The sequence below is a fragment of the Pontibacter diazotrophicus genome (genome assembly GCF_003367245.1).
Taxonomy (GTDB): Bacteria; Bacteroidota; Bacteroidia; order Cytophagales; family Hymenobacteraceae; genus Pontibacter; species Pontibacter diazotrophicus.
The window spans coordinates 1-57,671 of record NZ_QRGR01000034.1 but is presented as its reverse complement, the minus strand read 5'-3'; the positions used below and the strand labels follow the sequence as shown (position 1 = coordinate 57,671).

General features: G+C 48.6%; 49 protein-coding genes and 1 pseudogene (1 of these 50 running past the window's edge). 20 read left to right on the top strand and 30 right to left on the bottom strand.

Going from position 1 to position 57,671, the window contains the following annotated elements:
• From DXT99_RS22750 to DXT99_RS22740, 3 genes are all read right to left on the bottom strand, one after another.
• Window positions 1-885, bottom strand: partial view of a TldD/PmbA family protein gene (locus DXT99_RS22750; RefSeq protein ID WP_115567896.1) — the 5' portion only. Its footprint begins 432 nt before the window's first position; only the first 885 of its 1,317 coding nucleotides appear in the window; the start codon lies at window positions 883-885; the stop codon falls past the left edge of the window.
• A 32-nt stretch (window positions 886-917) separates the two neighbouring features.
• Window positions 918-2,564 carry a TldD/PmbA family protein gene (locus DXT99_RS22745; RefSeq protein ID WP_115567895.1) on the bottom strand — a complete coding sequence of 549 codons (1,647 nt, stop codon included), beginning with the start codon at window positions 2,562-2,564 and terminating at the stop codon, window positions 918-920.
• A 237-nt stretch (window positions 2,565-2,801) separates the two neighbouring features.
• Window positions 2,802-3,440 carry a septal ring lytic transglycosylase RlpA family protein gene (locus tag DXT99_RS22740; protein WP_115567894.1) on the bottom strand — a complete coding sequence of 213 codons (639 nt, stop codon included), beginning with the start codon at window positions 3,438-3,440 and terminating at the stop codon, window positions 2,802-2,804.
• Between the two features lie 347 nt (window positions 3,441-3,787).
• Here DXT99_RS22740 and DXT99_RS22735 point away from each other — a divergent pair, with 347 nt between their 5' ends.
• Together DXT99_RS22735 and DXT99_RS22730 are read left to right on the top strand one after the other, a co-directional pair.
• A complete protein-coding gene (locus DXT99_RS22735; RefSeq protein ID WP_115567893.1) occupies window positions 3,788-4,696 on the top strand; it encodes a DUF72 domain-containing protein in 909 nt (302 codons plus the stop codon).
• Window positions 4,697-4,904: 208 nt separating this feature from the next.
• Complete coding sequence (locus tag DXT99_RS22730) at window positions 4,905-6,821, top strand: peroxiredoxin family protein (RefSeq protein ID WP_115567892.1); 1,917 nt, start codon at window positions 4,905-4,907, stop codon at window positions 6,819-6,821.
• A 280-nt stretch (window positions 6,822-7,101) separates the two neighbouring features.
• Here the strand turns inward: DXT99_RS22730 and DXT99_RS22725 are convergent, their stop codons facing one another.
• The 8 genes from DXT99_RS22725 to DXT99_RS22690 form a co-directional block, all read right to left on the bottom strand.
• On the bottom strand, window positions 7,102-9,186 hold the full coding sequence (locus DXT99_RS22725) for an insulinase family protein (protein ID WP_115567891.1): 2,085 nt from the start codon (window positions 9,184-9,186) through the stop codon (window positions 7,102-7,104).
• A 15-nt stretch (window positions 9,187-9,201) separates the two neighbouring features.
• The gene (locus tag DXT99_RS22720; protein WP_115567890.1) at window positions 9,202-10,539 is read right to left on the bottom strand and encodes a M16 family metallopeptidase; all 1,338 of its coding nucleotides are present in this window, start codon (window positions 10,537-10,539) and stop codon (window positions 9,202-9,204) included.
• A 192-nt stretch (window positions 10,540-10,731) separates the two neighbouring features.
• Window positions 10,732-11,946 (bottom strand): hypothetical protein, encoded by a 1,215-nt coding sequence (locus DXT99_RS22715; protein ID WP_147294282.1) that lies wholly within the window; start codon window positions 11,944-11,946, stop codon window positions 10,732-10,734.
• A gap of 6 nt (window positions 11,947-11,952) precedes the next feature.
• Window positions 11,953-13,323, bottom strand: coding sequence for a dGTP triphosphohydrolase (gene dgt / locus DXT99_RS22710; protein ID WP_115567888.1), 1,371 nt, complete (start codon window positions 13,321-13,323; stop codon window positions 11,953-11,955).
• 21 nt (window positions 13,324-13,344) lie between these two features.
• A complete protein-coding gene (locus tag DXT99_RS22705) occupies window positions 13,345-14,265 on the bottom strand; it encodes a DUF3667 domain-containing protein (protein ID WP_246000966.1) in 921 nt (306 codons plus the stop codon).
• Between the two features lie 623 nt (window positions 14,266-14,888).
• The gene (locus DXT99_RS22700; RefSeq protein WP_115567887.1) at window positions 14,889-16,727 is read right to left on the bottom strand and encodes an IPT/TIG domain-containing protein; all 1,839 of its coding nucleotides are present in this window, start codon (window positions 16,725-16,727) and stop codon (window positions 14,889-14,891) included.
• Window positions 16,728-16,933: 206 nt separating this feature from the next.
• On the bottom strand, window positions 16,934-19,012 hold the full coding sequence (locus DXT99_RS22695) for a M56 family metallopeptidase (RefSeq protein WP_115567886.1): 2,079 nt from the start codon (window positions 19,010-19,012) through the stop codon (window positions 16,934-16,936).
• Window positions 19,009-19,398, bottom strand: a complete 390-nt coding sequence (locus tag DXT99_RS22690) for a BlaI/MecI/CopY family transcriptional regulator (RefSeq protein ID WP_115567885.1) — start codon at window positions 19,396-19,398, stop codon at window positions 19,009-19,011. The genes DXT99_RS22695 and DXT99_RS22690 overlap by 4 nt, the downstream gene beginning before the upstream one ends.
• A gap of 450 nt (window positions 19,399-19,848) precedes the next feature.
• On the opposite strand from DXT99_RS22690, the gene DXT99_RS22685 reads away from it, so the two are divergent.
• The 5 genes and pseudogenes from DXT99_RS22685 to DXT99_RS22665 all read left to right on the top strand — a co-directional run bounded on the left by DXT99_RS22685 (window position 19,849) and on the right by DXT99_RS22665 (window position 22,468).
• Complete coding sequence (locus DXT99_RS22685; protein WP_115567884.1) at window positions 19,849-20,349, top strand: hypothetical protein; 501 nt, start codon at window positions 19,849-19,851, stop codon at window positions 20,347-20,349.
• A gap of 76 nt (window positions 20,350-20,425) precedes the next feature.
• Window positions 20,426-21,040: a hypothetical protein gene (locus tag DXT99_RS22680; protein ID WP_115567883.1), complete on the top strand. Its 615-nt coding sequence runs from the start codon at window positions 20,426-20,428 to the stop codon at window positions 21,038-21,040.
• Window positions 21,041-21,148: 108 nt separating this feature from the next.
• Entirely contained in the window at window positions 21,149-21,481 is a 333-nt protein-coding gene (locus DXT99_RS22675; RefSeq protein ID WP_147294281.1) for a hypothetical protein, read from the top strand.
• 78 nt (window positions 21,482-21,559) lie between these two features.
• A pseudogene (locus tag DXT99_RS22670) lies at window positions 21,560-21,808 on the top strand (IS982 family transposase); the annotation flags it as partial.
• A 468-nt stretch (window positions 21,809-22,276) separates the two neighbouring features.
• Window positions 22,277-22,468 carry a GNAT family protein gene (locus DXT99_RS22665; protein ID WP_115567880.1) on the top strand — a complete coding sequence of 64 codons (192 nt, stop codon included), beginning with the start codon at window positions 22,277-22,279 and terminating at the stop codon, window positions 22,466-22,468.
• Between the two features lie 47 nt (window positions 22,469-22,515).
• Here DXT99_RS22665 and DXT99_RS22660 read toward each other — a convergent pair whose 3' ends face one another.
• From DXT99_RS22660 to DXT99_RS22645, 4 genes are all read right to left on the bottom strand, one after another.
• Entirely contained in the window at window positions 22,516-23,595 is a 1,080-nt protein-coding gene (locus DXT99_RS22660) for a site-2 protease family protein (protein WP_115567879.1), read from the bottom strand.
• 34 nt (window positions 23,596-23,629) lie between these two features.
• Window positions 23,630-24,592 (bottom strand): TIGR03885 family FMN-dependent LLM class oxidoreductase, encoded by a 963-nt coding sequence (locus DXT99_RS22655; RefSeq protein WP_115567878.1) that lies wholly within the window; start codon window positions 24,590-24,592, stop codon window positions 23,630-23,632.
• 102 nt (window positions 24,593-24,694) lie between these two features.
• Window positions 24,695-26,353 carry an alpha-amylase family protein gene (locus DXT99_RS22650; protein WP_115567877.1) on the bottom strand — a complete coding sequence of 553 codons (1,659 nt, stop codon included), beginning with the start codon at window positions 26,351-26,353 and terminating at the stop codon, window positions 24,695-24,697.
• An 11-nt stretch (window positions 26,354-26,364) separates the two neighbouring features.
• Entirely contained in the window at window positions 26,365-26,748 is a 384-nt protein-coding gene (locus tag DXT99_RS22645) for a sensory rhodopsin transducer (protein ID WP_115567876.1), read from the bottom strand.
• Window positions 26,749-27,018: 270 nt separating this feature from the next.
• Between DXT99_RS22645 and arfB the strand changes: the two genes are divergently transcribed.
• Window positions 27,019-27,432 (top strand): alternative ribosome rescue aminoacyl-tRNA hydrolase ArfB, encoded by a 414-nt coding sequence (arfB, locus tag DXT99_RS22640; RefSeq protein WP_115567875.1) that lies wholly within the window; start codon window positions 27,019-27,021, stop codon window positions 27,430-27,432.
• Here the strand turns inward: arfB and DXT99_RS22635 are convergent.
• Both DXT99_RS22635 and DXT99_RS22630 read right to left on the bottom strand, forming a co-directional pair.
• Window positions 27,429-27,860, bottom strand: coding sequence for a hypothetical protein (locus tag DXT99_RS22635; protein ID WP_115567874.1), 432 nt, complete (start codon window positions 27,858-27,860; stop codon window positions 27,429-27,431). The two genes, arfB and DXT99_RS22635, sit on opposite strands and share 4 nt — an antisense overlap.
• Window positions 27,861-27,934: 74 nt before the next feature.
• Window positions 27,935-29,884 (bottom strand): S9 family peptidase, encoded by a 1,950-nt coding sequence (locus DXT99_RS22630; protein WP_115567873.1) that lies wholly within the window; start codon window positions 29,882-29,884, stop codon window positions 27,935-27,937.
• Window positions 29,885-30,060: 176 nt separating this feature from the next.
• Between DXT99_RS22630 and DXT99_RS22625 the strand changes: the two genes are divergently transcribed.
• Window positions 30,061-30,612: a hypothetical protein gene (locus DXT99_RS22625; protein WP_115567872.1), complete on the top strand. Its 552-nt coding sequence runs from the start codon at window positions 30,061-30,063 to the stop codon at window positions 30,610-30,612.
• A gap of 164 nt (window positions 30,613-30,776) precedes the next feature.
• On the opposite strand, the gene DXT99_RS22620 is transcribed toward DXT99_RS22625, so the two are convergent.
• The 3 genes from DXT99_RS22620 to DXT99_RS22615 form a co-directional block, all read right to left on the bottom strand.
• Window positions 30,777-30,974 carry a hypothetical protein gene (locus tag DXT99_RS22620; protein WP_115567871.1) on the bottom strand — a complete coding sequence of 66 codons (198 nt, stop codon included), beginning with the start codon at window positions 30,972-30,974 and terminating at the stop codon, window positions 30,777-30,779.
• 667 nt (window positions 30,975-31,641) lie between these two features.
• On the bottom strand, window positions 31,642-31,806 hold the full coding sequence (locus tag DXT99_RS27170; RefSeq protein ID WP_181885226.1) for a hypothetical protein: 165 nt from the start codon (window positions 31,804-31,806) through the stop codon (window positions 31,642-31,644).
• A 52-nt stretch (window positions 31,807-31,858) separates the two neighbouring features.
• Entirely contained in the window at window positions 31,859-32,041 is a 183-nt protein-coding gene (locus tag DXT99_RS22615) for a hypothetical protein (protein ID WP_115567870.1), read from the bottom strand.
• A 350-nt stretch (window positions 32,042-32,391) separates the two neighbouring features.
• Between DXT99_RS22615 and DXT99_RS22610 the strand changes: the two genes are divergently transcribed.
• Together DXT99_RS22610 and DXT99_RS22605 are read left to right on the top strand one after the other, a co-directional pair.
• Window positions 32,392-33,258 carry a sterol desaturase family protein gene (locus DXT99_RS22610; protein ID WP_115567869.1) on the top strand — a complete coding sequence of 289 codons (867 nt, stop codon included), beginning with the start codon at window positions 32,392-32,394 and terminating at the stop codon, window positions 33,256-33,258.
• A 109-nt stretch (window positions 33,259-33,367) separates the two neighbouring features.
• Entirely contained in the window at window positions 33,368-34,213 is an 846-nt protein-coding gene (locus DXT99_RS22605; protein ID WP_115567868.1) for a cyanophycinase, read from the top strand.
• 26 nt (window positions 34,214-34,239) lie between these two features.
• Here DXT99_RS22605 and DXT99_RS22600 read toward each other — a convergent pair whose 3' ends face one another.
• Complete coding sequence (locus DXT99_RS22600) at window positions 34,240-35,142, bottom strand: NAD(P)/FAD-dependent oxidoreductase (RefSeq protein ID WP_115567867.1); 903 nt, start codon at window positions 35,140-35,142, stop codon at window positions 34,240-34,242.
• A 360-nt stretch (window positions 35,143-35,502) separates the two neighbouring features.
• Here DXT99_RS22600 and DXT99_RS22595 point away from each other — a divergent pair, with 360 nt between their 5' ends.
• Window positions 35,503-36,735, top strand: coding sequence for an OmpP1/FadL family transporter (locus DXT99_RS22595; RefSeq protein ID WP_115567866.1), 1,233 nt, complete (start codon window positions 35,503-35,505; stop codon window positions 36,733-36,735).
• 14 nt (window positions 36,736-36,749) lie between these two features.
• Window positions 36,750-38,078, top strand: a complete 1,329-nt coding sequence (locus DXT99_RS22590; RefSeq protein WP_115567865.1) for an SGNH/GDSL hydrolase family protein — start codon at window positions 36,750-36,752, stop codon at window positions 38,076-38,078.
• 205 nt (window positions 38,079-38,283) lie between these two features.
• On the opposite strand, the gene polA is transcribed toward DXT99_RS22590, so the two are convergent.
• On the bottom strand, window positions 38,284-41,130 hold the full coding sequence (gene polA / locus DXT99_RS22585) for a DNA polymerase I (protein WP_115567908.1): 2,847 nt from the start codon (window positions 41,128-41,130) through the stop codon (window positions 38,284-38,286).
• Window positions 41,131-41,447: 317 nt separating this feature from the next.
• Here polA and DXT99_RS22580 point away from each other — a divergent pair, with 317 nt between their 5' ends.
• Both DXT99_RS22580 and DXT99_RS22575 read left to right on the top strand, forming a co-directional pair.
• Window positions 41,448-41,807 (top strand): hypothetical protein, encoded by a 360-nt coding sequence (locus DXT99_RS22580; RefSeq protein WP_115567864.1) that lies wholly within the window; start codon window positions 41,448-41,450, stop codon window positions 41,805-41,807.
• A 325-nt stretch (window positions 41,808-42,132) separates the two neighbouring features.
• Window positions 42,133-43,521: a sigma-54-dependent transcriptional regulator gene (locus tag DXT99_RS22575; protein WP_115567863.1), complete on the top strand. Its 1,389-nt coding sequence runs from the start codon at window positions 42,133-42,135 to the stop codon at window positions 43,519-43,521.
• 11 nt (window positions 43,522-43,532) lie between these two features.
• Here the strand turns inward: DXT99_RS22575 and DXT99_RS22570 are convergent, their stop codons facing one another.
• The 4 genes from DXT99_RS22570 to DXT99_RS22555 form a co-directional block, all read right to left on the bottom strand.
• Complete coding sequence (locus tag DXT99_RS22570) at window positions 43,533-46,157, bottom strand: ATP-binding protein (protein ID WP_115567862.1); 2,625 nt, start codon at window positions 46,155-46,157, stop codon at window positions 43,533-43,535.
• 301 nt (window positions 46,158-46,458) lie between these two features.
• A complete protein-coding gene (locus DXT99_RS27780) occupies window positions 46,459-47,238 on the bottom strand; it encodes a TPM domain-containing protein (RefSeq protein ID WP_115567861.1) in 780 nt (259 codons plus the stop codon).
• Between the two features lie 8 nt (window positions 47,239-47,246).
• Entirely contained in the window at window positions 47,247-47,684 is a 438-nt protein-coding gene (locus DXT99_RS22560) for a TPM domain-containing protein (protein WP_115567860.1), read from the bottom strand.
• 79 nt (window positions 47,685-47,763) lie between these two features.
• The gene (locus DXT99_RS22555) at window positions 47,764-48,342 is read right to left on the bottom strand and encodes a LemA family protein (protein ID WP_115567859.1); all 579 of its coding nucleotides are present in this window, start codon (window positions 48,340-48,342) and stop codon (window positions 47,764-47,766) included.
• A gap of 338 nt (window positions 48,343-48,680) precedes the next feature.
• On the opposite strand from DXT99_RS22555, the gene DXT99_RS22550 reads away from it, so the two are divergent.
• The gene (locus tag DXT99_RS22550; protein ID WP_115567858.1) at window positions 48,681-49,682 is read left to right on the top strand and encodes a sugar phosphate nucleotidyltransferase; all 1,002 of its coding nucleotides are present in this window, start codon (window positions 48,681-48,683) and stop codon (window positions 49,680-49,682) included.
• 95 nt (window positions 49,683-49,777) lie between these two features.
• Here the strand turns inward: DXT99_RS22550 and DXT99_RS22545 are convergent, their stop codons facing one another.
• Window positions 49,778-50,431: a 2OG-Fe(II) oxygenase gene (locus DXT99_RS22545; protein WP_115567857.1), complete on the bottom strand. Its 654-nt coding sequence runs from the start codon at window positions 50,429-50,431 to the stop codon at window positions 49,778-49,780.
• Window positions 50,432-50,705: 274 nt separating this feature from the next.
• Here DXT99_RS22545 and DXT99_RS22540 point away from each other — a divergent pair, with 274 nt between their 5' ends.
• The 4 genes from DXT99_RS22540 to DXT99_RS22520 all read left to right on the top strand — a co-directional run bounded on the left by DXT99_RS22540 (window position 50,706) and on the right by DXT99_RS22520 (window position 55,476).
• Window positions 50,706-52,910 (top strand): prolyl oligopeptidase family serine peptidase, encoded by a 2,205-nt coding sequence (locus tag DXT99_RS22540; RefSeq protein ID WP_115567907.1) that lies wholly within the window; start codon window positions 50,706-50,708, stop codon window positions 52,908-52,910.
• Between the two features lie 141 nt (window positions 52,911-53,051).
• The gene (locus tag DXT99_RS22535) at window positions 53,052-53,522 is read left to right on the top strand and encodes a DUF5362 family protein (protein WP_115567856.1); all 471 of its coding nucleotides are present in this window, start codon (window positions 53,052-53,054) and stop codon (window positions 53,520-53,522) included.
• A gap of 632 nt (window positions 53,523-54,154) precedes the next feature.
• The gene (locus DXT99_RS22525) at window positions 54,155-54,895 is read left to right on the top strand and encodes an acyl-[acyl-carrier-protein] thioesterase (protein ID WP_115567854.1); all 741 of its coding nucleotides are present in this window, start codon (window positions 54,155-54,157) and stop codon (window positions 54,893-54,895) included.
• 107 nt (window positions 54,896-55,002) lie between these two features.
• Window positions 55,003-55,476, top strand: a complete 474-nt coding sequence (locus DXT99_RS22520; protein ID WP_115567853.1) for a GNAT family N-acetyltransferase — start codon at window positions 55,003-55,005, stop codon at window positions 55,474-55,476.
• Between the two features lie 83 nt (window positions 55,477-55,559).
• Here the strand turns inward: DXT99_RS22520 and DXT99_RS22515 are convergent, their stop codons facing one another.
• The 3 genes from DXT99_RS22515 to DXT99_RS22510 form a co-directional block, all read right to left on the bottom strand.
• A complete protein-coding gene (locus tag DXT99_RS22515; RefSeq protein WP_115567852.1) occupies window positions 55,560-55,889 on the bottom strand; it encodes a DUF4286 family protein in 330 nt (109 codons plus the stop codon).
• Between the two features lie 104 nt (window positions 55,890-55,993).
• Window positions 55,994-56,167, bottom strand: coding sequence for a hypothetical protein (locus DXT99_RS27165; protein ID WP_181885225.1), 174 nt, complete (start codon window positions 56,165-56,167; stop codon window positions 55,994-55,996).
• Between the two features lie 157 nt (window positions 56,168-56,324).
• The gene (locus DXT99_RS22510; protein WP_246000962.1) at window positions 56,325-57,515 is read right to left on the bottom strand and encodes an MFS transporter; all 1,191 of its coding nucleotides are present in this window, start codon (window positions 57,513-57,515) and stop codon (window positions 56,325-56,327) included.
• Window positions 57,516-57,671: the final 156 nt, after the last annotated feature.

The window sequence follows — 57,671 nt, the reverse complement described above, 5'->3', positions numbered from 1 at the left end:
GCCATCGCCTGCAAACGGAGCAGCAGGCACTTCCGGGTTAGACGGGTCTGAATATACAGTAATGCGCTCATCTACCAGTTTCTCGCCTTTCTTTGTCTGCCCCCCTGATTTGCTCAGGAAGCTTCGGCCTTCCTCGGCAGCACGCTGGTCCATGTTGCTGAACATATTGCGGAGCAGGTCAATGGAAGCGGCAGGCTCTAAAATAACAGTATACTTACCTGGCTCCAGCGCTCTGGCGTTTCGGGAGTTAGCAGCCTTTTCGGCGGCGATCTGAGAGGCCTTTCCTGTATCCAGTTTGCTAATATCGCTATAGTCCTGCGTAACATAACCGGAACCGGTGCCATCTTCGGTGCGCATGGTTACTGAGAAATCCACCACCGTAGAAGGATGGTAGGCAAACAGGCCTTTCGAGTTCATCTTAGCGGTGAAATTGCTGTAATGCTCCAGAAAACCGGCTGCTGTTAAGTTTTTGGCAGAAGCAGCGGCAATGCTTTTGGCAGCGGCATCGGCACGGTAAGCCGGATCCACATTGTTGGTGCTGTCGAAAAACTCTTTGGTGATGGTATACTTCTGTGGGCCTAAAAAGGCTATATACTCCGGGCTTTCAGGAGCCAGGCGCGCTGTTTCTTCTGAGCGTCTGATGACCTTCTCCAAAGATTGATCGTCAAACTCATTGATAGTTGCTACACCCGAGCGCTTGCCGAAACGGGACTCTACCGACATAGACACATTTTCTTCTGCGCCGCTCGTAGATACCTCATTTCTGGCATAGCGGATATTACCGCCTGTGTTGCCGTTAAGTGTTATCTCACACTCATCAGCCTTTGAGAAACCCAGCGCCTTTTTTAGTATCGCCTGTGCTTCTGCTTGTGTTAATATCGCCATTTTGATTGATGCTAATTTTGAAGGTGAAAAGACTAAATCTTACGCGCCGTATTGATCACGTTCACACCATTAAAGCGGGTGTGTGCGGAGCCGTGTGACACTGCGCTGATTTGGCTAGGCTGACCCTTTCCGTCAAAGAAGGAGCCGAACATGCGGTAGTCACTTTCATCACACATGTCGGCGCAGGAGTTCCAGAATTCCTGGGTGTTGCTCTGGTACGCCACGTCCTCCAGCGGACCCACAATTTTACCGTTCTTAATTTCGTGGAAGGTGGTGCCACCAAACTGGAAATTGTAACGCTGCTGGTCGATAGAGTAGGAGCCACGGCCGGCGATGTAAATGCCTTTGTCTACGCCTGCAATCAGCTGATCTACGTTCTTTTTCTCCCTGCCCGGTGCCAGCGATACGTTTGGCATGCGCTGGAACTGCACAGAGCTCCAGCTATCGGCGTAGCAGCAACCATGCGATTCGTCTTCGTTAATGATGTGCGCCTGGTCACGGATGGCCTGGTAATTCACGAGCGTACCATCCTTAATCAAATCCCACTTCTTCGTCTTCACGCCTTCGTCATCCCAGCCCACATACCCCAATGAGCCCGGCTGAATTTTATCTGCAAAGATGTTTACTTTATCAGAGCCATACTTAAAGTTCTTGGTCTTCCACTTATCGAGCGTGGCAAAAGAGGTACCGGCATAGTTTGCCTCATAGCCCAATACGCGGTCCAGCTCCAGCGGGTGGCCTACAGATTCGTGAATAGTGAGGCCGAGGTGGTTCGGGTCAAGTACGAGGTCATACTTGCCTGCCATCACCGATTTGGCTGTCAGCTTTTCTTTTGCCTGTTTGGCAGCCAGTGTGGCATCCTCCAGCATGTCGTAGGCATAGCGGTAACCTACTAGGCCAGTGCCCGCCGGTCCGTTAATTTTCTCCGATGCCTTTGGATTCATGTACTCATAGCCCATACCCATTGGTGCGCTCAGCGCCTCACGGGTTTTAAACTTACCTGAAGCCTTATCTACAGCCGTTACAGTAAAGTTCGGCCAGATGCGGTGGATGTCCTGGTCAATATAAGAACCTTCGGTAGAAGCAAAGTACTTCTGCTCGTTCACCTGGAACAGGGCGGAGTTTACAAAACTGGCGCCATTGTCCATTGCTGCAGCATTAGCGGCTAATAATAAGTCGGCCTTTTCGCCTACAGGCACTTCAAAAGCGTTTTTCTCAATAGGGGTTTGCCAGCTCACCTCCCCATAGCCCTGTACCGGGGCCAGTTGCACCGGCTCTTTCTGCAGCTTTGCATTTGCCCTGGCAATGGCCACGGCCTGCTCAGCGGCTTTCGCCACGCCTTTATCCGACACATCGGACGTGGCGGCAAAGCCCCATGTGCCGTCTGCCAGCACACGCACTCCTACGCCAAAGGATTCTGCATTCACAATGTTCTGCACCTGCTTTTCACGGGTAAAAATATACTGCTGCAGATAGCGGCCAATGCGCACATCAGCGTAATTGGCACCTCTTGATTTCGCTGTATTCAGCGCCACATCGGCCAGGCGCTTTTTCAGCGCAGGGTCTACCTGCTCCAGCATGCGCTCCGGCGAAACGATGTCGCCGAACACAGGGATAGAAGGCAGCATTAAGCCTCCGAAACCCAGTGCCGATAGTTCAAGGAAATTTCTTCTTTTCAAGGTATGTTAGGTTAGTTACAGGTTTAAGCATTCGTTTCGGTAGCTAAGTATAAATAAATGTGCTTGCTTTTCAAAGTTACCCCGCCGATTATCTGTTAAAAAGCATCATTTCATGGATGAATGTGGTGCCCCCCTCAGAATTGGCATGCCAACAGGCTACGCAAAACGTTAAGAAGCAGAAAGCGCAGGATAGTGAATCCTGCGCTTTCTGCTTCTTAAGAGAAAATGATATGTTGCTTATGCTTCTTTCACAAGACCTGAAAGCCCCTCTTCTTTTAACAGTTCGTTGAAGGCTTCTGCTTGCTGGCGGCTCTCGAAACGACCCGCTTTAATGCGGTGTATTTTCTTGCCTCTGAACTGCTCATTTGTCAGCTCTATATCCAGGTGTCTGTCAAAGGCTTTTAGTTTCTGGCTGAGCTGTTCTGCGTTCCTGATGCTGGTATACGTACCTGTTTGGATGGTGAAAACGCCTGCGTTCTTAGGGTTATAATCTTCTGGCAGCTCCAGCACTTCCACTTTTACGTTTCCGATGCCAGCCTTGTGGAATTCAAGTTCCCTGGCTGCCACCTCTGATACATCAATAATGCGGTCTCCCACAAATGGTCCTCTGTCGTTGATGCGGACAATCACGGACTCATTGTTTTCGAGGTTAGTCACTTTCACCTTCGTGCCGAAGGGAAGTGTTTTATGCGCGGCGGTCATTTTGTTCTTGTTGTAGAGCTCACCGCTGCTGGTTTTTTTACCGTGGTATTGGCTTCCGTACCACGAAGCCTGGCCCTTTTGGGTGTCGGTGGTTTGTGCAAGTAGGGGCTGACTGATACCGATGAATAGAAAAATGATTACTGATAAAATGTAGCACTTTCTATTATTAATCATATAGCTTACTAGTTGGTGAAGCTGTAAAGGTAGACAAAATTTCTCAAATTGAGCCTTATACGGCGTTTATAGCCCTTGGATGTAGAGGGATACGGCTTCAATGGCTACCGACGCTGTAAGTCATGATTTAGAAAAAAGTGCGATTTTGGCACGTATGACCATCTTTTCATGTGTTAGAAGCATAGAATATAAACTATAAAAAATAATGAAAAAAATTTGAAATAAAAATTGAACCGGGGGAAATAAAAGCTAACTTTTACCTTTTTCGGGAGCAGAAGGGGCTGCCATGGGCTGCTTCTTTCCGCCTTCATCTAACCGAAAACGTATAGGAAAACAAAACTGAAAGGATGGACTTTGGAAAGCTACAAGACATTAGCAGTGTAGACTTTACACTGCCCCCCAACCACCCCGACACACTGCCTTTACTTCAGCAGTCCGGCTCGTATATTAAGCCCAGCGTATACATTGGGCTGCCGGTGTGGGTGAACAAAGCATGGGTAGGCGACATCTATCCCAGCAGCATGCGGGAGAAAGATTCTTTGCTATGGTACGGAAAGCAGTTCAGCACCATTGAGCTTAACAGCACACACTACCATATCCCAAGCCCCGATACCATCGACCGCTGGCGGCAGACAGTACCGCAGGGGTTTACCTTTTGCCCTAAATTTCCGCAGCTCATCAGCCACGAAGCCGCTTTGCGTAGCACCCAAGATATAACAGCTGCCTTCTGCGGAGCCATTGCAGGCCTGGAAGACAAACTGGGTAATGCTTTTCTGCAGCTCTCTCCCAGCTTTAGTCCGCGCCAGCTGCCCGACCTGGAGATATTCCTCCAGTTTATTCCGGAAAGCATACCGATCACGGTAGAATTGCGCCACCCCGCCTGGTTTGCAGACAGTGGGGCATCGCGGGAGCTGTTTGAGGTGCTGGAGAAGCACAAGGCAGGCACCGTGCTCACCGATGTGGCCGGACGCCGCGATGTGCTGCACATGCGCCTTACCACGCCTTCAGCCATGGTCCGGTTTGTGGGCAATGGGCTGCACCCAACAGATTATACCCGCATTGATGCCTGGGTGGAGCGCCTGCAGCAGTGGTTCGACCATGGACTGCGCCAGCTCTACTTCTTTGTTCATGAACCGGATAACGTGCTGGCTCCGGAACTGGCCACTTACCTCATCCAGCAACTGAACAAAGTATGTGGCTTTGACTTGAAGCCTCCGAAGAAGTATGTGCAACCGGTACAGGGGGAGCTGTTTTGAAGGCTACTTCTGGCTGTGTGCAAATCTCGGTTCAGCAGACCAATCAAATGCTTTTACTCAATACCTGATTTGGCAGGTATAGTATAAGCTTATTTTATAGACGCAATTTTCAGGAAATCGTACTATTCATTTACAAACTGCTTTTACCTGTTGTTACACGTACTTGCAGGTTAAGTCCTGCCATAGCACTACACCTTAATATGATGCTATGATAAAGAAGCCTATACTTCTTATTGCGATACTTTTGCATGCTACAGCTGCCTGGAGCCAGGAAGCTGCAGGCAACCTAATTCTGGACCGTGACCAGCCCAGGCAAGGCGAAATGATTCTATTCACCTATCAACCTGCTGGCACAGAACTGGAAGGCGAACAGGAAATAACGGCCGTTGCTTACGAGTATGCGGAGGGTAAGACGCATGCGTATGATGTTCTACTTAAGAAACACCAGCCTGGCGGTTGGAGGGGAACACTAAAGCCTTCTAAAGCAGCACAGGGTGTATACCTTAAGTTTCAGAACAGCTACAGGGAAGACAGTAATTATAAAGTCGACAGAAACAAAGGCAAGGGTTACCCTATACTGCTGCACAACAAAAGGAACCATCTTGTGCAGGGGGCAACACTGGTAACGGCAGCCATGCTGCAGGAAGCACAGTATCACCTGAAAATTAAATATGATGCTGACCTGGCACTTATACTTTTTGAACAGGAATTTGAGAAAGAACCTGCGCTGAAGCGGCCCTACATGTTACCCTATATCAAAGCACTGCTTGAGGCGCGCGGGAAAGAATCAGCAGTAGTTTTAGCAGCCCTGGACTGGCTGGCACGACAACCAAACCTGACGGAGGAAGAGATGCTGGTGCTGCACGACACGTACCGCAGTTACGGGAAAGCGGATAAAGCGGATGCCTATGATTTTCTGCTGCGTAAACACTGGCCCCAGGGGCAGGTGGTTAGAGAAGAAAGAACAGAAAGCTACCGAAACGAACCTGATCTAGCAAAAAAGGCGGAACTGCTGCTTGCGCTTACAAATGATTTCCCCGAGCATGACTGGCAGGAAGAGTATGTTGCGTTAGCAGAGGAATATGCCAGGGCAGGCGATATTGCTGGCTTCGAAGCCATGATCGCCACATTCCCAAAATCAAAAAACGGCGACGTATACAGAAGCTTCTCCAACGCTCTAATCCAGCGTAACGAGCACCTGGAGGTGACACAGGAGTTCGTTCACTTCGCATACCAGAATGCTGTAGCAGAACTTGCAAAGCCTACGCAGGAGAAGCCTGCTGTTCTTTCAGAAAAAGAATGGCTTGTGCATCGGGAAAACACGCTGGGTTTATGTGCCGCAAGCTATGGACAGTTATACCTGAATATGGAAGAGCCCGCTACGGCACTGCCTTACCTGGCAGAAGCTTATGAGCTAACCCAGAAGAGTATGCATCATATGATAGTGGAGCCATATGTGGAGGTGCTACTAAAAACGGAAGACTATACTACTGCCCGTACTTTAGTAAAGGCAAAGATTGCCGAAGGAATAGAAAGCGACACCTATAAGGATTTTTACAGGCAGCTGTATGTGCACGACAAAAAAAGTGAAGACGGATTTGAATCCTTTTGGTTAGCCAGCACAGAAGCATCTGCCAATGTCAGGACACGGGAGCGCCTGCAAAAAGAGATACTTTCCGAACCTGCCCTGGATTTTGAGTTGAAGGACCTAGACGGGAAAATTGTCAAACTGTCTTCACTGAAAGGAAAAACAGTAGTGGTGGGTTTCTGGGCAACCTGGTGCGCTCCATGCTTAGGCTCCTTAAGAACTATGGGAGATGCCATACAGCGGCACAAAGGAGATGATGATGTGGTCTTTCTGTTTGTGAACACCGGTGAAACCGAAAAAGACAAAAAGAAGGCCGTGCGAGACTACAAAAAGAAGTATAAAATGCCTTTCCAGATGCTGATGGACGAGGATGATACCGTTGCAAAAGAGCTTTATAAAATAAATGGCTTACCTACCAAGCTTGTGATTGATGCAGCAGGCAATTTGCGGTTCAAAAAAGCAGGCCACATTCTTTCTCCTGAAGACCAGGCGCTAAGAGAATTGCTTCTGATGATAGAGATGGCCTGTAGCGAATAGTAGCTGTTGTGGTCCCCTGCGCTAGAACTAACCTGTCAGCATCAGGATTCCAGGATTGCCGGAATAACAATTCACTGCTCATTCGGACATCCCGGTCCGAATACTATCTGCTGGAAACACCCTTGTTCCTGTATGCAATCCTTTTCACACGCGGACGAGGATGTTTAGTTTCAGACACAGACGTCCGGAACAGCTATAGCGGTCTTAAACCAATTCACAAAAAAAGAGGCTAGCCTTGTGTGGATAGCCTCTTTCCAACTAAAAAGATAATGTCTAAAAACTACATCTTAAATGTATCGTCGCTCAGGTTCTTGTTTACCTCAATGTTTTGCACCTCGGCTTTGATGGCTTGAGGGCCTACCACTGTTTCAATTACATAAGGGAACTTCACACCGTTTACTTCTTTGTAGTCGCTGTAGCTCTTGGTCTGCGTCAGTACACCTTGCGGCGTCTGCAGGTTGTTTACTTCCTTTAGGCGCAGGCCTGTGTTCTTGTCGAAGTAGTGTGTGGCCTTCTGGTCGTTTGGCAGCGTTACTTCTACCGCATACGCATCTTTGCCGTCTACTTTCTCCATGCCCGTTAACTTGGTTTTGATACCTAACTTCGCGTACTGCAGCACCGGAAACTGGCTTACCTCCAGCTTTTGTGTGGTGAGCTCTTCTTTAGTAAACTCCTTGTTCACACCCTGCATCGGGGCTTCCATTTTACCTTTTTCTCCATTGATAACCACACGCTGCAGCGGGTTGTTGTTCATCGTGATCTGCGTAGCAAACTTATCATTTCCCTTCTGCTGCTGCACCAAGGTAAGTGCCATACCCTGTACCGAGGCGTTGCTGGTGATAGTGATATCCTTCAGCTTGTCGATATTTGCCTGCCCACCAATGGCTTTAATGTAATCTGCCAGCACCTGATCGGCTGTTAAACCAGCTGGCACACCCATTGCCGCACGGTCAACTTTTTCACCAGTCGTGCTGTAGTAGGCGATGGTGTTATCATCTTTATCGAACGGCTGCAGCTTTTCAGCTACCTCAGAGGCGTTACCAACCGCTATAATGTACATCTTGTCCGGGTTGATGTATTTCTGCGCTACACGCTGCACATCTTCTGCTGTTACAGCCTCCACTTTCTTCAGGTAGTTGGCATAGTAATCTTCCGGCAAGCCATAACGCGCAGTGTTGATAGCATAAACTGCTACGGTGGCAGGGTTTTCAAGGCCACGGCCAAAGCTGCCCATAATATAAGCTTTGGCATCGCGCAGTTCCTCGTCGCTCACGCGCTGGCTGCGGATTTTGTTCAACTCGTTCATAAACTCTGTTACGGCACTGTCTGTAACAGCATTCCGCACGTTGGCATTGGCGTTAAAACGCCCAAGAATCTCATCGCTATTAACAGACGAGTAGGCGCCGTAGGTATAGCCATGCGTTTCACGCAGGTTCTGGAACAAACGGGAATCCATGCCGCCACCCAGTATGTTGTTCATCAGAGAAGCAGCAACCGCATCCTCCGCACCTGGCTTCAGGTCAGCTGGGTTTGTGAGTACCAAGGAGCTTTGTACGGAGCTTGGGCGATCTACCACCACGACCTGCGTCTGCTCTGGGCGCTGAGGCAGTGGGTACTCTACCTGCTGCACATCGCCTTTCTGCCATTTCTGGAACGGCTTCTTCAGGAGCTTTTTCATCTCCTTTGGCGTCACGTCGCCTACCACGGCCAGGTAACCAATATTCGGCTTGTAGTGAGTATTGTAATAATCCTGGATATCCTGCAGCGTGATATTATCCACAGTTTCCTCCGTCATCAGCTCCCCGTACGGATGGTCCTTGCCATACATGACCATATTTCGTGTGCGGCTGGCAATGGCATCCGGGTTGTCTTTCGACTGCGCCAGGTTAGCCTTCATCTGCTTCTTTACCTTGTCCAGCTCCTCCTGTGTGAACTTTGGGTTCAGCAGGGCATCAGTGGTAAGCTCGAGCAGCGTTGGCAGGTGCTTTTTAAGTGCAGAGGCGTTGAAACCGGTAGAGGAGAAGCCCAGTTCAGCCCCTATGAAGTCTACCTGCTCATCAAATTGGTCTTTGCTACGGGTGGTAGTGCCTGTGCGCATCATTTGGCCAGCCGCCTGTACGTAACCGGCTTTGCCGCCTTCCAGAATCGGGTCCCGGTCTAATACCAAAGACATCGACACCACGGGCTGTTTGTGATTCTCCACCACGTATACCTTTAAGCCATTCTTCAGAGTGAAGTGCTCATACTTGCCCAGTTCTATTTTGGGCGCAGGTCCCGGAGGCGGCGGCGTTTGTGTGGTCTGTGCCGGTGCTACATACACCAGTGCCAGCGCCAGAAATACGGTACTATAGAATTTTTTTATCATGATCGGAATGAAGTCTTAGTTGTTCTGTTGAGCTGATTTAGGAAGGTAATGCAGCACGACACGGTTGTTCTGGGTGAGGTACTCCTTCGCCACACGCTGAATATCTTCCTTCTTCACGTTCAGGTAGCGCTGCAGTTCCGTGTTAATCAGGTTAGCATCGCCAAAGTATACAGCGTAGTTGGCCAAGCTCTCGGCACGGCCGGCTACTGTGCTGTTCTGCTGCACAAAGCTGCTTTCCACCTGGTTGCGCAGCTTCTGGAACTCACGGTCTGTCAGTGGCTCTGTTTTCACGCGCTCGATCTCAGCATTCATGGCCTGCTCCAGGTCATCTACCTCCACGCCCATGTTGGCGATGGCGAACGTCAGGAACAAGCCCGGATCTTCTGTTGGGAAAGGAATAGAGGCAGCGGCAACTGCTTTCTGCTGCTTGTCTACCAGCGCTTTTGGCAAACGGGCACTCTCACCGCCAGACAGCAGCGTCGTTAGCATAGACAGTGCATAAAAATCATCGGTGCCCTGCTCCGGCACATGGTAGGCCTGGATAACAGCAGGAAGCTGAATGTTGTCGTAGACCGTTTTGCGGCGCTCTTCCGTCTGTTTCGGCTCTACTATATTAGGGCGTGGTATTTCCCTGGTGCCTTTCGGAATATCACCAAAATACTGCTCAATCAGCTTCCTGGTTTCTGCTATGTCGATGTCGCCAGCGATGGAAAGCGTTGCGTTGTTCGGCACATAGAACGTCTTATAGAAGTCGCGGAACTCCTCAATGCTTGCGGCATTCAGGTCTTCGAAAGAACCGATTGGCATGGATTTGTAAGGGTGCTCCTGAAAGGCCAGCGAAAACACATTCTCGCCCATAGACCCGTAAGGCTGGTTGTCGATGCGCTCGCGCTTCTCTTCCTGCACTACTTTGCGCTGCGTCTCCACACCCACCTCGTCTACTTTGGCATGCTTCATACGCTCCGCTTCCAGCCAAAGGCCAAGGGCTACCTGGTTTGACGGCAGCAGCTCATAGTAATACGTGCGGTCGAAGGAGGTATTGGCATTCAGGGCACCGCCTGCTTTTTGCACTAAGGAACTGTACTCGCCACGGCCAATGTTCTCCGTTCCTTCAAACATCAGGTGCTCAAAAAAGTGTGCGAAACCAGAACGGCCAGGCACTTCGTTTTTAGAACCTACATGGTATAGCACCGACACTGCTACGTTAGGCGTAGACTTGTCCTGGTGCAGGATCACGTGCAGGCCATTCGGAAGGTCGTACTCCGTAAACTCAATCTTGTTGCCTTTGGTTTGAGCCAACGCAGCAAAGCCGGTGGCGCACCATAAAAGGCAGGCAATGAACTTGTGTTTCATATGTTAGTTATGTTGTGTTTAGAATGCCTGCAACAAGCTTGCCGAAGGCAAACCTGCTGTTATAAAGGGTATAAAATTAATTCTAATTAAGGGGAGAAACCAGTTTAAGCGTGCCATCCTGACCAAGACTCGGCCAAAATGGTATGTATGCAGATGAAGCAGGCTTTTTTATAGACGAATGAGGTGAGACTTTTATGATAACAGCTGTACCACTTTTTCGAGTATGTACTGTTTGGGGAGGTTCAGCAGTAGGGAAATCATAAAGAAAACAAAAGCTATGTTCTTAGCCTGAACCGTACTTCTAATGTTATCAGGCAAGGAAACCAGTAAATGTAACATACCAATCCAGAACAAAAAGCTGAAAGGCGCAAGTAAACGGTAGTCTAAGTCGTCGAAGTGGGAGAAGCTTCTTAAAAATACAATAGCGGCAAGATATAGCAGTGCAACAATAAAGCATGCAAGAGAAAAGGAATCGTTCTTTAACTGCTCCAACAGGTAGTGTCTTTTAAGCTTTGCTATGATAATCGCTGTGACCGCCAACTGTAAAAGTATTGTTAAGTAGAGCAAGTAGTCGGGCTGGTTCCCCATCCGGAACTTCCGGATGATGAGTAGCTCATTCAGTAATCCTTCTGCCATCATACCTGCAAAAGCCCTAACTGACTCCGTCTCTGCCTCTAGGCGATCGAAACCAGTTGCATAGCCACTGAGGGAGTAATTCATAAACAGGTACAGGCCCGTTACAGCCATGAGCAGGAAAAACACGACAAGCAGCTTTATAGCAGTTCTGCGCCTCTGCTTATAGTAGCAAAAGCAGGCTAAAAGGGCGGGAACACTGAATGAAAAGGCTCCGATATACCGCATCAGGAACAGGAAGACACAAGTCAGGAATAAGAGAAGTATATTTTTAGTTGTATCATCCCCTAGTATGACCTTGTTAACCAGGTAACACAGGTACAGTAGCCCCAGGAGAAATGGCGCCTCAGACCACGTAAAGCTGTAAACCTCCAGCAGCGTATAAGAGCAGTAAACAGAAGCAAGTATATAGGAGTATTTCCTGTTAATTTGGCGCAGCAGCAGAAAGCCAAGTCCTACCAGCAACAGGTTCAGCACTTTTGAGGCCCAGAAAACATCAAGCGAGGTTACTGCCGAAACAAAATAAATAAGCACAGGATAGCCAACAGGCCATACAGAAAAAAATGTTTCCTCAGCAGTGGACGCCTCATATAGGTAGAAGCCTTTGCCATTCTTCAGGTTCTGGGCTAGCTCTAGATAACTTTCTGAGTCCGGGGTCAGGTAACCAGTTGCCTCCACATTTACCCGAAACAGAATAACCGCACAAACAGCTATGTACAGCAACAGCAACGCAGTATCCGCAAAACGATAACTCGGTCTTATCAGCAACGTCACGCTAAATCAATACATCCGTGGGAGCTCGATGCCTTTTATTTTGCGGTACAGGCCCAATGCTGCCTGGTCTGTGAGGCTGGCCACGAAATCGGTGATGTGGATGATGCGCTGGTAGTCTGTGGCTGTATCGAGCAGCTCGAGGTAATGGGACGGAATGAGTGCCGCCAGCTTGCGGTGGTGCTTCGACTCCGGCCTGAAAACGGCTTTCACGCAGGCATCCAGCAAACCACCGAGTACTTCAAAGCCGGCAGCCTCGATCTCCAGCACCGGGCGGTTCTGGTAAATCAGCCTGACGGACAGGTCTTTTATCTTGTCTAATACCGGCTTACAGCTGAGCTCGTTAATGAGCGGAGTGTCGTACGTGCCCTGTAACATTTCCTGTTCGTGCTGCAAAAAGACGGCTGTCGCTTCCTCTATCAGCTTTCCAATAATGCGCGCACGCAGGTAGCCGATTTCCTCTCGCCAATCGTAAAAATTAAGACTGGATTTGCGGTTCGGGTTATCGTCCAATATCTGGCGCAGCAGGTCCAGCCCTTGTTCCTGCGGCACCAGGCCCAGTTTCAGGCCATCCTCAAAGTCGATGATGCGGTAGCAGATATCGTCGGCCGCCTCTACTAAAAAGGCCAGCGGGTGGCGGTGATAGAACACCTCTCCGTCCACTCCTTTTTTCAGAAGGCCCAGTTCCTGAGCTATCGTATTAAACCACGTCTTCTCCGTCTGAAAGAAACCATACTTCTTTTCGCTGGTGTTTTTGGTGTTCCTGATAAGAGGCAGCGACTCCTTCGGGTATTTTGTGAAGGTGGCCAGTGTGGTATAGGTCAGGCTAAGGCCACCCGGCAGGCTGCAGTGAGCCGGATAGGTATAGGTGAGGACCCGGAAGCCAGCGGCGTTACCTTCAAACCGCTGCAAGTCTGCTTTCTCCGCTTCTGTTAAAGTTTCCAGGTATGGCTGTGCCGTTTCGCTTTCAAAAAAAGCTGAGATAGCATCCTCGCCAGAGTGCCCGAAAGGAGGATTGCCAATGTCGTGCGCCAGGCATGCGGCAGCCACTACATCACCAAAATCAGCTTCCTGTATATGCTTCTCCTGTGCCAGGTCCGGGTAGCGCTCTAATATGCTCTTACCCACAATGCGGCCCAGCGAGCGGCCCACCACCGAAGCTTCCAGGCTATGCGTCAGGCGCGTGTGCACGAAATCGCTCTCAGGCATGGGCATTACCTGTGTCTTGTTCTGCAGCCTTCTAAAGGCAGAGGAAAACACAATCCGGTCGTAGTCGCGCTGAAACTCACCCCGCACAGATTCGTCGGTGCTATACTTCGGGTCCGTTGTTTCAAAGCGTTTCTTCGAGATTAGTTTGTCCCAGGTAGTAGTATGCTGCATAAGGGTAAAGAGAAATAAATTTTAGCTCATCATAACACTAACAGCCAGTGTGCCTAACAGGAAGATGGCAAGCGTAAGGCAATATAAGAAGCTTAATGGAATAAGCTTCAGCAATGTTTGCCCGTACGATTGCTTGTACACCTGCTTTAAGGCGAAGAACAGGTACACCAACATAAGCACTACAACCCACCCCTCCAGATCAAGGCCAGAGAAAACAAGTGCCAAGCTCGTCGCTATTATTATGATGACAAAAAAGAAAGTGTGCAGGTGAATGGAAAACATCAGGTGCTCTACATAATTGCGCCTTTGCTTGTAGTAAAAAAGATAGAGCAGGTAAGCGAAAAAGGGCATCAGGATAAACATCATAAAAGAAGTGTTTTTTAGCAATTTCTGCTTTGCCTGTTCGCCACCCTTCGAGAAGGAGACCAATCTAGTCATGGCCGTTTTGAAGGTGGGATCTTCGATGGCCTGCAAGGCAGAGTCAGAAACTGCTATTGCCTGTGCCTCCGATGTTACAACGGCTGGTTCACTTGTGTAAAGCACTGAGTCTGTTAAAGGGTCTTCTATATGCACTCCCGGTACTGTGACCTGTACCTCTTTTTGGTCTGTACCCACTCCGGGCGCATTAGTGCTTAGCGCTAGCACAAAAAAGAAAACGATGCTGACAAACACATACAGCCGAAAGGGCGGAACATAGGCTGCACGCTGGCCAATGTTGAATTTCTCAGTGAGCAGGCCCGGCCGAAAGAGCAGGTATTTGATGGTGCGCCAAGTCTTTGTGTCGTAGTGGATAGTACCCTCCAGAAACTCCACAATCAGGTGCTTTACCGGCACGTTAAGGTCATGGTTTTCCTGTCCGCAGTTAGGGCAGTAGTTGTTTACTTCCTCAAAGGAATAGCCGCAGTTAGGGCACTGGGTAAACTTGCGTCTGTTTTTTCTCACATCTCTTTGCATAAAAGAGTAATCTTTCCCCAAATATAGCTTTATACAGATAACAATGCTATGCAAAGCGGCATATGTGTGACTTGAGAGCAACTAAAATTCGATGGCACAACAATAAGATTCAAAAAACATCATGTTACATAACCTATAAAATTTGCATACCCTTTACAGAAATGAGAGCTATAATTGAATATTAATTCAATTAAGACAGTTTATCATGCCTCAATCCCATGTTGCAAACAAGCATTACAATACCTTGTGTTATGAAGAAAAGAGGGGGAATTTTGAATCATAACGCTACCCCCTTTTCAAGCTAAAGAAAACAAACTGTTCCAAAACCCATTCCCTAGCAACGGGAGGCAAGCTGTTTCCATGTGCAGCCTAAGTCCTGATTTGCAGATTCTGTTCACAAGCAGTCGAAAATCCATCTTCCCCGGGTGTTTTTCGCCTGCTTTTGTGTTTGTATGAAGTAGAAGTGTGTGTTACAGTGGCTTTTATTCCTTCTTGTGGCCTTGTTCTGAATAGAGAAGAAACCCTTTCGACCGCTAATGTTGTAGTGCTGATACAGCAAGAGGCGGAGCCACTGGTGCAGCTCCGCCTCTTGCTGTAATGGAGAGTTGATGTTATCGTTTCAGAAGCTTTACCTGTCCGCCCCTGTCACGCTCCTGCCATCTCAGAATGTATATACCTGCGGCCAGATCGGATACATCCAACTCTACAGGCAGGTTGGTATCACTAAAGGTGACGTCAAATTCACGGACTAACCTGCCGGACATGTCGTACAGCTGTGCCTGAAGCGTTGCAGTACCCATCCTTACAATGTACACAAGTGAAACAGTGTTGTTGCTCTCGTTTATTGGGTTAGGGAAAACGGTTAGCGCACGAATGTTACATCCCGCATCCTCGTTTAGCTCCATGGGCGGTTCACAGATATTCTCTCCAATACTATTCTCTACAATCAGGTTAGCTCCTACAATATCGGCGGTGCTCAGGTCACGGATAACTCTTCGAAACTCAATAGCATAGTGCATAATAGCACTCGGCATAATAACGTGGCTCAGCTGATGGGCATGGCCTAACTCATGCAGCATCACCGTCTCAAAATCGAATTGCCGGCCAACAGGCGCACCAGGGCCATACTGCCAGGTGATGTCGCTGTTAATTTCCATGTCGAACTCTGTTAAGTACCACACCGTATCCTGGTTTGCTCCTCCAATACAACCTTCATAATAACTGATAGTTCTTGCCAGCACACTGTCACCGACAACATTATTTGGGGCAAACCGAACAACAGTTTCCCCATCGTCTTCGGCGTCTTCTATTGTGGTGGACGCCCCGATTTTCCAATTAACCCCCGACACGCAAGACCAGGTGGCCATGGCGCGCCGGAAGCCTTCCTGTGCTGCCTGCCTGTTCTGCATGCTGGGCGCAAATAATATGCTGTACCCTCCTTCCCCGTCTCTGTTAACAAGCCTGGGCCTGAATGTTTTCTCGTCGAATGACACGTTAGAGTAAGCAAACTCTATGAAGAGTTCTGTCTCGCTGGTAAAGGTGTCGCCGTCGTCTGTCACAACCTGGATAGGGCCGGAACCGGGAGTGCCTCCGTCCAGAGAGGCAGAGGGAACATCTAAGACAATCTGATTATCAGACCACGAGATGTACGCTGAGGGCAATGGCCGTACGTATCTGGTGCCCCCAAAGTCTGCGTCCCTGAATTCTACGGCACCATCGCCACGTGTAGCCCCGAAGCCTGAACCAGTGATAGTGATGGTAGTTCCCGTTCCAGCACTGATAGTAGTAGGCTCGAAACCGGTGATAATGGGTGCGCGCTTTGTGCTCTGTGTTTGCTGTTGCCGCTGCTCTACGGCAGGTTTAGTATCCAGCGCCTCATTTTCTGAGAGGCGACGGTAGCTTTGCCCTGTCTGCGCGGTTATGTTCTGGTACAGTTCCCGCACGCTGCTATAGCTGTCGAAGGCTCCGAAGGCTTTATTGTTCGCAATGTCATATTTTACAAAGCCCTGCTGGCTGCCATAGGCCATTGTACTGATGTGCTGACTGCCGGGAGATTGCGGCAATTGCTGCTGCCGCTTTAAGAAGAACACTCCCTGCTGCCCGGGGCGTAGCTGCAGGGCCGTAGACACGGCATGTATTTTCAATCCTATAGTCCCGCCCTCCGTAATCAGTTCTACTTGCTCGCTTCTTACCTCTCCTTTAAAGACTTTATACACCCGAATAATGTTGGAAGTGTAGATGTTTTTGTGGCGCGCATCCCAGAACGATTGCTTTGATACGACTTCGCCCTCCACCACTATTTCTGCTGCCTTTATACGTCCCTCCAGCGTAAGCGGAATCATATGTTGGTTATCGGAGGCGAAAGTGCAGAAAGAGGAGAGTAACAGCACGAAGAACAGCAGCATCGGCTTTGTGCGGGGTGCAGCAGATAATCTGTAAAATTTATCCATGGAAACAGGTACAGTTCATGTTTGATAAAACAAAAGGGGGCTTTTTTGTTTTGAAAAAGTTCAACGACTCATACTTACGGAAAATACCTCCCATAGGGATATGAAGTTTTAAGATAGCGATACTACCCGCCCTGAAAGGCCAAAATAAAAGAATGCCCGCCAGCAAAAAAAGCTGACGGGCATAATGTACGCTAGCAGGCTATAAACTAGTTGCTGTTGTACTGGAAGTTGAAGTTTGAAGAGTCACTTACATCTACATTCATTAGCTCTTTGTACTTCTCGTAAACCTCCTGCGGCTGCTTTTTGCCGTTGATGTAAAATTCCCTGTTGTTGAGTTGGATGTTCAGGTTATCCTCTCCTTTTTTGATGATGCCGTCTTTAACCAGCTCGTCCTTTACCTTCTCCAGATTTTCCTGATGCTGCAGAGCCATTACCTGGTGCTTCTGCGCTATCTTCTGATGCTGCTTCGCCATTTCCGCCTGGTGTTTAGTCATTTCCAGCATGTGTGCTGTTTGGCGCTTCGCTTCCTGTATTTGCCTTTCAGCTAGCTCCTGATGATGCTGTCCGTTTAACTGCCCGTTTGCACGGAGTTCTTCGACATACCCTTTCATTTCCTGCTCATAGCCTTTCATCTCTTCCTCATAAGCTTTTATTTCTGCTTCATAAACTTTCAACTCTTGCTCATATTCCTTCAATGCTTCACTGTCTTCGTTTACAGGTGGCACGGGAGGTACAGGCGGTAAAGGCGGAACAGGCGGTAAAGGCGGTACGCCAGGAGCAGGAGGTGCTGGTGGAACTGGTGGGGCAGGCGGTGGGGGCACTAACAAGCTATCGCCATCGGAGTAGCTGTATTGAAAAGTGTAACTGCCCTGGCTGTTTTGGCGCGCTTCTGCCACAGCGGCACGCGCCTGCTCCATTTGCAGCGCCACTTCTTCGTGGTTTGCCCTTGGCGCATTCTCTACTGCCTGCAGCCGCTGGTCTACCAGATTCTTGTAGTCATCTATATACCTGTTCGGGATGCGCTTGCCGTCTACGTATAATTGCTTTACTTTCCCTTTTTTGTTTTTGATGATGACAATGTCACGTGCTCTTCCGGTTGAGTCCTGCATCGTATAGGTAAAAGCACCTGCGTCATCGTTGGTGATGGTGTTCTCCTCCTCCATTGTATCTGTAGCTTCTTCGTAGGCTGTATTACTCTGAAGCCGCGTTGTGTCCTGGTCCGCCTGAGGCTTCAGTCCGGCAATAGCTCCAAAGGAAAGTACCAGCAGCCCCACCACCAGCACAAGGCCTGCGGCAAAGCCCTCGGTAAAAGTCGGCTTCAGCGACTGCTGCCCCACCAGGCGCTTAATGCGGCTCATGAGCGTACCTCGCTTGCCTGATAAAGCAACAGCCATAGCAGGTGCTGCCGGTAAGCGCATGGTCTCGATTGCTGCCAATGCGCGGGCATATGTCAGCGTATCACCGCAAGCAGCCACAGCCATGTCGTCGCAGCAGTTCTCGCGCTCTGCACGCACCACCCCCGACATCCACCACACCGCCGGATGATAGAAGAACAGCATATCCACCACCGACTGTAGCAGGTTCACGAGGTAATCTCTGCGCAGGATGTGCGCCAGTTCGTGGGCTAGTATAGCCTCCACCTGCGCCTGTGACAAACCGGTGACAGCACCTACCGGCAAAAGTATAACAGGCTTGGCAAAACCAACAACCATTGGCACCTGCACCAGCGCAGATTCCACTAAGCGAACGGCTTTATCCACACCCATTGTCTCGCGCAAAGCATCTACTTTCTGCTTCCAGTTGGCTGCTAAAGGGGTGGTTCTGTAGTGGCACAGGCGCTGGGTATAAGCCACTCCTCCTATAAAACGAATCGCCATTACCATCATACCTAAAAGCCAGAGTGTTACCAGCAGGGGCATGTGCTGCTCGAAGTATAGCTGTGCCACCGCAAATGGTTCGGACCAGAAGGACGCTTGAACAGGAGCCACAGCTAGTTCAGCTACATAAGTAGATGAAACTGTATCTTTGGGAGAGGCTATCGTGGATAAAGCAGCCTGTGTTGGTTGGCTGTGGTAATAGAGGAATGTACCTGCCGCCAGTAACAGCTGCGCCAGCATGGCCCCACCTGCCACTGCATACCGTACTTTAGCACTCTGCTTGTGCAACAGTACCAACAGCAGGCTCAGGAGCAGGGCTATAAAAGCGCCTTGCCACAGCGAGTGCAGCAGCGTCCAGCCGAGGGCGTTTACCAGTGATTCCGGGAATAAGCTTGTTATCTGATTCATTTGTTGCCTCCTTCCAGTTTATCTAACAGATTTCTGATTTCATTGAGTTCTTCTTTGGATGTGTTGCTGTTACCGAGTGCCTGCATCACCAGCTTGCTTGCCGAACCCCTGAAAGCCGCATCCATAAACCGGTCCAGCAACTGCTGCTGGGTCTTCTCTTCTTCCAGTAAGGGACGGTAGATGTGGGAACGGCTTGTTTTATCAGCCTCCAGCATACCTTTCTCTGCCATAATCTGCATCAGTTTCAGAGTAGTAGTATAGCCCACTTCCTTGGTTTTGCTCAGCTCCTCGTGCACCAGGCGCACCGTGCTGGCACCGTGCTGCCAGAGCACCTGCAGTATCTCCAGCTCCGACTCCGTGGGTTTAGGTGTTTTTTCTAATGTCATAGCTCATAGATGGTTAGGTTCTGCATATGTTGCATTACAAGTATATACGAATGTTTTCGTAAAAGGAAATTTATATACGATTCATTTCGTACTTATAAGTAAAGGTCCTGTATTCCGGAGGGAGAGGGGCTGTGAAAGAAGGGAAGGGAATAGGAGCTTAGTAGATAATACTACGGTAAGACTCTATGACAGAAGAGTTTTAGCAGAAGAAACGGGTAATACCGGCCTTTTTGTTTTTACAGCTTCCTATATAGGAGAAGTACATATTATTAGCTTACTTAGGAGCCATAACCAATGTTCTTAACCAAAAGGACAAGCCTGGCTGTAGATATGGTTTCTAACTTAAGCAAGGATTACAAAACGATAGGAGAAAAGGCAAAACTACTTTCATACATAGTGCAGATAAGCCGAATAACTCCGTTTAGCTGTTAGTTAGTGTTAAGAAAAAGCATGAATAGAAACAGACTCTATTGGACTTCCTTCATTGCTTTGGTGCTATTCATTCTGTTCAAGGTGCTGACTTATTCAAACCTTGAATTAAGAACTGAAGAACTCTATGACTGGTACTTAAACCTTTCATTCTTCACCCTTTGTCTTCTTGTTGCATGCATCACAATATCAGCTCAAGATGTTCCAGGTCAGATAGACAAAGCACTTGGGCTAATAGTTTTGATAGCTATTGGCTTTGTATGGCTACTTTCAGCTATACCTTTCTATAGCGAAGACAAAGTGGCAACGGACAACAAAATACTGTTTGTTCATCGGGAAGATTCTAATAAAAGAATAGTGCAGCAGGTTCATTACACTGGAATAGCAGGTGGTAATGAGAACTATGACACTGTACAGACAAGAAACATAACAGCCAATATCAGATGGACAGAAAAGGTTGATGTGAGTCAAATCAATGAAGAGGAATGGGCACCAGTAAAAGAGAAGAATTCCTTCCACTAACCCAGCACATGAGCAAAGCTTCGGCTGAAAGCCTCGCTCACCTCATGTACGAGTACCGTTGGCATAAATTATAAGCATGAATAGAATAAGTCTTTTAGTCTTGCTACTTCTCTTATTCTTCGGCTATAGTTCCAACGCTTGTAATTGCGTCACCCGCAAATGGAGCGTCAGGAGAGTAAATATTGATATTGATAACAGTGATTTGATATTTATCGGCGACAGAATCTCTTACAAGAAGTTGGATAATTATGAAGAGAAGTATTCTTTCAAAGTCTTAGAAGCTTTTAAGGGAAACATTGAACCAGGGGATACTATCCATGGCAAAACACACGATTCCTGCTCAGGCAGTCCTCATATAGAAGGATTGTGGGTAGTATATGCCAGAGTGAAAGAAGAAGGATTGATAGACTATAGCTATCCAGGTTGCGGGGCAAGCAGGAGCCTAATTGTACCAGATGTGCCTCTTCCTCCTCCAACTAACTTTGAAGAAGATTTAAAGAAAAGTCAGACTGAGGCACTTCCTGCGTTTCTTCGGGATTGGCACAACGAGTATATAATTCTTCAGAATTTCAAAAATAAGAAGCAGTCAACTAAAGTAGATAATGATGACAGCGAAAGGTACGGTATACTTGTTTATGTAGCCTTCGGCTTGGCACTTGCAGCTTTGATTGTAGCACTGGTGAAAAAGTAACTTAAGCCTTAACCTTTGCTACGCTACGGGCTTCGGCTGCACCACACCGTAGGCTGATTAGGAGTTACAGACTTTAAAGAATAAAACCGATACAAACACTACCCTTATATGAAAACAAAACACTTCCTTTATTTACCCCTGCTCTTTTTAATGGGCTGTAGCTTGCTTGACCCATGTCGTAGATATGACCCTGCACCTATGCCTCCTGTATCTTTTTATTCTACTGATGGCAATGGTGTAAATTTAGTGAGCGATAGCGGAGGTGACTTCCACCCAGATTCTGTAGAAGTAAAAACTGACACCCCACCATACACAACCTATATACAAAGGAAACACAGCCCACAAAAAGGAGGGACTATATTTGAGGTTTATCCAAATAAAGAACAAAGTGGTACCACCACCTTTTATATTAACGTGAACTCGGGAATTAAATCATTTTAAATCAGTCATTTGCGCAACAAAAAAGGCCAAGGATTAGGTAGAAATATTGTCCGATGTTTCACCTAAATCCTTAGCCTTATGCACTTTATCATAGATACTGCCAAAGTGGTTGAAGTGTTCTGCTTCATAGACGATTTCTGCAAGGAAGTGCAGGAGTATTTCGCCTCCCATCCGCTGCCAAAGGGGCTCTCAGAGAAGCACCCTGCTGGCAGGAGGCCTGCCCTCTCTGAGAGCGAGGTGCTCACCATTCTCACGCTTTACCACCTCTCGGGCTTTAAGTGCTTTGAGTACTACTATGAGCGGCTGGTGCTAGGGGAGCTGAAAAATGACCGTCTGCGACATTGACCACACCCGCCACCGAAATCCCCTCAACGCACTGGTCCACATCCTCTCAGGCCTGACAGCCTACACCTTCCTGGACCACAAAAACAAAAGGTTCAACCCTGCTAGAACACTCGCTTAATTCCCGAGTTCACGTTATATTAAGTTGTCACAAGACTATTATGATACTCTTGTTGTGTCCTATCTAATTGATGATTCAGGATGTTTTCCTACCATTGAGTATACAGAGATATTCCATAATAGAAAAGAGATTTACATGGAGGGTGGGACAGGATTTTTACAACTCATTAAAGAGTAGTTATCGCTTCAAGATACAAGAAATCTATGGTGGGCTGATGGTGCGTTTGCAGAGCCTTTAGGTTCATCAATCAAAGAATATGTTGAAACTAACCCGAAGCAGTTCATCGCTTGTTTTAATTCTGAAACTGTATTTACCGAAGCTGATTTTAACAAATGGCAGACTGTGTTGCCATGGAAGTTGATGTAAACGAGCAAAATACAAAGGCAGTTGAATTCTATCAGAAGCTTGGATTTGAAACGTATGAACGAACAGCCCAAGACGACCAGGGGAAAGATTATCCTTTGCTGCGAATGAAACTTGAAACCGTAGAAGCGAACAAACAAGGAAAAAGCCCGAACCGCTAACCTGAGAAACAACGCCAGCAGTTATCATTTTAAAATCAGCAACTAACTCAATGCGTTAGGGCTGATTTTATCATGATGAACTCGTTGATGTTATCAGTATTGATGACACCGGCGAGGCGGCCATTTTCCAGCACAGGATAAAGGGGCACACGGGTTTTCTGAAGTTCTGTATAGGCATCCGAGAGTTTGTCCTGCACATTGAATGTTTTCACATCCGCTGACATTATCTCCACAACCGGTAACTGCATTTGCTCTTCCTTTACGGCCTGTATCAACTGAGAGCGGGTGAGCGTGCCTACTACTTTTCCTTCTTCCTCTATCACAAACTCATGCTCAGAGCCCATCAGTAGCTTGTTTAAAGCTTCCCGTACCGTCTCGGTTGGAGCCAGAGTCACAAAGTTCGTCATCATGCCTTCGCGCACGCTGTGGCCACGCAGGTAATCGAGGTGCTGCACAAGTATATTTTCTGAGTAAGCCCCGAAAAACACAAAAGCCCCAATCAGAATCAGGAAAGGATTATACATGAAGCCGATGAAGACAAAAATGATGGCTAAAAACTGCCCCAGATTGGCTGCAATCTGTGTAGCGCGTACCCGCCCTAACTTAAAAGCCAGCAGCGCCCGGAGCACCCGTCCACCATCCATCGGGAAGGCAGGAATGGCATTAAACACCACCAGCACCACATTCACGAAAAGCAGCAGGTAAAAGAAGTTAGCGGGTGTGATGCGCAAAAAGAACTCTTCTGAAAAGGAATCACCTATGGAAGGCAGCACCAGCCAAAGAATGAACGCAATCACCACGTTCACAGCTGGTCCGGCTACGGCAATCATCAGTTCCTTCTTTGGGTCCTGCGGCATCCGCTCCAGGCTGGCCACACCACCAATAGGCAGCAGCGTAATCATCTTTGTGCTGATGCCGTAGCGCTGCGCCGTCAGCGCATGGCCCAGTTCGTGCAGCACCACGCAGAAAAACACGGTAATTATAAACCCCATAGCCAGCAGCGTAGTAGGAAGGTCGCTGCCGCGTTGAGACTCAGTGAATGCCACCCAGCCCAGCAGCAGCGCAAAAGTCCAGTGCACCAGTATTTTAATTCCGGCAATCCGCCCAAGATTAAGTGACCATTTCATATCTTTCTTTTTTTACCCGCTACCTATACCCTGGCTAACGTGCCAGTTGAGGTAGCACCTTCTCCCCAAATAAATCTATAAAATGCTCCTGCTGTAGGTTTACGTTGTGCAGGATAAGTTGTGTAAAGCCAAGATCAATGTATTGCTGCAACCACTCCTGGTACTGCCCCGGCTCTGTTGAAATAAGCACATGCTCTTTCATGATGTCTTTCTTAACCACCTGTGCTGCCTCCTGCAGCTGTTTGGCCGTACGCAGCTCTGTTAATACGCTGCTGGTAAAAATGTTAGAACGCCACTGTTCATAAGCCCCCTGCACAGCCTCCTCTTCCGAATCAGCAAACGAAACTTCTACTTTCAGGTTCATCGGTTTGCCTTCTCCGCCACCCCTATGAAATGCATCCACCATTTTTTTCAACTCTTCCGGCGGACGGGCGGTGGTCAGAAGAGCATCAGCCCAGCCTCCTACCCATTCAGCAGTCTCCGGTGTTATGGCTGCTCCTAAAATACTTGGTGGCGTCGCAGGTCGTGTGAAAAGTGTTGCATCCTCTACTGTAACAAGGCCATGGTGCGTGACCGTCTCACCAGCCCAGAGGGCCCGGATAATATCTACACATTCTCTCAGGCGCGTGTTGCGGTCTTGTTTTACAGGCCACACAGTACCTGTGATATGCTCGTTCAGGTTCTGCCCTGTACCCAGCGCAATATCGAACCGGTTAGGAAACATCTCGGCCAGCGTGGCTGCTGCCTGCGCGATAATGGCCGGATGGTAACGTTGGCCAGGGGCGTTTACTACGCTGAAGGTAAGATTCGTCGCTTGCAGCGCAGCACCCAGCCACGACCATGCAAAGCCGCTTTCACCCTGCTCATGGCTCCAGGGGTGGAAGTGGTCGGAGGAGTTGCAGCTCTGAAAACCTGCCTGTTCAGCCCTTTGGGCGTACTTTAATAAAGCGCTTGGCTTAAACTGCTCGTGCGACGCCTGGTATCCTATTTTTATCATGGAGTTTGTTTTATTGTTTGTTGCTCTCTTGTACTGTGGCTTTTCAGGATTCTATACCTGTAGCCATAGCCTCTGGTTTTATCTTTTTTCTACTGAGGCGCGCTACTGCTCTTCAGCTTCCTGTATACCTGGTATCAACCTGAACCACCGATAGCCGTAAGTTCCCAATTCCAGCACATTATCATTTAAACCGGGGTAGCTGTAAGCCTGATCACTTAAGAGCTCTACTGTGTCAGATGCTTTGCTGAAAATGCCGGGTAAATCAAGCGAAACGGCCTCCTTGCCCAGGTTATGGAAAGCTACGAGAGTGGAAACAGAGGGAAGCGTGCAACTATGCGCAAAAACTGCTTTGTTGCCTGTATCTATGGTGCGCCACTCTCCTTTTCCAATTTCATGGCATTGTCTTCGGATTCTGATGATGCGCTCCATCCAGTTGAGAAGCGAGAAGGTATCACGCTGTTGTTTCATGACCGATACTTGCCTGTAGCCATAGGTACCCTCACTGATAACAGGGCGTACGTGTTTTTCGGGGGGAGCGGTGGAAAAGCCCCCGTTTACTGAGGTGGAGGACCACTGCATTGCCGTACGCACACTCGTGCGGCCGGGTAACGATAAATCATCGCCCATGCCTATTTCAGCACCATACTGTATGAGCGGTGTACCGGGCAGGCTGAACAGCAGACTATAGCAGAGTTCAATGCGCTGCCTGTCATTTTCCAACATGGAGGCCAGCCTGCGGCGTATGCCGTGGCCGAAAATCTGCATGTCTTTTTCAGGTGCAAAGGCATTGAAGACCTCCTGTATCTCGTTTTTCTCCAGGTCTACCAGCGTTAGCTCATCGTGGTGCCTCAGAAAATTTAGCCAGGTGCAGGTTTCGGGTTTGGGAGGCAACAGTTCAAATCCTTTCCTGAGCGGAGCGGCTTCCTGCAAGGCCATCGCATGAAAGAGGTGCTGGTTCATCAGGAAGTTGAAAGCCATGTGCATCCGGTGGTCATCTTGGAAGAAATCACCAATCATCTCGGGAGGTCCTGTGGCCTCGGCAAGTAAGACAGCGTTCTCGCTGTGCGTGTTTATAAAAGCACGCATATCATCAAGCAGCTCATAAAAATGCTCTGTGTCTTCCTCACTATCGGTTTGCACCAGTATGTGTGCGGCGTCTACTCTAAAACCTGCCACTCCCAGCGCCAGCCAAAAGCCCATGATATTAAAAATCTCTTTATGGACCTCCGGATTTACAATTTTCAGGTCAGGCTGATGGCTGTAAAACCGGTGCAGGTAATACTCTTCCGCTACCTCATCATAAGACCAGATGTCGTCTTCTTCACCGCCAAACATAGGCTCCGCATGCGACTCCTCAGGCTTTTCCTTTCGCCAGATGTAGTAGTTGTAATATTTGGAAGTTTTGTCCCTCCTGGCCTCCTGAAACCAGGGGTGTTGTTCAGATGTATGATTTACCACCAGGTCCACGACCACCCGCATGCCGCGCTCCTTTGCTTCACGGACAAAGGCAGTAAAATCACCTAAAGTACCCAGCCGCTTATCTACGTTGTAATAATCCATCACGTCATAGCCATTGTCTCTGCCCGGGCTTGGGTAGAATGGCAAAAGCCAGATACACGTGATGCCCAGCGTTGCCAGGTAGTCCAGGCGGCTGATCAGGCCCTGAAAGTCTCCGATGCCGTCTCCGTCCGAGTCCTGGAATGTTTCTACATCGAGGGCATACCATACACCCGATTTATACCAAAGATCTTTTTCCCTCATGCTATGGCGAATCAGGCGTTGACAGGAAAGGCCATGGTGCTGAGCAATGCATTCTCTGCCTGCCGCGAATCAAGGCGGGTATGCTGTACCACCACCGGTATATCCGACTCTATCACGCTGGCATAGTCTGTGCCTGTTGGCACCGGCTCCGGGTCTTTGAGGTCGTTAAAGCGGATATGTTTGGTGCGTTTGGATGGCACTGTTTCTTCGTAAGGTCCCACCGGATCGCGATCGCTGAAGTAGATCCATATTTTAACATGAGCATCCTGATCAGATGTGTTCAGGATGCAGGCGGTTTCGTGACTTGTGAATTCCGGTTCAGGCCCGTTGCCGTAGGATGGGATATAGCCCTCTGCGATGGCCCATACTTTGTGGCCAATAGGTTTGTTGTTCATAGTTTGAGGTTATAGTGGTGCGTGAATAGAACATGATGCAATACTTACCTCATAGTACGGCTATCTTCCTAAAGATGATATGAAAACAAAAACCGGGCACATAGAGAATAGCCAATCCAACTATCTTGCTTTGCCTAACTTTATCAAAGATTTCTGGCCAGCCTAATGTAGTGGTATGTTCTTATTGTATGACGGCGATATTTTCTTATAAACAGAAAGTCTTTGTCAAGACGCATCAGAACAAGGCTTTTTTCAGTATCCTTATGTAATATGACTGACTTACAAACAAGAGATTTTGAAAGAGAACTGCAGTTTCAGGCCTCCAGAAGTGGGGGTGCCGGGGGGCAGAATGTAAATAAAGTAGCCACTAAAATAGAACTGCGGTTCGATGTGCAGCACTCTGAGCTACTGACGGAGGAGGAAAAAGCAATGGTGCAGGAAAAGCTGGCCAACCGCATTAACAACGAAGGATACCTGCAGTTAACCTGCCAGACGGAGCGTACCCAACTAAGGAACAAAGAAACCTGCATCAACCGCTTTTATGAACTGCTGCGGCAGGCCCTCACCAAGCAGAAGAAGCGCAAAGCCACAAAGCCTTCCCGGGCTAGTGTCAGAAGGCGCCTTGAAGGCAAGAAACGGCAGGCTGAGAAAAAGTCGAACCGCGGCTTCCGGGGCGATTACTAAGACTCAAAATACTTTGCTGGTATCATCCTGCCCTCTGCCTGATCATTCCAGACCATGGAGTAAACGTACCAGCGGCCTTCCACCTGTATAAACTGTATGCTATTGATGCCTGTAGCAACAGGCTTCGCTTGATTCTCCTCCAGGAAAGCCTCGTACGTGCTAAAGCGATGCGCAATTTTACCGAATATTTCTGTTCTCGAAGCTATCTCCCGCTCCTGAAAGAAAATTAAATTCCCGGTCTCCATTTGCCCTTCCACAACATCTATAAATTGCTGTACCGAGAATTCCTGTGGCAGATCTCCATTACAATTCGCTAGCCTGCCTCCCTCATAAAACAGCGCTCTAAGCCGCTGCAGGTCTGGTCGCGCGCCCTTCTTAAAGCTAATGCTCTGGTACAGCGCCTGTGTGAGTTCGTCTATGTTTTGCATGGCGGTAATTCAGATAGAATAAACTTAGTTCAAGTACAGGAAACGTAGGCACCCTTTAAGGCTGCCCTACGTTTTTATTTACTGCTGCTGGCATTACTACCTGCAGCTTTGGTATTTCCTTTCAGGTAAGTATCCAGAAAACTCAGGATGGCGCTGTAGCCCTCAATCTGATTTTCCTTTTTCACAAAGCCATGGCCTTCATCATCAAACACCACATACTCTACAGGCACATTGTTGGCTTTTACTAATGCCACTATCTCATCCGACTCTATTTTCAGCACGCGTGGGTCGTTAGCACCCTGCAGCACGATGAGCGGTTTCTCAATCTGGTGTGCAAAGAACAGCGGTGATTTGTTATAGAGCGCAGCAGAGTCAGTGGCCGGGTCTCCTAATTCTTTGTAGAGCGATTCGCGCATGGCTTCCCAGTAAGGTGGTATACTTTGCAGCGTGCGCAGCCAGTTGGCTACCCCGAACAGATCAACACCTACGGCAAACTCATCCGGAGTAAAGGCCAGCCCTGCCAGCACCATATAGCCCCCGTAGCTACCTCCCATAATTCCGATTTTGTCTGCGGCCACATAATCTGTGCCGGCCAGATAATTTTTTGCCTCAATACAGTCTTTCAAATCTACATCGCCATGTTTCAGATCGTCAGCGGCATAAAACGATTTGCCGTAGCCGGAGCTGCCACGGTTGTTCACGGCCAGTATGGCGTAGCCGTGGTTCACGAGGTACTGCATCAGTGCGTTGTAATTGAGGCGCGTCTGGCCACCGGGGCCCCCATGTATCCAGAGCAGCGCCGGCACCTTGTTATCAGGCCCTGCATCCTTCGGTTTCAGCAGCAGGGCCGGAATTTCCAGCCCATCGTAGGATTTGTATCGGATTACCTCCGCATTCACCAGGTCGTTCTGATCAATCTCCGGGTTCATGGTGTTGGTAAGCTGTGTTGCTTTGTCTTTGCCGAAGTCATATACATAGAGGTTACTGGGCGAAGTCGGGCTGTTCACGTAAAACGCCATCAGCTCACTATTATCCGAAATGTCTACGCCAGTTATATCACCGGCGGGCACTTCCGGCAGTTGCACCAGCTGGTTGCTGGCTGTATCATACACTTTCACCTCTGTGCGGGCATCGTTGTTGATGCCGGTCACACGGTACTTGCCATCGCGGGAGAAGTAAGAGTACATAATGTCCCAATCGGCTTTCTCCACATCTGCTGTGTTTCCGCTGGCCAGGTCATAGCTTTTCAGTGCCATAAACTCTCCTTCCTCATTTGTCAGGAAGTACAGTTTGCTATTGTCCGGCGTAAAGGCCTGAGGGCTGTATTGAATGTCTGCGGGATGATCTGTTAACTTGTCCAGCTGCTTCGTTTCCGTGTTATAGAGGTACATGTCGCTGCTGTTGGTGTTGATGCTCTTTGTAAGCGCCACATACTTTTTATTTCTTGATATTGCAGCAACATCAAAACCCTGCTCATTTTGCATCACCAGTTCTGGGCTGAGGCTTTGCAGGTCCATTTCATACAGGTCGAAGTACTTCGGGTCGCGCTTATTGGAGACAAAGAAAAAACTGTTCTGGTCGTGGCTCCAGCCTGCAAACTCAGCCTTGGCTTTTGCCTCCGGTGTCAGGTCTTTAGAGGAGCCATCAGGGTAGCGGACGTACAAATGCGTGATTTCATCGCCTCCTTTGTCGCTGGAGTATAAAATACGCTCATCTTTTGGGAAGTACGATACCACAAACACCGAATTGTCCGTTGAGTTGGTAAGCTGGCGTGGCTCACCTCCTGCTACAGGCACTTCAAAAGCATTGTAAACACCTGTTTCGTTGCTGGAATAGAGTATCTTTGCGTTGTCAGGAGAAAAATCACTGCCCCCGATGGAGGTAGTGTTCATGAACTGCTCAATGGTGTAGGTCTTCGCCACCGGCTCCATTGTCTGATTTTCGGTGGTGGTGCTTTTCTGGCAGCCAGCGAACAGGGCCACCACTGCAAACGCAGCAGGGGCCCAGGTTAATTTTCTTTCCATGGTTTTTTCTGCTAAGGCACATTAACTGTATAGTAAGCTACTGAATTTCAGACACAAAACAAACAGCAAGTTTTTACAAAGCGACAGCAGTTGCAGAAGCTTAGCAAAATGATACTGAAACTGATTTTCAGGTAAGATATTTGCTGCCACTGCTAACAAATGCTCACCCTTGGTTTATGTTTAAAAGATTATTGTTGCTAGTATGCCTGCTCTGCGGGATAAGTATAGCAAGTGAGGCGCAAAAGTACAGAACGGCAGCCGGTGTCCGCATTGAAAGCGACCGCTTTGGCGTAACCCTGCAACAAAAGCTACACGAGAGGGGCACGCTGGAAGCCATTGCAACCGTAGGAGCCCGCGACTACAGTGCAACAGGGCTGTATGAGTGGCACTTCCCGCTACTGGGCAAGCGCTTTAACTATTACCTGGGCGCGGGCGCGCACATCGGTAACCTGAAAGACAGGGGCGTATTTACAGGAGGCGATGCAATTCTTGGTGTAGAGTATAAGGTGAATGGTCTGCCTTTCCTGCTCTCCGCTGACGTAAAGCCCGCTTTCCACATCAACCACGACGACTGGATTCAGCTTTCTTCCGGTATTTCAGTGCGCTATGTGCTCATAAAAGATAAAAAAGAAAAGAAGCGCCTCTGGCCTTTTGGCAATAAGAACAATAAAAAGAAGCAGGAAGAGAAGCCCGGCATCTTCGACATCTTCAAAAAGAAGGACAATTAGCCTTGCCTGCGAACGAAAAAGCGCCGGTAAAACGAAAAAGCGCTGGTAATTTAAGTTATAAGCAGAACCTGTAGGCAAAAAGAAAAAGCCCGGTGGGGTCCGGGCTTTTATTCAGAAGTCGAGCTTTGTCTGGCAGCAAGCACCATATTGGTTCTTATTGCTGTTTAAGTTGTTTTCATTTGTTGCTGCAGTTGGGGTAGCCACAGCTCTCTCGGATTTAACCAGGTATTCACCTGCCACCAAACAATCTCAAGTTGGTAATCAATAAAGGGATATTGCTCTTCTTCCTTCTGTTTATCTTTATTCAAACGAGCTATGCCCGTTCCTGTCTTTTCCTGACTGGTTCGGCTGATGCTGAGCATCAGCTAACGTCTGTTGCTTTAAGCACACCTGCTACCGTTTGTGTCTAAACGCTGAACTTTGTGGGTGCACTACAGTAACATTTTTCCCGTACACCTTGTGTTTGCAACACATGTTTTAGCAGCGGGAAAACTAAACCAAGCTTTCCTACGCCTGCTGGCTTCCCTATATTCTTTCTCTTTTCTCCCGCTCTAAAGGATTGGTAATAAAGGTCATAAGCGCACCTTTCTCCTTAAGCCAATGTAAAATTAGAGAAGACGTTCCTGTTATAAAAGGTATCACAAGGCTGTAATGCAACATGGGAATTTCAGGCGCATTAGCGCTATTATTTGCTATAAGGGAATAAAAAATGCTTAAACTGCAAGGTTTTATTGCTGGAATAAAACCCTTTGTAACATCAGGTTATTCCCCGATAAAAGGGGATGGGCTGCTTGTGCAACCCCAGGCTATATAGTGGCTATAGTCTGAGGTTGCGTTGGGGATTCCTGTACAGCAGCACTAGCCAGCAACTGCTGGCGTTGCGCTAAGAGTTCTCGCTGGTCAAAGGTGGTTTTGCAGGCAAAACAGACACTAGCAAGCAAAGCGAATAAAAGAACAATGATTTTCATAGTTGTATTTTGACTAATGGCGGTAAGCGGTACTCTTTTTTTCAGGTTATAGGTTCGTTAACTAACTGCGCTCGGCAGTAATCTCCACAACTGGCAAGAGGTTGCCATGATGCTTGTACTCATTCAGCACTTGTCTTGTGCTTATCTCTTTAATGTCGGAAGCTGACTTTTTAACTGTTGCTCCGAATGCGAGTACAATGGCGAAAAGAAGAATGATAATTTTCATAGTAGTATTTTTTATAGCGTTTTAATTGTTTCGAATTGTGTGGTGGCAGAGATCAGTTCTCAGCAATAATCTCTACCTCCGGCAGCATGTTAGGATGGTGCTGGAATCTTTTTAGCTCATTCTGATTTTGCTTTATCTCATTTCTTATAGAGATTGCTTTTAAGTCGTCTGCTGACTTTTTAACATTGGCACTAAACCCGAATGAGAAAGCGAAAAGAAGGATTACAATTTTCATGGTCGTACATTTTATAAGTTATCGTTTTATTTATCTTTCTGCTCTAATAGATAGGTCCTTAGGACAAAAGGTTGCTTGCATGCGCTATAATTTTTTTTATTTCTAATTGTCCAATTACATTAAACGTGCCAATACATTTAATGTTTTGATTTACAATAAGTTACACCCCAAAACACGCCAGATTACATAGCATAAAGTGTCCGGTGCCGAACACCTGATTGTTCGCTACCGGACAAATTCATGCTTTGCGCCCCGGCGGCTCCTGCGGCACTTCATTTTTTCCAGCAAATTAACCTCTCATAGGCGGGTTCGCTGTAACTTAAGAGCAGCATTAGCTGTAGCTAAGGGGAATGAAAATTATGTTTCCGAAGTTTGATAAAATAGGCATGCCGTTGTTAGGGCTAGCCGCTGCAACATTGTTTTTACTCGAGGCAAAGCGACAGTTGCGCAAGCGCACGCGCCCAAAGCCAGAGCGGCTCCTGGAAAACAGCAGTGTGGCAGCAGCAGCGCTGCCTGCTTTGCGGCTGTTGCTGGTACCCGGCATGTATGCCGCAGCACGCCAGGCTAATCAAAAGAGGTTCGGATTGTTGAGATGGCTGGGGCTTCCGGAGTGGGCGCGTTACACAGCCGGGTTTCTGCTGCTCGATTACACAAACTACCTCTGGCACGTACTGCTGCATAAGTCAGACACCCTCTGGCGCTTCCACAATGTGCACCACATCGACCTGGACCTGGACCTATCCACTGCCTGGCGTTTTCATATAGGGGAAAACATTGCCTCTGTGCCGTACCGGGGTGCTGCCATAGCGCTGCTTGGGGTGCCTGCACCACTGGTGCTTTTTTATGAGGTTATTTTTGAAGGCTGCACCGCCTTTCATCACTCCAACATGCGGCTGCCTTATACGGTAGAGCGGCAACTTTGTAAGGTAATGGTGACGCCACGTATGCACGGCATCCATCACTCTATTGTGGCGAGGGAGACAAACAGCAACTTCTCCGTCATCTTCTCGTGGTGGGACCGCCTGCACCAATCGCTGCGCCTGAACGTGCCACAGGATGAGATTACTATCGGTGTACCAGCCTACCGCGACCCGAAGGAACAGTCGCCGAAGCACCTCTTCCTGATGCCGTTTAAACGGCAGCGGCCGTGGCAGTTGCCGGATGGTACTGTGCCGGAGCGGGAGACATGGCATTCCCCAGCACTATTGCTCCCATAGCATGTTATAACATGCAAAGCACTATAACATTAGCCAAACATGCTGATTTCTCCTCAACCAGGCAGCACTATACCTAGTATAAGATACCTCTGTTAACTGTAGACGAATTATGGAACTAGTGAAAGGAAAGCTAATTGCTCTGGGAGGAGGAGATGACGAAGGGTTGATAAACCTGATCCGGTCCAATATATGTGAATTAACTTCACACATAGAAGTGATAGCCACGGCTACTCCCCAGGCTTTGGATGCTATAGAATCCGGAAACGCTTATAAAGAGGCATTTGAAGAACTGGGCTGCCACAGTGTGCGCTTTATGCACATAGACGAAGACCACCCCGCCGACACAGCCGACAACCTGCAGCGCATTGGCAAGGCAAGCGTTATCTTCTTTACCGGAGGCGACCAGGTGCGGCTTGCTAATTTCCTGAACGGAACAGAACTGCTCAACATCATGCGCCACCGCTACCGCACCGAAGATATTATCATCTCAGGCACAAGCGCTGGTGCAGCTATCATGTCTGACCGAATGATTTACAACGGCTATGGGCACTATTCACTTATTAAGGGTGAGATGAAAACCACCAGGGGCTGCTCTTTTATCCATAACGTCTACATCGACTCGCATTTTGCTGAGCGGGGCCGTTTTGGCCGACTGGCCCATGCTGTAGCCCATGATCCGGAGTATGTGGGCATTGGGTTGAGCGAAGAAACAGGCATCATTATAAAAGAAGGAGACCAGGTGGAGGTGTTTGGCTCAGGTGTGGTGACCATTATAGATGCAAGCCAAATCCGTTTTTCTAATACCCGCGACGTAGAGGAGAATGCGCCTATAGCTGTAGAGAACCTGAAAATGCACCTGCTGGTGCACGGCTACCGTTATTGCCTGCGGGAACACCTGTTTCAGCCGGTACCGCAAAACGAAAGCGCTACTTCGGGGGCTATGCCAGAGAAATAGCGCTTTCTGCCACGGGTGCAGCGGCTTTAATTTACTTTCTTCCTATCTTCCTGCTGTAGCTCCATGTTAATGGCAACACCCGCTTTAGCTCCTTCTGCGGCCGCCACTACTACCATTTGCACGTCGCGGGCAGCATCTCCGGCCACATACAAGCCTGGTATATTTGACTGCTGCAGGCGGCGGGTTATAATGACCCCGGCGCTGGTAAACTCGCAGCCCAGCATTTCTCCCAGGTCAGACTGCTGCTTTGTTCCCTCCGAGAAAAACATCGCCTGTTGCGCACGCTTCTCTCCGCCTTGCAGCACGATATGCTGCAGGTTACCGTCCTCTCCCTCCAAACGTAGAATCTTCTCTTTCTCCACCTTTACTTCGTTTGCCTCCAGCAGCTCAAGGTCATTGCGTTGCAGTTCGTCCGTGCCGTCTGTGAAGAGCGTTACATCAGCACTCCAGTTCTTCATGGCGAGTGCTTGCCCAATGCCACTGCGGTCTTTGCCATACACGGCAATGGCTTTATCCTGGCTTTCCCAGCCATCACAGTAAGGGCAGTGGTGCACTGTTTTTCCATAAAAGGCCTCCAACCCCTCCACCTCCGGCAGAATATCTTTTAAGCCAGTAGCCAGCAGCAGTTTGCGCGAGTGATATACGGTGCCATCTGCATCGTTTACTACAAACTGCCCTTTGCTATAGGTGGCAGACGCTACTTCCAGGTCCTTCAGTTCAACGCCATATTTAACAAGTTCCTCCCTGCCTTTTTGTATAAACTCACCTGGTTTAGCGCCATCGCTGGTCAGGAAGCCGTTCATTCTCCTGGCCCAACGGTTTCGGGGCTTACCGCCATCAAACACAATAACTTTTCGCCTGGAGCGCCCCAGCAGCATCGCTGCATTCAGTCCGGCCGGGCCGCCTCCTATAATAATCACATCGTACATAAACCTCTTTTCTGATTCCGAAGATTTCTAAACGTAACACAGCTGAATTAGATAGACGAAATGGCAGGATAAAATTATACTTTACCTGTAGCAGGCAAAGCATCAGAACAGCGAACCAGACTTTAAGCAGGCACTGTAAACCACGTGGTTAACAAAAGAAGGGGCAATTTCTGCATATGAACCTTTAGCAGAATGTTTACTTTCGCGCACTGCATAGCAGCTTACTATTGCACAGATTCAGAAGAGCTTCCCTATTTTTCGACTCAAAATCAAAAATATTTGAAAAAGCATTGCCAGTAGCGGCATTAACAATATATTTGTTTAGACGAATCATCACCCTACATAAACCATTTTGTGTTCATGAAAAATAAACTTTTAGCCTTATTAGGCGGCACATTACTCTCGGCCTCAGCCATGGCCGGGGGCTACCAGGTGAACCTGGCCAGCCAGCGGCAAATCGGTATGGGCCACACAGGCACAGGTATCCAAACCGGAACATCCAGCATCTTCTTTAACCCGGGCGCCATGAGCTACCTGCGTGAGAACGGGGTGACAGTTGGTGCCAGTGGCCTCATTTCTAAAATTGCCTACCGAGCTCCTGAACCAAGTGGCGTGGAAGCCATGACAGACAATCCTCTTGGAACTCCCTTCCAGCTTTATGGGGTGTATGGGATTAACGATAAGCTGAAGGCAGGCCTGGGAATTTACACCCCTTTCGGAAGCTCAGTTAATTGGGGCGATGAGTGGAGCGGCCGGTTTGGCTTGAATGAGCTTTCATTGACGGCTATTTTCATTCAGCCAACGCTTAGCTATCAGATCACAGACCAGATAGGTGTGGGTGTAGGTTTCATATATGCAGTTGGTGGTGTAAACCTGCAGCGTAGCATTCCGGTGCAAAACCAGCAGGGTGAGTACGGTAGAGCAGAGCTGGATGGCAATGCAAGTGGTATTGGCTTTAACGCGGGTATCTTCTTTCAGCCATCAGAGAAGTTCTCAGTGGGACTAAACTACCGTTCAAAGGTTGATATGGAAGTAGAAGGCGGCGATGCTACCTTCACTGTTGCCTCGGCCGTTAGTTCCCGTTTCCCGGCAGGCACTCAGTTTGATGCACGGCTTCCATTACCTTCAACTCTTACTTTAGGAGTAGGCTTTATGCCAACTGAAGCCTTAACCATTGCAGTGGATGCGAGCCGCGTAGGCTGGAGCGCATACGAAAGCCTTCGCTTCGACTATACCGCAGAGGTGAACGGTGCCGACTTTTCTGAAAGCGCCCGTAACTACGAAGACGCCTATATTTACCGCATCGGTGCCGAGTATAAGGTATCTGATGTACTGGCACTGCGTGGTGGCGCCTACTACGACAACTCTCCAGTAATGGAAGGCTACCTTACGCCGGAAACACCGGATGCTGATGCCCGCGGCCTTTCTGTTGGTCTTGGGTACGCAGTGTCTGAGAACTTCAGCATCGATGCCTCCTTCCTCTACATCAATAAAGAAGAAAGAACGGACACCGGTGCCTTGGCTGGTGGTATCGCTGGTACCTATAAGTCTGTTGCCTACATTCCGGGTATCGGCTTGAATTTCAAATTTTAATTCTCTTTAAAAACATGAAAAGACATATATATAAATCTGGTATGCTGGCGCTTTTTGCCGGTATACTGCTTACCAGCTGCGATCCTGAGATTGATGCGCCAAGTGCATCAGCAGGTGAGCTGGACTTAACAAAGTACGTAGCCGTTGGTAATTCCCTTACTGCAGGCTATCAGGATAGAGGCTTGTATCGGGAAGCGCAATTAGCCTCCTATCCAGCGCTGCTCGCCATGCAGTTTGAACAAGCTGGTGGCGGAGAGTTTGTGCAGCCACTTTTCGGTACAGATGAGGCGAGTGGCAGTGGTTACCTGAGAATTGACAGATTTGAAAACGGAAGGCCTGTTATGGTTCCGGTACCTGGTCAGGCTTTTCGGGAGGGAACTACGCTTCCAGGGGGACCAGCTCTTACTAAATACACTGATCCTGTTCAGAACCTTGGCATACCTGGCATTTCTGTTCTAGCGAGCGCATCCCCTCAATATGGGGCAATCAACCCTTACTTTGAGCGCCTTCTGGAGCCAGGTGAGGTGGGCTCGAAGACTTATGTGCAGGAAGTGATAGAATCTCAGCCTACTTTCTTTTCTGTGTGGCTGGGTAATAACGATGTGCTTGGCTATGCCACAGCCGGTGGCGAACCGACAAGCCCTTTTGACAACCTGACAGACAGGAATGTATTTGGGAGCATATACAATACCATAATAGATGGATTAACTACCGGTGGAGCAGAAGGTGTTTTAATGACTATTGCTGATGTTACAGCAGTTCCATTTTTCACGACTGTACCTTATAATGCACTTGCACTGGAGAGACAAGAGCAGGTAGATCAGCTGAATGCCGCATATGGCTCTGGTGCATTAGGCTTCAGTTTTCAGTTGGGAGCTAATCCTTTGATAGTAAGAGATCCTTCTGCTCCTGCAGGACTACGCCAGATAAAACCAACTGAGCTTGTGCTTTTAACTGCACTGGATTCAATTTCGGGAAGAGGATATGGTTCTGCGAGGCCTTTACCTGATAGATTCTTTCTGGATGAGTCAGAACTCCAAATGATTGCAGAGCATACAACTGCATATAATGAGATAATAAGAAAGGCTGCCTCTGATAATTCTTTAGCTTTATTTGATGCGAATGCCTTTTTTGACTCTATAAAAGGAGGCTTTGTGTTTGACCAGGTAACTTATGCACCAGTGTTTGTTTCAGGCAACTTATTTTCTTTGGATGGCATACACCCAACTCCTCGTGGTTATGCTATCCTGGCAAATGAGATGATCAAAACTATCAATGCTGAATACAACGCCAACATCCCTACTGTGGATGTATCACAATACAGAGCGGTTCTTTTCCCGTAAAGATTTTTTTTAAAGTTTAAAGTAAATTGAAAAAGCACCTCATCTTGAGGTGCTTTTTTTGTCTGAATCAGGATTTACAGGATTAAATAAACTTACAGGACGACTTTACCTGTACTTTGAAGCAACTTAGCTCATCTTAATCTTTTAAAATATAATTCACACATCCTGCTCATCCTAAGAATTCTAAAAATCCTGATTCAGACAATTAATGCGCCTCCAGCCAGTTTTCACCTACGCCCAGGCCAACTTCCATCGGCACGCCTAGCGGCAGGGCGTTCGTCATCAGCTCCACAATCTTCGGTGTCACAATGTCCACTTCTTCCTTCGGGGCGTCGAACAGGAGTTCGTCATGCACCTGCAGGATCATGCGCGTCTGCAGCTTCTCCTGCTTCAGGTAATCCTGTATATTAATCATTGCGATTTTGATAATGTCAGCGGCTGTTCCCTGAATAGGAGCGTTGATGGCGTTGCGTTCGGCAAAGGCACGCACCGTCTGGTTGCGCGAGTTGATGTCGCGGAGGTAGCGGCGGCGGCCCAGCAATGTTTCGGCATATTCCAGCTCGCGGGCTTTTTCGATGGTGCTGTCCATGTATTCCTTTATCGCCGGAAACTCCTGGAAATAGGCCTCGATGATATCTGCTGCTTCGCGGCGCGGAATAACCAGGCGCTCAGCCAGGCCGAAAGCAGAGATGCCGTAGATAATACCAAAGTTCACCATTTTAGCTTTGCGGCGCATCTCGCCATCCACCTGCTCCAGTGGCACGTGGAACACCTTGCTGGCCGTGGAGGCATGTACATCAATTCCGTTCTTAAAGGCTTCTTTCATGGTAGGGTCACCGCTGAAGTCAGCCATAATGCGGAGCTCAATTTGGGAATAGTCGGCAGAGATGATCAGGTGCTTGTTGTTGCGGGGCACAAAGGCTTTACGTATCTCGCGGCCACGCTCCGTCCGGATCGGGATGTTCTGCAGGTTCGGATTAGTAGAACTGAGGCGGCCGGTGGCGGTTACAGCCTGGTTGAAGGATGTGTGCACTCTGCCATCCAGCTCACACACCAGTTGCGGCAGCGCATCCACGTAAGTAGATTTAAGCTTCGACAGTTCCCGGTGGTCCAGTATCAGGCGCACAATCTCGTGCTCTCCGGCCATCTTCGACAAGATCTCCTCACCGGTGGCATACTGGCCTGTCTTTGTTTTCTTGATCTTGCTTTTCCCGTGCAACTCCAGCTTATCGAAAAGAATCTCGCCCAACTGCTTCGGAGAGCCGATATTGAACTGCTCTCCGGCTATTTCAAAAATACGCTTCTCTATACCTGTAATATCGGATTCCAGCTGTAGGGATATATCAGCCAGCGCGTCAGAGTCTATACTGATACCTTCTTTCTCGATATCGGCAATTACCTGCACTAGCGGCGTCTCTACATCCCGAAACAGCTTCATCAGACCCTGCTCCTGCAGCAAAGGTTCAAAATAATGCTTTAGCTGCAGCGTTACGTCAGCATCTTCGCAGGCATAGTCTTTTATCTCCTCCGGCTCCAGGTCGGCCATTGTTTTCTGGTTCTTTCCTTTCGGGCCAATCAGGTCTGTGATAGGCACCGGCGTATAGTGGAGGTAGGTCTCTGCCAGCACGTCCATGTTGTGGCGCATTTCAGGCTCCAGCAGGTAGTGCGCCAGCATCGTGTCGAAGATTGGCCCCTGCACTTCCACATCATAATTCTTCATCACCAGGATATCATACTTGATGTTCTGACCAATCATGGCAATGTTCGGGTTCTCCAGCACTGGCTTAAACTCCGCCACAATGCGCTTCGCCTCCTCCTGGTCGTTGGCTGGCACGGGCACATAATAAGCCTCACCCGGGCGGTAGCAGAACGACATGCCTACGAGCCGCGCTGTGATGGCGTCTACGCTTGTAGTCTCCGTGTCAAAAGAGATTTCATCCTGCTTCAGCAGGTACTTTACCAGGCTCTGACGCAGCGCCGGTGTATTGATGAGGTGATAGTCGTGCAGTGTGGTGTTGATACTTTGCAGGGTAGCCGGTACCTGTTCTTCCGCTGCCACGGCCGTTTCTTCTGTTGCAGCTGCAGCACCAAACAGGGAGGTCTGGTGCTGGTCAGAACCTTTTCCTTTGCGCGCTGGCTTGGCAGCGGGTGCCGTTACAGCCGACGCCAGGCTCTGCCCTAATACGCGCTGTGCCAGCTGGCGAAACTCCAGCTCTGCGAACAGTTCCGTTATCTGCTCCTCGTTCGGGCCGTCGTAAAGCAGCGCATCCGGTTCAAACTCCAATGGAACATTGCAATGAATGGTGGCCAGCTCTTTTGATAGCATCCCCTGCTCCGCAAAGTTCACCACGTTCTCTTTCTGCTTCCCCTTCAGCTGGTCGGCATTAGCAATCAGGTTTTCTACGGAGCCGAAGCGCTGTATCAGCGATTTGGCCGTTTTCTCGCCAATGCCCGGTATACCTGGTATGTTATCCACAGCGTCGCCCTGCAGCCCCAGTATATCAATTACCTGCTCTACACGTTCAATCTCCCATTTGTCCAGCACCTTCTGCACATCCAGTACGTCTACCGCATTGCCCAGGAAGGCAGGCTTGTACAGGAAAACGTGCTCTGTCACGAGCTGGCAATAATCCTTGTCAGGCGTCATCATGTACACATCAAAGCCTTCTTTTTCAGCTTTGCAGGACATGGTGCCGATAATATCGTCGGCCTCATACCCATCCAGGATCAGCACCGGAATGTTAAAGGCCTCTACTATCTTTTTGCAGTACGGAATGGCAATGGAGATATCCTCCGGCATTGCCTGCCGGTTGGCTTTGTAATCAGCAAAGCTGTCGTGGCGGAAAGTCTTGGCCGCGGAGTCGAAGGCGACACCGATGTGGGTTGGCTGCTCTTTTTGCAGCACCTCTACCAGTGTGTTTGTAAAGCCTAGGGCAGCGCCGGTATTCATGCCTTTGGAGTTGATGCGCGGGTTTTTGCTGAAGGCAAAATGCGCCCGGTATATCAGCGCCATGGCATCTAACAGAAACAGTTTTTTACGTGGTTCACTCATGGTATAAAGGTAAAAAATTTTCAGCAACCCAAGTCAAAAGCATGGCTGCCACTGCTGCTTAGCTACTATAAGTAAAGAAGGGGAAGATTGTTTTCTGATGTGTGCATGTGTAGCGGCTTTGCCGCACACTGTGTGGTGTAGTTCTATAGAATGTAGAATGTTTCTACAGTTCTGCCCCTGCTTTACAATCTTCCGAAGACAGACAGAGATCCGGCATCTCCCAGGAAAACAACATGTTACAACATCTTGTGTTTTCCTGGCACAATTATCACATAAGGGAAGTCAGAATAGTAGCACACTTATACTAAAACAGAAAGATGAAAAAAGCAACCGTATTAGCAATTGCATTTGCAGCAATCGGAGTATTTTCTTTAGAAGCCAACGCCCAGTCTACTGAAACTCCATCTACACAGCAGCCACAGGAAACAGAGCAAACGCAGCAGGAAACAGGCAAGCAGGTAATCACAGCAGAAGAACTACCTGATGGCGTAAAGCAAGCCTTGAAAAGTGATGCTCTGAAAGAGTGGCAGGTGAGTGAGGTATATAAAGTTGCGCCAGTGGCACAGGATGCCGCGGCAAAGTCCACTTATGAAATTTTATTCACAAACGCTGAGCAGAAGCGTGCCATTGCCCGCTTCGACGAAGAAGGCAAAGCAGTAGCTGGTGGCCAGGAATAAACTAAAGCAAACAACACAAACAACCAAATTAATCTTACCCAAAGAAGCTATCAGACTTTGGAGGAAATGTGAAAAACCTTAAAGTTCAGCTTTTTCTAAGTGAAAGCCTCTGCCAGTGCAGGGGCTTTCTTTTTTTATGACCTTAGACAACATTTTTACAACTATATTAGCATCCGATAAGTATCAGCCTTAGTAGAAAACAGTGGTTATAACACCAGATAACAACAAGTAAATACAAGGATAGAACAATCAGCATATCTTTGTCGTTACTTATATGCCATATTGCAGCGCTTTTAAAACAGCTGTAATATTTTTGTTCACATCTATGCCAAAAATATTAATAATTGATGATGACCCGGCTTTTTGCCTGATGCTGAAGGCCTTTCTGAAAAGGCAGCAGTATGAGGTGGAAACTGCTTTCACGGCCAACGATGGACTACGTTTGCTTCGGTCAACATCTTTTAACTTAGTACTGACAGATTTCAGGCTTCCTGACAAAGACGGACTGGAGCTGCTGCCCCAGATAAAGATACTTGCCGAGAATGTTCCCGTTATCCTGATGACCCATTATGCTGACATCCGCACGGCTGTCAGGGCCATCAAAATGGGCGCTTTTGAGTACATCACAAAGCCGATAAACCCTGACGAAACGCTGCTGGTTATACAGAACGCCTTGCATAAAAAAGCGGAAGCCAGCGATGAAACGGCGCCTGCTACAGTGGCTGGCAGCACACAGTTTGTACAGGGCAAAAGCCCTGAGGCAGCACAAATCGAAGAATTTATTTCCCTGGTTGCTCCTACTGTTCTCTCTGTTATCATAGAAGGGGAGAGCGGTACCGGCAAGGAGTATGTGGCGCGCATGATTCATGCGCGCAGCAAGCGGCAGAGCATGCCTTTTGTAGCCATAGATTGCGGTGCGCTGTCTAAAGAACTGGCGGGCAGTGAGCTGTTCGGGTACGTGAAGGGCGCCTTTACAGGAGCCATGAAAGACACGCAGGGCCAGTTTGAAGCAGCCGAGGGCGGCACCATCTTCCTTGATGAGATCGGCAATCTGCCTTACGAGATACAGGTAAAGCTGCTACGTGCCCTGCAGGAGCGGAAAGTACGTAAAATTGGCAGCACCACAGATCTGGATGTAGATGTGCGGGTGCTGGCGGCGACAAATGAGGACTTGCAGCAGGCCATAGCGAACGGGCAGTTCCGCGAGGACCTCTACCACCGCCTGAACGAGTTTAAGATTAATGTGCCCCCACTGCGCGACCGGGATGGGGACGTGCTCCTGTTTGCAAACTACTTTATGCAGCAGGCAAACCAGGAGATGGAGAAAAGCGTGGCCGGCCTTGATACAGCAACAGCAGCAGCTTTTGAAGCATACAACTGGCCCGGCAACCTGCGCGAGCTGAAAAATGTGGTGAAGCGGGGTGTGTTGCTGGCGAAAGGGCAGATGATAACCTTGCAGGAATTACCTACTGAAATTGTAAACTACGCTCCTGCAGCGGAGGCGCTTTCCTCAGGCAATGAGGATACAGCTACACCTGCTCCTGTAACTTCCGCTGATACAGACCTGAAAAGCATAAATGAACGCAACGAAAAGGAGATGATCCTGCAGATGCTGGAGCGGGTAAAGTATAACAAGTCCAAAGCTGCTCGCTTGCTGAACATCGACCGGAAGACCCTTTATAACAAGTTGAAGCTATATAATATTGATGCTTAGTTAGACCTGACCTACTGCACAGGCTGCAGTGCATTAGCCTCAAGGCGCTCTACCTCCTGCTGCAGTGCCGCTAACACCTGAGCTGTGTTTTGCTTTACCTTCTCCACCGTTTCCTGTAAGCCATCGCTGCCTTGCCTGCCGGTATGTAATACCTGCTCCAGCTTTAGCAGGTCTGGTGTTACGGTATGTGCTTTCAAGTGTTTAAAAGCCGTCAGCATTTTGTGCGCCACATTAGCTGCCTTTTCCCACTGCTCTTCTGCGGCGGCGCTCTCCAACTCCTCCAGGTTCTGCCGCTGATCTGCCAGCAATACCTCCAACACAGCGACCAGGGTTTCATTGTCAGGTCCGGTAAAAAGGCGCATTTCACTCAGGTCATACAACTGTGTGGTAGGCTGCTCCGGCAGGCTTACCTCCGTTAGCACTGCTGGCACTGCTGGCACTGGGGCTACGGGCAGCACTGGCAGTGCTTTTATCAGCTTCTGATGCAGATCCTGCTCTGTAAATGGCTTCAGAAGATGGTCTGTTATAGCAGAGTTCTTAAAGAAGTCATCATCGTTGCTCAGGATATTTGCGGTAAGGGCTAAAATAGGCACTTCTTTATCATGCCTGCGAATATTACGTGCTACTGTTTTACCGCTCATGCCTGGCAGTTGTATATCCGTCAGCACCACATCAAACTTATGCTGTTGCACCTGCGCCATTGCCTCATGCCCATCGTTTGCCAGGTGCACCTGCATGCCCCATCTGCTGAGTATAAGCTCACACAATTTGCGGCTATAGGCGTCGTCGTCAATTACGAGGGCGCTGAACCCCTGGAAAGTAGTTGGCTGCGCTGCAACACTGGCAGGAGCCACCGGTAAAACAGCGTTGCTCACCTGTAGTGGCAGCACAAAAGTAAAAGTCGTGCCTTTGCCGCTTGTACTATGCACAGAGAGCGTGCCGCCCAGCATCTCCACCAGTTTTTTGCTGATGGAAAGGCCCAGTCCGGTACCACCATACTTGCGAAGGATAGAATTGTCGGCCTGGTTAAATTCTCCGAACACATGCTGTATCCGCTCCTCCTGAATACCTATTCCTGTATCAGCCACCGCTATACTTAATACCACACGGGTACGGCGTATGCTCTTGAGCCTGACGCTTACGAGTACCTGCCCCTGGTGGGTAAATTTGATGGCGTTATCCACAAGGTTAAACAGCACCTGCTTCAGGTGCAATGCATCGCCCTGAAGTGTATCAGGTATGGTTTCATCGGTACGAAAAATAAAATGGACTCTTTTAGTAGAAGCTTTTAATGCAAATGCCTGCTCTACCTCTTTTAGCAGCTGCTTCAGGCTGAAGGCTGTCCGGTTGATGTGCAGTTTCCCTGCTTCTATTTTTGACAGGTCCAGCACATCGTTAACGATGTGCAGCAGGTGCTCACCGGCTCCATTCACAGCCTGCAGGTGCTCCTCCTGCTGCGGCAGCAGTGGCGTGTGGCGCAGTTGCTGCGAAAAGCCCAGAATCACATTCAGCGGCGTGCGCATCTCATGGCTCATGTTGGCCACAAAAGCCTCTTTGGCTCGGGCAAGTTGCACCGCTTCTTTCTGTGCTTTTATCAGCTTCGTTTTATAGTTATTGCTGCGCGTGAGGTCACGGAGAATGAATATGATGAAAGCAATACCGGCAATCAGACCAAAAACCCCTATCAGCAACAGGACCATAGAGGTTTCTGTGGCTACTGTTCTGGCCTGTAACGAATTCTGCAGCATTCGCTGCTGTTCGTTGTACTCCATCTTGTACATCATGTTGCGCACCTGGTCCATGATATACTTGTCTTGTTGCAGCAGCGCCAGCTCTTTTGCCAGCAGCAATTCTTTTTTCTGATCCGACTCCCGCTGTACGTTGTGCAAGATACGGCGCACTTTGGCCAGGGGCGCTACCGGTGTGGCCGTGGCGTTGGTGTCAATCTTTATTTCCTGGGTAACATTTAGCTGCGGCACAATTACCTTTGGCGGCGGCGTTGGCTTTGGCTCTTCTTTTTCTTTCTTAGAAAATATCTTATTCAGGAAGCCACGCTTCTCCTCTTTAGGCTCCTCTTCCTCTTGCTGCATGGAAAGGGTGTCTTCCGGTATGCTGGAGATTCTGTCAGAGATAGTAGTGGTGGTATGTTGCTTGATGGTAGTGGCCAATGGTTGCTCTTCTACAGTAGAAGCTATCTGGCGCATTGCCTTAACTGAGTAGTCGTGGCTTTGCTGTTCTTTTTTCAGGGCTACATAACGCTCCAGGCTTTCTTGCTTTGCCTGTAGCAGCGAGGCAATAGAATCTACCTGCGCCAGCTCCTGCGGGTTATGCCGCATCAGAAACTGCAGGGAGTCAATCTGGCTCTGAATTGTATCGAGGTGGCTGAGGTAAGCCTTGAAGTGCTCTTCTTTGGTTGTTAACGTATAAGCCCTGATAGAACTCTCCGCTGTGGAGATAGTGGCCAGGGTATACTGCATCTCGGCTAGCTTGTTGTTAGGCCTGGAGAGCACATCCACGGAGTTAAGTAATTTTGTGAAGCTGGTATAGGTAAGGTAAATGGCAGCAAGCACAATGCTCAAAGCCAACCCAAAGCCTACTATCACCTTTGTTTTGGTGCTATCCCTGAATAATTTCATACATATAATCTTCTGCTCCTAAAGAAACCCCAAGGCCACTAAGTTCCTACAACGGCAAAAAAGGAAAAAAATATTTAGAAACCCTATCAATTAGTTCTTTAAAAAGAAGTCAATTAATTTAAATTCAAGTATTTATATACTAAGATAAGAAAGAACAAGAACACCTAAACACCCGAGCCATTGTTATAAACGCAGCGGCAGCAGAAACGACAGAGGGTCTAACGCAAAAGAGGTGAAAGCAGAAAAACTACTTTCACCTCTTTTGCGAATCTTCAACCTGTTTATGTTCCTCTGCTTCAGGCTACCAGCTACTACTGGCACCGCCGCCGCCAAAGGATCCACCGCCGAAGCCACCAAAGCCTCCGCCACCTCCTCCGCCGCCAAACATGCCGCCGCCGGAACGGAAGGTGCCGAAGCCGCCGGGCACAATAACTGGCCCTCCAAAGGTACGGGAGTACTTTCTGCCTCCGCGACCGCCACGTCCGCCTCCTCTCCGCGAGATAATAAACACAACCAGGATAACAATGATAATAATGAACATGATAGACGGGCCACCTTCCTCCTCCCCTCCACGGTTAGCCGTGGGGTCTCCCTGAAAAGCACCGCTGGCAAGACCGATGATGAGGCTTGTGGCTTCGTCGAGGCCTTTGTAGTAGGCTCCCTGCTGAAAGTTCGGCTTTAGTGTGCGCTCCGTAATGCGCTTGGCAATGGCATCGGGCACATACTCTTCCATTCCATAGCCTGTTTGTATCGCTACCTTGCGCTCCTCTTTGGCTACTAATATCACCAGGCCATTGTCGTTGTCGCCGGTGCCCACTCCCCAGCGCTCGCCTAACTCGGCAGCATACTGGTTTGCATCATACCCCCCGATAGAGGTAAGGGTAACAACAGTAATCTGGGTGGAGGTCGTATCGCTGTAGTTCAGCAGCTTCTGCTCCAGCGCCTGCTCTTCTTCGGCACTGAGCATATCAGCCATGTCATTAACGAGGCGCGGCGGACTAGGTCTTGCAGGGAAGTCATTGTTTTGTGCTAGAGCGGTGAGGCTCAGGAAAGAGAAATAGAGGAATAGAATGTGCTTCATAAGTATGGTTAGTCTCCAAACGAGATATCATCGCTCAGTTCGTTGATGTCGCCCTTGGTGTCGTAAGGGAAGTGCGCTTTAAGTTGCTGCCCAGCCATCAGAATTCCCTTTGCCAGGCCCTCCGCATATTTCTTCTGTTTGAAGTTTCTGATAACCTCTGCCGTGATGTCTTCCCAGAAATGGTCCGGCACAATAGCATTAATGCCTGCATCGCCTAACACGGCAAACTGATGATCTTCGAGGGCTACATAAAACAGCACGCCGTTTCGCTGCTTGGTGAGGTGCATGTGTAAGTCGGCAAACACTTCTGTGGCACGGTCTAACACATCGCCTTCGCAGTTGCTCTCCACATGTACCCGTATCTCCCCGGATGTATTGCTCTCGGCCTCCTGTATAGCAGCTATTATCTTTTTCTCGTCCGCTGGGGTTATCGTGTCTCTTGGCATAAATTTGATTGTTAATAGCTGCTTGTTAGTTGTTGATTGTTCACATACATCTAACAAGCAACAACTAATAAGCAACAATTTAAAACTGTACAGTAGGGGCTTGCTGGGCACCGGGGTCTGCCTGGAAATGCCCTTTTCTTTCAAAGCCAAACATGCCGGCCATCAGATTGGTCGGGAATGAGCGGACGGTTGTGTTATAATCCTGCACGGTCTCGTTGAATTTGCGCCGCTCCACTGCAATTCGGTTCTCTGTGCCTTCTAATTGCGCCTGCAGTTCCAGGAAGTTCTGGTTGGCCCGCAGTTCCGGGTAACGTTCTACGGATACCAACAGCCTGCTGAGGGCTCCGCTCAGTTCTCCTTGTGCCTGCTGAAAGCGCTCAATGTTTTCTGGCGTCAGGTTATCAGGACTGATATTCACACTGGTCGCCTTCGCACGGGCTTCAATCACATCTGTCAGGGTACCTCTTTCGAAGTCAGCGGCGCCTTTCACTGTGTTCACGAGGTTAGGCACAAGGTCGGCGCGGCGCTGGTAAGCATTCTGCACGTTTGCCCATTGTGCCTCTACAGTCTCATCCTTCTGCACCAAGGTGTTATAACCGCAGGAAGATTGAGAGGCCAGTATTACAAATCCGATCAGGTAAAAAAACAATTTTCTCATAAGTGGGTGTTAATAAGCTTTCATATACGTTATGTGTAGCCGTAGTTGGCGATATGAGTACGAATTTACGAAAGCTGTGTTAAGCAAGACAGTAAAACATAAACAAAATAACATATAGGAGCTTAACGGGTAAAATTCCCGTTTTAGCTTTGGCTGCGGTAGCGAACAGCAAATAGGAAAGGCACTGTAAGCAGGTAAAGGCGGCACTGCTTCTGCCTGCGCCTGCTTCAAAATACTCCTGCGGCCTTCCTTATTCCTGAAAATTCCCTGAACCTGATGTAGCTGCTGCCGTTGAAATGATAGGTATATTTTAATATATTGCAGGAAACGTAACATATATGAAAGCAATTATTCCGGTAGCAGGCGTAGGCACAAGGCTCAGACCACACACGCACACCCAGCCCAAATCGCTGGTACCTGTGGCGGATAATACTATCCTGGGCCATATTATTGAGAAACTGCTGGAGGCGGGTATCCGGGACTTTGTTTTCGTGATCGGCTATTTAGGAGAGAAAGTAGAGCACTATGTGCGCCGCAAGTATCCGCAGGTAAATGTTGAGTTTGTGGTGCAGGAGCCGCGGGAAGGCCTGGGCCATGCCCTCTGGGTTGCCCGCCACACCTATGCGCAGGAAGAAAGTGTGCTGATTATGTTGGGCGATGCTATTGTAGACGTAGATCTGGAGGCCATTATCAAAGCGCCTTATTCCGTTTTAGGGGTGAAGAAAGTGGCCAAACCATCCCTTTTTGGTGTAACAGAGGTGGGCACGGATGAGTTTATCACGAAACTGGTAGAGAAACCTAAAATTCCGAAATCCAACTTTGCCCTGGTAGGGCTTTACAAGATTGTGCAGCCGCAAAAGCTGGTAGATTCGCTGGAGTACATCATCACTGAAGACATCCGCACACAGGAAGAATACCAGCTTACAGATGCACTGATGCACATGGTGAAGAAGGGGGAGAAAATGGTGACATGGAGTGTAGACCACTGGTTTGACTGTGGCCGCAAGGAAACACTGCTGGAGGCAAACGCCACTTTACTGAACCGCCAGAAGCACCGCGATCAGAACCTCAACGAGCACTTTCCGGGCTGCATTATTATTCCGCCTGTCAGCATCGGCAGCGACTGCGCCATCTATAATTCCATCATCGGGCCCAATGTGGCCATTGGCGACAACGCCACCATCGAGAACTGCATCCTGAGCAACTCCATCATCGGTTCTTTTTCTGAACTGCGCTTTGCCGTGATGCAGGATTCCATTATCGGCAGCGACGCTTCCTTTAAAGGCTTCAGCCATAGCCTGAATATCGGGGATAGTACGGAAATTAACTTCGGGCAATAGCTCTAGGACCTCGCAGTATGCGCAGTTCCTGCGAGTGTCTTGCCAACTCCAGACGCTCGCAGGAGCTGCGCACGCTGCGAGGTCGTTCACCTTTCCTATAAAAAAGTCAGCTCTTTCAGTTGGTCCAGCATCCAGCCGGTAAGGCTGTAGCGGTGGCGGGTGGCGACCAATACCTCATGCGGAATTAGGTCGGCGCGGAAACAGGCCAGGCGGCCAGCAATCGGCAGGATGTCTACTTCTTCTTCCCCATTCTCCTTTGGCAGGTACAGGCGCAGGTTACCTCCATGCTCCGGCAGCCAATCTTCGTTCAGGTAGCAGATAAAAGACAGCTTACGGTGGTCGTTTGTCTTAAACTGGTCGATGTGGCGCTTGTATACAGAGCCCGGAGGGTATACCGTAAAGTGAAATTCATAGTCCTTCAGGCCAAGATAGCAGGTGCGGTTAATATAGTGCATCACCTCATCCATACGGTCCAGGAATACCTGTGTCGGAGGCAAGGCATTCTGCGGCTCAATCCAGCGGATATAGTCGCCGCGTACTTCTTTATCCACCTGCAACTGGCTTGAAGCTCCGATGCCTGCTTTTTTAAATGTGCCCTGTTCCTGGTGGTGCGACAGCACATCCAGCAGGTTCCGCACCTCCTGCGCCTCCAGAAAGTTATCGACAATGGCATAGCCTTTTTCTGATAACCTATCTGCTATCTGCTCAAACTTCTGAAGCAGTTTTTCGTTTTCCAGCTCTTCAATCATATCACTTCGCTGCTTGTTATGTATGTATTATACTTACTACCCTGTGTTTTGGCTACTTTCTGAGCAAAAAGGCTGGCAAAAGTAACCACTGAAACCATGGTTTGTACTAACATAACAGCAGAAAAATTTTGCCACTAAACCACTGATTTGCAGGAACGAAGCAGAGTTCGGAACAAAACTTGCAGGGTAAGCTGCAACAGAGGCTTTGACTAAAATGCGTATATTGCCGATTCTATTTCACTATACCTTAAACAAATTAACAGGCGTAGCCCTTATGAAGAAAACAACAGTATTGTTGCTTGCCGGCGGCTTCACGGCCGTGTCGGCATGTAAGTCAACACAAACCGATACAACCGCTACTGGCATGACGACAGAAAACACGACAACGGCCGCTGCTACCACCGCTTCGGCCGGGACAGCATTAGATTATCCTGACACCAAGAAAGTTGAACACACCGACGATTACTTCGGCACCCCGGTGGCAGACCCGTACCGCTGGCTGGAAACGCACAACGAGGAGGTGGATGAGTGGATAGAGGAGCAGAATGAGGTAACGCAGGAATACCTGGGCGACATTGATTTCCGTGACAAGATAAAGTCGCGCCTGACAGAGATCTGGAATTACCCGAAGTATGGCGCTCCTTTCAAAGAAAACGGCAAGTACTATTTTTATAAGAACGACGGCCTGCAGAACCAAAGCGTGCTGTATGTGCAGGAAACGCTGGAGGCGGAGCCTAAAGTATTCTTCGACCCAAACAAGCTTTCCGAGGACGGAACAGTGGCGCTTACGGCGTTTGCTTTTTCTGAAGATGGCCGCTATATAGCCTACGGCACCTCCAGCGGCGGCTCCGACTGGAACACGTACCACGTAATGGAGGCCGCCACCGGCAAAAAGCTGGACGACCAGCTGGAGTGGGTGAAGTTCTCCGGCCCGAGCTGGTATAAAGACGGTTTCTTCTACAGCCGCTACGATGCCCCCACCGAAGGCAACAAACTGGCGAATAAGAACGAGTACCATAAAGTATACTACCATAAAGTAGGCACGCCACAGAGCCAGGACCAGCTAGTGTATGAAGACAAGCAGCATGCGCTTCGCAACTTCTACGGCCAGACCACCGACGACGAGCGCTTCCTGGTTTTGAATGTATCAGAGGGAGCCAGCGGTGCCAATGCGCTGTACTACAAAGACCTGAAGGATCCGAAATCAAGCATCCAGCCTATTGTGGATAACTTTGAGTCGGAGTATAATGTGGTGGATAACATAGGCGATAACCTATTGGTGATGACGAGCAAGAACGCACCCCGCTACCGCCTCGTGCTCATCGACCCGAAAAAGCCACAGGAGCAGCACTGGAAAACGGTGGTACCTGAAAACGAGAACGTGATTACGGGTGTGTCGATGGTGGGAGGTCGTATTATCACAACCTACATGAAAGACGCGACCAGCCAGGTGGTGGTATATGACAACACCGGCAAAAAGGTGAACGATGTGGAACTGCCGGGTATTGGCTCTGTTGGAGGCTTTAACGGCGAAAAAGAGGACACGGAAGTATTCTTCACCTTCACCTCCTTCACCTCTCCGCCGACCATCTACCGCTACGATGTATTAGCTAACAAGGTATCGCTCTTCCGCAAGACGGAAGTAAACGTAAACACCGATGCCTATGAAACAAAGCAGGTGTTTTATTCTTCCAAAGATGGCACTAAGGTACCTATGTTTATTGTGCACAAAAAGGGGCTGGAACTGAACGGCCAGAACCCAACCTACCTGTATGCCTATGGTGGCTTTAACATCTCTATGACACCGGGCTTTAGCATTGCTAACATGCTGTGGCTGGAGAACGGCGGTGTTTACGCCATGCCAAACCTGCGCGGTGGCGGCGAATACGGTGATGACTGGCACAAAGCGGGTATGACGCCAAATAAACAAAACGTGTTCGACGATTTTATAGGTGCTGCAGAGTACCTGATTGCCCAGGGCTATACCTCCTCTGAAAGACTGGCTGTGGCTGGTGGCTCTAACGGCGGTTTGCTGGTGGGAGCCTTTATGACGCAGCGTCCTGAATTAGCTAAAGTGGCCATACCTGCCGTAGGTGTGATGGATATGCTGCGCTTCCATAAGTTTACGATTGGGTGGGCGTGGGTACCGGAGTATGGCTCTTCAGACGATGCCGCCCAGTTCAGGAACCTGTATGGCTTCTCACCACTGCACAACATAAAGGAAGGTGTAAAATACCCGGCTACACTGGTGAAAACCGCTGACCATGACGACCGTGTAGTACCAGCGCACTCATTTAAATTCATTTCTGAACTACAGGACAAAGGTGCTCCTGGCAACCCTTACCTGATACGGGTGGATGTACGTGCAGGCCATGGTGCCGGCAAGCCAACTTCGCTGGTTATTCAGGAGTATGCCGACACCTATGCTTTCATTTATGAGAACATGGGCATTAATCCATATCAGAACCAAAACCAGTAAATAAGTACAAGCTATCTTAATAAAAAAGCCGCGCTTCCTGTTTCAGGAGCGCGGCTTTTTTTATTCTTTTCTGGGGAGGAATGAAGGTGTTAGGATATATAGACAGAAAAGTATATTTTAAACTTAAACTAACAAATAGCTATGGATACATTCTACGAAAACAACATGCCCCTGGGCTTGCGTATCACACCTCCCTCTGCAGAATTCCTGCGCACGGCAGCCAGGTGGGGGAAATTTCTGGCCATTATAGGCTTTGTAATGATAGGCTTCATGGTGCTGATGGCCCTCGGTATAGGAGCCTTTATGAGCGGCATGATGCAGGGGATGAATAATACAACTGGAGTAATGAGTGCCTTAGGTAGTAGCTTCTTTTCAATTTTTTATCTCCTGTTCGCCCTGCTATACTTCTTCCCTGTGTTATACCTGTACCGCTTTTCCAGTAAAGTGCAACGGGCCCTGGACCTGCAGAGTGAGACAGAAATAGATGAAGCATTCAAAAACCTGAAGTCTCTGCTCAAATTTATGGGGGTGCTAACCATCATCGTGCTGGCTTTTTATGTTCTGAGTATCCTGGTAGTTTTTCTGGGTATAGGCATTGGCTCGATGATGTAAAAGGATTGATTCTGATAAGCTTTATCGAAGGTCAATAGGACTACCCTCACCTATATGTACACTCAAGTCTTCATTTCATGTAAATCACTAATAAAATTCACGACCTGCCGCAGCAGGAGCTTTTAATTGATGCTGCGGCGCAGTCTCTTCTTCTTAACGTTACCAAATGGACCAGACTTCTGGCTGTTGTGGCTTTTGTGATGCTAGGACTTGTACTATTGATTGCAGGATACCAGAGCATCTGGAACGGCTTTGGCGAGAAAGATACTACATTGGAAATGGTTAAGCTGCTGTATAAGTTGATCTTCTTTTTCCCGGCACTGTACCTGTTCCGGTTTTCAAACAAAATGGAAGTAGCCCTTAACAGTTCTAATCAGGAGTTAATAACAGCCTCTTTGGTAAACTTGAAATCGTTTTTCAGGTTTCTGGGAATATTTACTGTGATATTTCTGATAGTTGGCACCATTGGCATATTAGTGATAGATTTATGGCCTAAGTGTTTTGTAGCAAGCAGTAACGGTATTATTTTCAGCAGCACACCCGGCAACAGGTGTGCTGCCTCTTTTTAGGAAGGGCAGAAGTGGCAGCGACGGCTATTCTTCCTTACCTTTACAGGCCACTAACCATAATCTATGAAAGCAAAAGGAGGCTCCAGCGAATTTGCCATCCGCTCACATGAGATAGACTACCGGGGGCAGGCCACGCTGCCGGCCCTGATCAGCTACATGCACGAAGCAGCCTGGGATAATACCGTTACCCTCGGCATCTCCATGTACGACCTGCTGAGGCACGACATGACCTGGGTATTGCAGCGCATGCGCATAGAGATGTTCCGGTACCCAAAGCACAGCGAGAAAATAACCGTGGCGACATGGGCCTCCGGGCGCGAGCGTATTTTTATGCACCGCGATTTCCGTATTTACAGTGCAGACCAGGAACTGCTGGGGCAGGCAACAAGTGTGTGGCTGGTGATGGACATGGTGAAGCGCCAGCTGGTGTCTTTGCCTGAGTTTATCACTGCGCTGGAGGTAGTACCGACTGAGGAGCCCTTGCCCTTTGCAAAAGGAAAGCTGCCGCAACTACAGGAGGCTACGTATGAAGAGCAGATTCCTGTTCGCTGGCACGATATTGACCTGAACCGCCACGTAACAAACACCAGGTACTTGCAATGGGCCCTGGATACGCTGCCAACCGAACTACTGGAGCAAAAACAACTACGGGAAATAGACATCATATTCCGGGCAGAAAGTGTTTTAGGAGACACCGTTATTTCAGCCGTAGCACCAGCCGACGAAGATGGCGTATACCTGCACAAACTCAGCAGCCAGGAAACAGGCAAAGAACTGGTGCAGGCAAAGTCGGCGTGGAGTTAGAACGTTAAAAATTTAGAGCGTTAGAAAGTTGAAAGGGTGGAAAATTGACCAAAGGTTTGACCACATCACTACTACTGACAATCAACAAACAACCACGAACAATTAAAATGGAAGTAGAAATAAGAAAAGGCAACATCGACGATTTGCCACAGGTGCATGCCCTGATTATGGAGCTGGCCGAATTTGAACGCGCACCACTGGAGGTGACCAATACGCTGGAAGACATGGAGCGGGATGGGTTTGGCGAGAACCCGATTTACAAAATTTTCGTGGCTGAGTCGGCAGAAGGCATCGTAGGTATTGCCTTGTATTATATCGCTTATTCTACCTGGAAAGGAAGAACCATTTACTTAGAGGACCTGGTGGTGACGGAGAGGCTGCGTCGTGCGGGTATAGGCAGAAAATTATTTAAAGCGGTAGCACAGGAAGCAAAAGAATTAGGTGCCAGACGCTTCAGATGGCAGGTGCTGGAATGGAACGAGCCCGCCATCGCTTTCTATAAGAACATAGGCGCCGATCTGGATGCCGAATGGATCAACTGCACCCTGACGGAAGAGCAGATCAAAAACTTTGAGGGCTAATCCCCATACCTACGGAAGAAATAAAAAGCCGTGGCACAGCATAAGCTGTACCACGGCTTTTCTTATGGTCAAACTTGTTGTTGTTATTGCTGAGCACGCTCTACATCCGTGCCTACTACCTCCAGCATGGAGCTAAATACCACAAATTTGCCTTCATAGCGTTCTATGTGTTTGCTCTCGAGGGCCGGGGCATGCTCTCGCTGATATTCCTCCAGGTCTTGCATGCTGCGGCAGTAGTACTGCACGGCGTATGTGGTACCGCCATTGTCTATTTCGTTTATTAGCCGGGCAACCTGGTTGTTCAGGAAGTATCCTTTGCTCATCACTTCAGGTATATGCACCTCTTTCATCCATTGCAGCCACTCCTCGGCTACGCCGTTTTCTATGTTTATTGTTATGTTATACAAGATCATATACAAAATTACGCAATTTACCCCGATGCAGGTGGCTATTCTGGCGCAATTTATTGTCCTGCGCTTTAGATTAGGCGGCAAGAAAGTGTAATCAACAACATTGTTCAGTGCTGCATTATACCAAGGCTTTCTCCTTCTACTACAGTTTCTGTTATATTCTGTGGCTCTGCCACTCCTTTCTCAACATATGTATTATAAGCCAGGTACAGGATCAGCAGGAAGTACAAAGCTGCTATCAAGGCTAAATCAGATTTTTCGGAGGCAGAAATCTTACGCATAGGCCATTATCATATATCAGATTCCTTATATCCAATATATTACTTATGCTATAGATGTTTGGTTGCTTCTTAATCCTGTTTATCCATAGCAACAACAATAAACCATTGGTTATCAGATAAATTATCAACTCACACGCTCAAAAAAGCATTGCTATAGCTACGTTACTGGTTCCAAATAATCCAAATCTTTGGCGTATGTTTCCTCCAGTGTCAGAATAGAAACCACTGCAATAGCAAGGGTTATTGCCCCCAGCACCATTGCTGTTGGTATGAGTCCCCAACTATCTTTAAGTGCTTCGAAGGACAGGGAAAGAGGCACCACAGCACCACGTACAAAATTAGGCACTGTAGTGGTAACGGTGGCCCTGATGTTCGTGCCAAACTGCTCTGCAGCAATGGTCACAAATACCGCCCAGTAGCCGCTGGCAACGCCCAGCCCTACACACAATACATAAAAGTGATTTAACGATAAGCCGCTACTGAGCAGGTAAAGTGTTACAAGACCAGCCGTAAGAACTAAAAAGACAAGCACGATGATACGCCTGCTCTTGAAACGCTGGCTCAGATAGCCGCTCAGAAAGTCTCCGACTACAAGGCCGAGGTAGCAGGAAGAAACCGCCCGGGCTGCCGAAACCGTTTGCTCTATGCCCAGTACTATACCAAACTCAGGTGAGAAAGTGATGAGAATTCCTACCACATACCAGATAGGCACGCCGACCAGGATGCACTTCAGATACTTCCAGAAACGTTTGGCATTAGAGAAAAGGCTGAGGAAGTTTCCACGTGTAACATGGGCAGTGCTCTTCACATTCTCGAACATGCCGGACTCATACACGCCAATGCGCAGGAAAAGAAGCAGCATACCTAAGCCGCCGCCAATAAAATAAGCGGTGCGCCAGCCAAAATATTCTCCCACAAAACCAGCCAATATAGCGCCGGATATGCCAATGGTAGCCACAATCATGGTGCCGTAGCCGCGCTTCTCTTTTGGCAGCACCTCGCTCACGAGCGTAATACCGGCTCCTAGTTCTCCTGCCAACCCCAGGCCCGCCACAAACCGGAGCACAGCATACATAGGAATGGAGGTCACAAAGCCATTGAGGATATTTGCTACCGAGTAGAGGAAAATAGACCCGAACAGCACCGATAACCGCCCCCGCTTATCACCTAAAACGCCCCAGGCCACACCACCAATCAGCATGCCCAGCATCTGCATATTCAGCAGCATCACCCCATCCTCCAACAGCGCCTCCTGGCTTGTGACGCCTAAATCCCTCAGGCTTGGAATACGGACAATGCTGAAAAGCACCAGGTCGTAGATGTCTACAAAGTACCCGAGTGCCGCCACAATGACAGAGGCATTGAACAGGATGTTTTTCTTAGAGGCTGTTTTGATTTAGTTGAATAGAAAAGTAGGTGCCGGTTGTTGGGTAAGAAAAGTTTGCAGACTTATGACTTACCTAAGTGATTTAACCGACACCCAATGGCAATGTATAGAAAAGAT

Bases quoted from the DNA above. Each gene is read 5' to 3' on its own strand.
- DXT99_RS22555 (WP_115567859.1), bottom strand. From the start codon at position 48,342: ATGAGAAAATTGTTTTTTTACCTGATCGGATTTGTAATACTGGCCTCT.
- DXT99_RS22685 (WP_115567884.1), top strand. From the start codon at position 19,849: ATGAATAGAAACAGACTCTATTGGACTTCCTTCATTGCTTTGGTGCTA.
- DXT99_RS22595 (WP_115567866.1), top strand. From the start codon at position 35,503: ATGAAAAATAAACTTTTAGCCTTATTAGGCGGCACATTACTCTCGGCC.
- polA (WP_115567908.1), bottom strand. From the start codon at position 41,130: ATGAGTGAACCACGTAAAAAACTGTTTCTGTTAGATGCCATGGCGCTG.
- DXT99_RS22675 (WP_147294281.1), top strand. From the start codon at position 21,149: ATGAAAACAAAACACTTCCTTTATTTACCCCTGCTCTTTTTAATGGGC.
- DXT99_RS22635 (WP_115567874.1), bottom strand. From the start codon at position 27,860: ATGCAAAACATAGACGAACTCACACAGGCGCTGTACCAGAGCATTAGC.
- DXT99_RS22620 (WP_115567871.1), bottom strand. From the start codon at position 30,974: ATGCTCAGCATCAGCCGAACCAGTCAGGAAAAGACAGGAACGGGCATA.
- DXT99_RS22740 (WP_115567894.1), bottom strand. From the start codon at position 3,440: ATGATTAATAATAGAAAGTGCTACATTTTATCAGTAATCATTTTTCTA.
- DXT99_RS22690 (WP_115567885.1), bottom strand. From the start codon at position 19,398: ATGACATTAGAAAAAACACCTAAACCCACGGAGTCGGAGCTGGAGATA.
- DXT99_RS22605 (WP_115567868.1), top strand. From the start codon at position 33,368: ATGGAACTAGTGAAAGGAAAGCTAATTGCTCTGGGAGGAGGAGATGAC.
- DXT99_RS22580 (WP_115567864.1), top strand. From the start codon at position 41,448: ATGAAAAAAGCAACCGTATTAGCAATTGCATTTGCAGCAATCGGAGTA.
- DXT99_RS22695 (WP_115567886.1), bottom strand. From the start codon at position 19,012: ATGAATCAGATAACAAGCTTATTCCCGGAATCACTGGTAAACGCCCTC.
- DXT99_RS22590 (WP_115567865.1), top strand. From the start codon at position 36,750: ATGAAAAGACATATATATAAATCTGGTATGCTGGCGCTTTTTGCCGGT.
- DXT99_RS22575 (WP_115567863.1), top strand. From the start codon at position 42,133: ATGCCAAAAATATTAATAATTGATGATGACCCGGCTTTTTGCCTGATG.
- DXT99_RS22655 (WP_115567878.1), bottom strand. From the start codon at position 24,592: ATGATAAAAATAGGATACCAGGCGTCGCACGAGCAGTTTAAGCCAAGC.
- dgt (WP_115567888.1), bottom strand. From the start codon at position 13,323: ATGCAGCATACTACTACCTGGGACAAACTAATCTCGAAGAAACGCTTT.
- DXT99_RS22540 (WP_115567907.1), top strand. From the start codon at position 50,706: ATGAAGAAAACAACAGTATTGTTGCTTGCCGGCGGCTTCACGGCCGTG.
- DXT99_RS22535 (WP_115567856.1), top strand. From the start codon at position 53,052: ATGGATACATTCTACGAAAACAACATGCCCCTGGGCTTGCGTATCACA.
- DXT99_RS22550 (WP_115567858.1), top strand. From the start codon at position 48,681: ATGAAAGCAATTATTCCGGTAGCAGGCGTAGGCACAAGGCTCAGACCA.
- DXT99_RS22630 (WP_115567873.1), bottom strand. From the start codon at position 29,884: ATGGAAAGAAAATTAACCTGGGCCCCTGCTGCGTTTGCAGTGGTGGCC.
- arfB (WP_115567875.1), top strand. From the start codon at position 27,019: ATGACTGACTTACAAACAAGAGATTTTGAAAGAGAACTGCAGTTTCAG.
- DXT99_RS22525 (WP_115567854.1), top strand. From the start codon at position 54,155: ATGAAAGCAAAAGGAGGCTCCAGCGAATTTGCCATCCGCTCACATGAG.
- DXT99_RS27165 (WP_181885225.1), bottom strand. From the start codon at position 56,167: ATGCGTAAGATTTCTGCCTCCGAAAAATCTGATTTAGCCTTGATAGCA.
- DXT99_RS22570 (WP_115567862.1), bottom strand. From the start codon at position 46,157: ATGAAATTATTCAGGGATAGCACCAAAACAAAGGTGATAGTAGGCTTT.
- DXT99_RS22515 (WP_115567852.1), bottom strand. From the start codon at position 55,889: ATGATCTTGTATAACATAACAATAAACATAGAAAACGGCGTAGCCGAG.
- DXT99_RS27170 (WP_181885226.1), bottom strand. From the start codon at position 31,806: ATGAAAATTATCATTCTTCTTTTCGCCATTGTACTCGCATTCGGAGCA.
- DXT99_RS22660 (WP_115567879.1), bottom strand. From the start codon at position 23,595: ATGAAATGGTCACTTAATCTTGGGCGGATTGCCGGAATTAAAATACTG.
- DXT99_RS22625 (WP_115567872.1), top strand. From the start codon at position 30,061: ATGTTTAAAAGATTATTGTTGCTAGTATGCCTGCTCTGCGGGATAAGT.
- DXT99_RS22645 (WP_115567876.1), bottom strand. From the start codon at position 26,748: ATGAACAACAAACCTATTGGCCACAAAGTATGGGCCATCGCAGAGGGC.
- DXT99_RS22665 (WP_115567880.1), top strand. From the start codon at position 22,277: ATGGCAGACTGTGTTGCCATGGAAGTTGATGTAAACGAGCAAAATACA.
- DXT99_RS22730 (WP_115567892.1), top strand. From the start codon at position 4,905: ATGATAAAGAAGCCTATACTTCTTATTGCGATACTTTTGCATGCTACA.
- DXT99_RS22545 (WP_115567857.1), bottom strand. From the start codon at position 50,431: ATGATTGAAGAGCTGGAAAACGAAAAACTGCTTCAGAAGTTTGAGCAG.
- DXT99_RS22650 (WP_115567877.1), bottom strand. From the start codon at position 26,353: ATGAGGGAAAAAGATCTTTGGTATAAATCGGGTGTATGGTATGCCCTC.
- DXT99_RS22560 (WP_115567860.1), bottom strand. From the start codon at position 47,684: ATGCCAAGAGACACGATAACCCCAGCGGACGAGAAAAAGATAATAGCT.
- DXT99_RS22610 (WP_115567869.1), top strand. From the start codon at position 32,392: ATGAAAATTATGTTTCCGAAGTTTGATAAAATAGGCATGCCGTTGTTA.
- DXT99_RS22725 (WP_115567891.1), bottom strand. From the start codon at position 9,186: ATGATAAAAAAATTCTATAGTACCGTATTTCTGGCGCTGGCACTGGTG.
- DXT99_RS22700 (WP_115567887.1), bottom strand. From the start codon at position 16,727: ATGGATAAATTTTACAGATTATCTGCTGCACCCCGCACAAAGCCGATG.
- DXT99_RS22720 (WP_115567890.1), bottom strand. From the start codon at position 10,539: ATGAAACACAAGTTCATTGCCTGCCTTTTATGGTGCGCCACCGGCTTT.
- DXT99_RS22735 (WP_115567893.1), top strand. From the start codon at position 3,788: ATGGACTTTGGAAAGCTACAAGACATTAGCAGTGTAGACTTTACACTG.
- DXT99_RS22615 (WP_115567870.1), bottom strand. From the start codon at position 32,041: ATGAAAATTGTAATCCTTCTTTTCGCTTTCTCATTCGGGTTTAGTGCC.
- DXT99_RS22600 (WP_115567867.1), bottom strand. From the start codon at position 35,142: ATGTACGATGTGATTATTATAGGAGGCGGCCCGGCCGGACTGAATGCA.
- DXT99_RS22520 (WP_115567853.1), top strand. From the start codon at position 55,003: ATGGAAGTAGAAATAAGAAAAGGCAACATCGACGATTTGCCACAGGTG.
- DXT99_RS22680 (WP_115567883.1), top strand. From the start codon at position 20,426: ATGAATAGAATAAGTCTTTTAGTCTTGCTACTTCTCTTATTCTTCGGC.
- DXT99_RS27780 (WP_115567861.1), bottom strand. From the start codon at position 47,238: ATGAAGCACATTCTATTCCTCTATTTCTCTTTCCTGAGCCTCACCGCT.